Raw genomic sequence first — 57,671 nt, 5'->3', positions numbered from 1 at the left:
CCAATGCAACAGCATCAGCAGCAGAATAGTGTGTTCCTTTTTCTACTTTTTCAGAAGCAGCAAGGAATAGTTTACCTTTTTTAGCCATGATTTATCCTCCTTGATTGTGGTCTTAACGGTTTTACCTCCCACTGGTAACCTCTGCTTTCATGAGAGCATAAGGTTCCATGAGAAGCTGCTTAATTGAATTAGTCTTGAACAGTAATACCCATTGAGCGAGCAGTACCTTCGACCATACGCATAGCAGCTTCTACGTCTGCTGCATTCAAATCTGTCATTTTAGTTTCAGCGATTTCTTGTACTTGTGCACGAGTTACAGAACCAACTTTGTTTTTGTTTGGTTCACCTGATGCTTTATCCAAGCCAGCAGCTTTCTTCAATAGAACTGGAGCTGGTGGAGTTTTTGTAATGAATGTAAATGAACGGTCTTCAAATACAGTAATCACTACAGGAATAATCATACCTGCTTGATCTTGCGTACGAGCATTGAATTCTTTACAGAATCCCATGATGTTTACACCCGCTTGACCTAGAGCTGGACCTACTGGCGGAGCTGGAGATGCCTTACCTGCAGGAATTTGCAACTTAACTAACTTCATAACTTTTTTAGCCACGATACATACCTCCTTGATTGTTCGTGATGTGGTTTAATGGGGATTAAGATTTCCCCTCCCACACATTCCCTGTGCATACTAAACGCACCTGTGAATTCTAACAAGTATCTGCACACCTGTCAACACTTTTAAAAAATTAATTTATTTTATCGACTTGTTCATACTCTAATTCAGCAATTGTCTCGCGACCGAACATCTCGATCAACACTTTCAACTTACCTTTTTCAGAGTCGACTTCTTCAACAACACCAGAAAGACCATTGAATGCTCCTTCGACGATTGTAACGTTCTCGCCTTTTTCGAACTCAACGTCACGTGTACGTGTACTCAAGCCCATACGTTTTAGGATCCAACTGATTTCTTCGTCCAACAACGGTGCTGGCTTACTTCCTGCTCCGTGAGAACCAACGAATCCGGTAACGCCCGGCGTGTTACGAACAACGTACCAAGACTCATCAGACATAATCATCTCAACCAGTACATAACCCGGGAAAGTTTTCTTAGTCTTTTTCTTTTCTTCGCCGTCCTTCATTTCAATCTCTTCTTCTTCGGGAACAACGACACGGAAAATATGATTCTCCATGTTCATGCTTTGTGCACGTGACTCAATATTCATTTTGACTTTATTCTCATAGCCGGAATAAGTATGTAGGACGTACCAATTTTTTTCTTGCTCAACTGTTTCCACTCTGTCCACTTCTTTCTATAGTAATATATGTTTTTTCGTATCAAAAAAAACCTTTCATTGCGGGAAAGGTTCTCTGTGCGCTCTTATTATAGCAAAGCAAGAGTCATTTTGCTACTGAAAATAGATTACAGACTCATGATTAAATCAAATAATTCACCAACACCAAAATCGACAACCGCAAAGAAAGCTGCAAACAGCAAAACTGTAACGATAACGGTATTCGTATACTTTGATATATCCTTGCTTGTTGGCCAAGTTACCAGTTTCATTTCATCTCTAACGCTCTTCAAGAAATTCACGGGATTCTTCACTTCTTTCTCTGGGCTATTTTGTCTCTTTGTGCAATGTGTGTGTGCCACAGTAACGGCAGAATTTTTTAACTTCTAATCGTGTCGTGCGACCTTTTTCAGTAGGTGTAATGGTGTAGTTTCTTGAACCACAAATCGTGCAAGCTAATGCTGCGTTTTTCCCTGCCATCGTCGCTCACCTCTTCCTGATTAAAATGTTGCATACCCCTCTAATAGTAGAGGTCAGAATCTTTATTGTCAACTAAAAAATAATGCCTAGAATGAGCATTATGATTTGCGTCACGTGGATAACCACCATGTTTATAAGTGCCAACGCAAAGGTTTCGCTCTTCACTTGCTTCGCCGTGAAACGACGGACATTCTTACGTACAATCGGGAATGTCACAAGAACACCGAGCATCCAAGGTGTCATGAAGCCTAATACTACCGCAAGTACAATCGCTACGTACACACCCATGTATAACCAGCCGTAAATCTTCACTGCCATTTCCTTACCTATATAGTAGACAAGTGTATAGCGGTGGTTACTAATATCGGTCTCGAAGTCACACGTATTGTTAGCCAACATAATATTCGCAATCGTGAATACCAGTGGCAACGAACTTAAAAAGACGGCCAAAACCGAAATCAGATTCCCTGTCACTACAAACTGCGGCCAAGCAATCGCAACCGTCGCCAGTTGCACATCCGCTACATTGATCAGGACTGCGATGAAGAAAATACCAAAGCCCATTGTTAGCCCAGATAACACTTCACCCAACGGCATCCGCGAAATTGGAAAGGGACCAAATGTATATAAAATTCCCACAGTGAAGCAAACAGCACCGATAACCAAGAGCAATAAGCTGGTGCGAGCAGTTAAAACGAGGCCTAACACCGCTGCAAAAGTAATCATGCCAATAATCAGGAGGGTCACTTTCTTCACATTCAATCCCGCGATTCCGATGATGTTTTCTTCATCACGATACGCCAGGTTTTTAGCCTTTACGTAATCCATCGTATTGTTAATAGCGGTTGTTGCCATATCGAACACTAGCATTGCCACAAAAAACAACACGGTATTAATCGGGTTGAATGCTTCAAAATAATAGCCGGCGTATAAAACACCGAGTAAAAAGGGAAATAAACTTGCCAATTTCGTTTTTATCTCAACTAATTCCAAAAAAATCGCTAGTGTCACAGTGCACCTCTTCTATTTTTCTACTATCGTATAGTCTTCGTCTCGTAATTCAAAATTATCTTTTAATCCTTCAGAGAGGTAGACTTCCTTATCCTTCGTAACAAATACAGCTTCTACGTCGCTGCGTCCATTCACATAAGCCAACCCTTCTTCCACACCCAATCCAAATACGAGCGTTGATAAAGCATCGCCTTCTACCGACGTTTCGGAAATAATGGATACACCGGCAATCTCATTATCAAAGGGATAACCTGTCTTTGGATTCATTAAATGGTGATAAATCTCACTGTCCACTTCTAAGTAGCGCTCGTAAATACCAGATGTGACAATAGAGCGTTCACTCTGTTGCGTCGAACCGATACTCGCACCGCGTTCTGCGAATGGATCTTGAATCCCCACATTCCAGACATCGCCTTCACGTGCCGGCGAAGCTCCCATTACAAAAACATTTCCACCCAAGTCGATAATCGCTGTTGTAACATCAGACTCTACGAATAATTCACGAACTTGATCTGTAATGTAACCTTTAGCAATCGCACCTAAGTCAATTTCCATACCCGCTTCTTGCAAAAAGACAGAATGTTCTTCTGCATTTAACGTTACCTTATTAAAATCAATTTTCTTCAAAGCTTCTGTTATTTCTTCTTGGCTCGGTTTACGTGCATCGTCAAAGCCAATGCGCCACAAGTTGGTAATCGGACCAATGGTGTAATTGAATTGTCCGTCCATCTCCACACTGTATTTCGCAGCCGCTTCAATCAGTTCGTATACTTCTTCAGAAACAACGACTGGTTTCTCACCCGTCGCCGCATTTATTTTAGAGATTTCCGACTCTGTTGTTTCGCCGGTAATCTTGTCCGCCAAATCCCTTACAAGTGCAAAACCTTCTTCTATAACTGCTTCTTTATCCGCATCATATACGCTGAGGCTGACATAAGTCCCCATCAGGAATTCTGTCTCCTTGTATGCTTTCGTATTGATTTTATTTTCATTGTCGCACGCTGTCAGGAAGATAATCATCCCTACCAACGTCAGCAGATTTAGTATCCGTTTCATAGTTTACTCCTTCATGCATTTTCAATAATTTTAACACAATAGAAAAGCGTTTATGAGATAATTTCTCCTAAATGAATAGATAGAGGGGCCGGGAGTTGAACCCCCAGCCCCTCTATATGTAGTGTCAGTATCGATTAGTTATCGATTTCGATTGTTTCTGTATTTCCTTCTTTAGCAGCAGCGATCAATTGTTCTGCATACTCTACGAATAATTCTGATGAGTGTGTAGCTCCTGATACAACTTCTACTTCTGAAGCATCTTGTTTTTCAACTAATTGTTCGTTTAATTCTGGTAGGTAATCTTGTGGACCCACGCCAACTTTGTCAACCATAGCTGTTTGGTAACCTTCGTCTTCAGATTTCAATTCGCCAGCTTCGTTTTTGTAATCGTAGTTAGATTCAGTGATTTTTCCACCTTCAACTACCATTGTGAAGTCAACTTTCCAACCGTTGTCATCTAAGTTCTTTTGAACAAGTGTATATGTACCGTCTTTAAGTTCTGAACCAGTTGTTTCTTCAACTGCTACGTCTGATGAAACTGCTTCTTCTGTATCTGTATCGCTACCACATGCTGCAAGCAACAATGTTGAAGCTAGAGTAAGTGACCATGCTGTCATTTTTTTATTGAATTTCATAATGGAAGTACCACCTTTTAATTTTTGTTTTTTTCATGAATGCTCATCCTCCTGATAAAACATTCACAAATGATTACACAGTAATATTAACACGCTAAAAAGAAGGATGCAACTTAAAACAAATAAGTTTATGAAACTTTTCATTAATTACAATCTCTCCCTAATCTTTTTATCATTTTAATAAAAAAAAGCCCATTAAATGGGCTTTTTTTATTAATATTCACGTTTAATCATTTGCTCAGTAATTAGCGAGAGCGTTTTTTGAGTTACGCTTTCAGGTAGTTTTTCAATCTGTTTCAACGCTTTTCGCGTATATTTCCCGGCGAGTGCTTGTGCTTCAGCGAGGCCACCGCTCGCCACGACGATTTCATAAACCGCGTTGAGTTCATCGTTGGTGATAGCTTCACCCTTCTCTAGTAGCGGAAGCAAGTCAGATCCACGTTTCTTCTTCGCGTAGAGGACAGGTGCCGTGTAGATACCATTCTTCACATCTTGCAGGATGGGCTTACCCGTTTTCGAATCATCCGACGCAAAATCGAGGATATCATCGGTAATTTGGAAGGCCATCCCAATATTACTGCCAATTTGGTACGCTTGGCGGGCATAAGGGGAATTATAGGCGCCGGAGTAACAGCTCAAAGCAAATAGTTGCGCAGTCTTTCCTTGAATTTGGTTCAGATAATCACGCATGCGCATGTTACTGTCATACTTGCGGTCCATCTGGTTCAACTCTCCCAGAAGGATTTTCTCCATCCCTTTGGTATCCAAGTCTAATTCACGTGCAGAATCGGCATGGTCTTGCAAAAGACGAAAGCACAGCGTAAAGAGATAGTCGCCTGTATACACAGCGATTCGATTTCCATACGCGCTGTTTAGCGTTTCCTGACCACGGCGTTTGGCTGATTCATCAATGACATCATCATGAACCAGCGTCGCCATGTGTAGGACTTCCAAAGCGGCAGCAACGGCACGTGCTCTTTCCGGGTTTCTCTCTTTAGAGAGCTCCGAGAACAGTAAACTGTACGCAGGACGTAATAACTTACCACCTGAGAAGAGCATTTCTTTTATTTTATGTTGTACTTCTTCATTTTTAATTGTTACGTGTTTGTCTATCAGCGAAATGGTTGCTTCTAACTCATATCGCAGGGCAGGATAGGCATCCCACATTGGATGGACCTTCATCTTACTTTCACACTCCCTGTTCTACCTTAAAGATAAGACGTCGATTTCATTGGTATTATCATCTGGGTTATCGGATCGTACTTCTACCAACAACTTATGCGGTAGGCACAAGATTGTATCGCCAACCAAAGCGACATCCGACATACGCACACAGACCTGATCCGAGCAGTTTGCTTCTGTCATATCGACAGTCATCCCTGTTCTGACAATCGTATTACTATGACCATGATCGTCTTCAAAGTGGAACGTCTCTGTTTTACCGTCATCTACTAAATCGAAGACATGGACAATTTCACCGTTCGCTTGAACGACCACTTGCATGTTTGAATGATCTGCCGTCGCTTGGACATATGAAAAAATGCCTAACGGTAAAAATGAACCCAACATCAATAGTAAGACAACGATAACATCGCCACGCTTAATCATTTTTATATATTTCATCATATCGTTGGTTTCCCCTCGCTTCTTGGATGGCTTCACTATATACGAAAAATGGAGACAAAGGCAAGTTTCCCCACCTTCACCTCCATTGGTTTAATTATTTATTTACGCCTACTTCGTAGATCGATTTAATATCTCCGTACCACCACTTACTTAATTTCTTGGAAATCCAAGGAATAACGTAGTAATCTAACCCAAATGCACGGCCTGAACCGTTCATCAAGCTGATTGCGACAGGAACGAACCACATGTTAACCCAGTAGAACATACCTGTTAAGCTGAACATTGCAACTAAACCAACTGTCAATGCACTTACTAACCATGTGAAGAGACCGAAGATTAATGCCAAACCGATTGCGATTTCAAGTAGTGTCATCATTTTTTGCATGAACAATGCCATTTCAACGTTTGGAACCATGAATTCCATGATTTTTTCGAACCAACCTGGCATTTTATCAAGAACCATCATTGGCTCTTCACCGTAAACATAGTTCAAACCGAATACACTGTGAACCACTTCTTCAGCTGCTTCAGATGCACCAGATGCAGGGTCTTGTAACCAAGAGAACGGCATTGTTACATCATTACCAAACCAAGATGTCGTTCCAGCAAGTCCGAACATTTTCTTCAGACCTTCCCATAGCCACATTGAACCATAGAACACACGCAGCGGTAAGTTCCAAAGAACGTTGCCGTAACGAGACAAGTGTTTGCGGAAAATACTACGACCATCACGGATATGGAAAAATTCGTGGTGGATGTATTTTACAAAGTAGAAAACAGAACCAATTGTTAAGAAGTAGAACAAGTTGATTAAATGTTTTACTGCCATCGCAATAAAACCGCTTAAGTGGATTTTTTCCATCAAGTAAGCAACGCCGTAACGAGAACCGATTGAAATCATGAAACCATCGTATTTCCCTTTGTGGGCAACTTTCTCTGTTCCTTCAATAGAAGCAATAATGTTTTTCGCTGCTGTATGACCTGTTTGCTCAGCACTTTGAACGATTTGCGGTACAGGTGTATTATCGTTGTCTGGCTCTTCGTAGTAAACGATGTCTCCAGCTAGGTATACATTTTCAGCTCCTTGCGCTTCCATGTATTTATTCGCAACTAAACGACCTGCGCGTGCTTTTTCAATCCCGTATTCTTCAACGTCAGAGTTTGCTTTAACCCCTGCCGTCCAGATCAACGTATGTGTTGGAATTTTTGTTCCATCAGAAAGTTCAACGGTATCTTCTGTAACGTTGGCTACACCGTTGCCTTTGATGATTTTAACGCCGTTTTTATTTAGATAACGTTCTGCTTTACTAGATTCTTTCTCCGTTACAACTCCCAAGATGATTGGTGCTGCTTCTACTAAGTAGAATGAGAATTCTTCTGGATCCAGTTTGTTATCTTTTGCTAGACGGTCTTTCCATTCCATCAAGTCACCGATCATTTCAACTCCGGTAAATCCGGCACCTGAAACAACAAATGATAACATTGCTTTGCGTTTTTCTATGTCATGCTCAATCGCAGCTGTCTCAACAGTGTCTTTGATGTGACGACGCAATGTATTCGCATCTTCCCAAGACCATAATGTGAATCCGTGCTCTGCTACACCCGGGATATTGAAAGTATTTGGTTCGCCACCCATCGCTAAGATGATGTAGTCATATTTAAAGGTTGATTTTACCGTTGTCACAACCTTGTTTTCTTTATCAAGGTGTGTCACTTCGTCGGTAACGATATCAACGTTTTTGTTACGGTTGAACAAGCGTTGTAAATCGAATTGGATTGCATCTGGCTCTACACGACCAGCCGCAACTTCATGAAGCTCTGTCATATATGTTTGGTAAGAATGACGGTCAATCAATGTGATAAGAACGTCTTCGTTCTTTTTGAAATGCTTCGCCAACTTTTTAGTTGCCGCAACGCCAGCGAAACCAGCACCAAGGACAACAATATTAGTCTTTGCCATATTTTCTTCTCCTCTTTGTCTCTTTATCTATATGAATAATTGCCAAAAATTTCACTTACTTAAAATCACTTACCGCAATATTATAATGCAGTTGTGAAAAAAAGTCTAATCTATTTCGAATGAGAATAATTTTTTTAGTCAATTCTAATTTGGTTGCGGTTACATGGTAAATTTGTAATTATCTGACAATTTAAGAAAAAGTCCGCAAATATAGGACACGCTTGTTACCTAGTGTTTGGATACAAAAAAGAACCGGAGCTATTCCAGTTCTTTAAATTCTTCTGTATATTGTGCATCGTACCACATTTGGGTTAAGCGATCGGTCTTTGCTTCTTCACGCTGGAAGTTTTTAATCGTCACGACATGCTCCATTAAGTAGTTCGCCGCAATCCCAACTGCAATACCAGAGAAAATTCCGGTAATGGCTAGAACAGGTAAGTAAAGCATCACGCTGAACGATTGGGCAATGGTACTTGCCACAACCAATTGCCCCACGTTATGTAAAATACCGCCCGTTGCACTTACCCCAATCAAACTCACATGCTTGGGTCCCAAACGACGAACCGACAGCATCCCAAAGTAGCTCAAAAAAGCACCGGCGAAACTATAAAGGAACGTCGACAATGTCCCGCCCAATAATGTTGATACCAACAACCGCATCCAGACCACTTTCAAACTGTCCTTAGCTGGCAACGTAAAAATTGCCAAAATAGTAATAATATTTGCCAATCCCAACTTTGCTCCCGGCGCAAATGCGAACGGAAACGGAATCGACCGCTCCAACAAGGTAATCACCACCCCTTGCGCAGCTAATAATGAAATATATATTAATCGTGTATTTTTTTTCATAAGTGTATTCAATACCTTTGCTCGTCAATGTTGTGCTTCTTTAGTTTAGCATAACTGGGAAACGATTAATATTGAAGTGTGAAAAATAAAAAGCCAGCGCTTTTTGCACCAGCTAATTGTATGTCTGAGGTTGGTAGTTTTAACTGTCAGGTATGTTACGATATCGCATTAAATTTTTGCCTGCAACGTTCCAATGCGTTTTTTACCCTGACGTATTCTACGTTCAAATTACTGGCAATGCTTTTAATTGAAAGTCCTCTGATAAACAACAGATAAACTTCCTTCTCGAAGCTGGAAAGCAACGCTACGTAGTCTTCGTATGATTCCCTCAAAGTCAAAAGATACTCGGGTGTCTGAAAATCAACGAATTTCATTTGGACTGAATGGCTCGTTTCCAACAGTTGGTCAAATGACACCGCTCTTCGATCACTCTTCCGCCGATATGCATTTTCTTTACGGATGATTCCGTAAATATGATGTTGCAATACCAAACGATAGTACCCCGAAAATCGCATTCCTTTTTCGCTGTCATATCTCTCAACTGCATCCAACATAACTAGTCGCGCTTCTTGCATCAAATCCTCAAACTCAACATACTCAAGAAAATAATCTTTCATATATTTTTTAATCAAAGGAGAGAAGCGATAGAATAATGGTTCGAAATATTCCATCTGCCCTTCCTTCATTGCTGCTACCATCTCCTCGTTTGAGATGCCGCTCTCATTGTGAGTCACACAAATATCCCCCGGATACAACCTAGACATGACTTTAGTATGGACTAGAAAGATAAGGGTAACAATAGGATTAATAGCGTAAACCCAAAATATACAAAAAGCGGCCCAAAATGGTTACGCATAAAAATTATTAATGTTTTTAGAGCCAAATCTCAAGTAGAGCCTCCTATTTCAGATTCTATTTGAGCTTTTGACCATTATCCCAATAAAAAAATGGAAAGATCTCTTTTAAAGTATTTATACCTGGAATCTGGATGGCAGCCGGCTATTTCCTGACGGATTGGTTCTTGTATGGATTACCAGCAGCATTCGCGGCCTCACCTATGAACCTCTTCCAAGGTATCGTCGGCGCATCCTTTCTCATTGTTTTCTATAAAGTCTTAAGGTCCATCTTAAAATAACTAAATAGCTCACTCAAAACGATTTAACGATCTGAGTGAGCCTTTTGCGAAATAATAGCTCACTCAAATCAATTTTTCGATCTGAGTGAGCCTTTTACGGTAAAAACCTATTATTTTTACCCGCTTTGGAACAAAAAAACCAGCCCACCCCCTGTAGGATGAACTGGTTCATTTTTCTATTTAATACTTTTACCCGATAAACTCTCCCGCAATCTTCCCAACTCATCCAACTGCTCTTCCGTTAAACTGCCGCGTTTTTTTCTGCCATATCCTTGAACTTTTTGGTATTCGGCTTCTTTGTCGCGGGCGCGTTTGGAGCGTTGAAGTTCGAGCATCAAATCAAGTGCGGACATCCGGTTGGCGCCTTTATTGAAGACAAGTTGTTGCTCAGCTAGATCGCTGGTCGCAACGGTCACGTCGGTTAGGACATTCTTTAGCTTGTCGACAATTCCCTCAATATACGTATCCGCCGTCTCCCCTTGTCCGGTAAAGACGACTTTTACTTTATATTTGGTATATTCTTTCGTAATGCCAGGAACGAACTGGGCATCGAACACAACCCAAATCTCAATGTTTTCAAACGCCTGGTAATTTGACAGGATTTGAAGAAGACGATCACGTGCTTCCTCAATAAGGTCACGGTTCTTCAAGTTTACCAGTTCTGGCCAAGCGCCAATCATATTGTACCCATCCACAACTAATATTTCTTTCTTCACCGTAACCTCACCTCCCTTAGTGTCTATTCAAAGTTACGTTTACGATAAACTTCGTACATCATGAGTCCCGCAGCCACACTCGCATTTAAGCTTTGAACATGCCCTTTCATCGGGATCGTTAACAAACCGTCCGCAGAGTCCTTCAATAAGCGTGAAACGCCCTTGCCTTCGTTACCGATGATAACCGCAACCGGTAAATTGGCATCCCATTTCTCGTAGGATTGTCCTTTCATGTCGGTCGCATAGATCCATACACCGCGCTCTTTCAACTCTTCAATTGTCCGCGCTAAGTTTGTCACGCGTACAACTGGCACGTGCTCAATCGCACCGGTAGACGTTTTCGCAACGGTTCCGGTTAGGCCCACTGCACGACGCTTCGGAATAATAACCCCGTGAACGCCACTCGCATCTGCAGTCCGTAAAACAGAACCCAAGTTATGTGGATCTTCAATCCCATCTAAAATGACGAAGAATGGGTCCTCACCTTTTTCCTTCGCAACTGCGAATAAATCATCCAACGTTGCATATTGGAACGCTGCTGTTGCCAGCATCACCCCTTGATGCACACCATTATCGGATAATAAATCCAATTTTGTCTTTGGCACAATGGTAATTTGAATCTGGCGTTCTTTCGCCAACTCCAGAATCTCACCAATCTTTTCGCCACCGATTCCTTCTTGCAAGAACAATTTGTTGATGTCGCGTTCGGATTGTAGCGTTTCATAAACGGCATGTTTTCCGATTACAAAGTCATCTTGTTGTTCCGGACGGTTGTTTGTTTCTGGTTCAGGCTTACGCTTCGGTGCGCGCCCTTTATAGTCATCTTTTCTAAAATCGCGTTTGTTATCTCTTTTTGTATCGCGATTCGGCTTTCTATTTCTTTGGTTCATCTTCCAGGCCCTCCACTTGTTGGATACACCAACGGACAAGCTCTTCAAAACGTGCCACTTGCTTCGTTAAATGCAAATAACCGAACAGCGCTTCAAAGCCCGTTGAGATACGGTACGTTGTGACATCTGCATTCTTGGCAGTCGTATGACTTTTCGCATTCCGACCCCGTTTGTACATGGTCACTTCTTCTTCTGATAAAAATTCTGGTTGTTCCAGCATGACATGCATCAAAGCAGCTTGTGCTTTTGCTGATACATAATGTGTCGCGCGGCGGTGTAGATCGTTTGGTTTCGTCCAACCTTTTTGCAAGAGGTGATCACGCACATACACTTCGTAAGCAGCATCCCCCACGTAAGCCAGTGCCAAACCATTTAATAATGACCAATCTTTTTCACTCATGCGCGTCTCCACCTTGTTCCTTGCGGCGTATCATCCAAGATGATGCCTTGTTCTTTCAAATAGTCACGGATTTCGTCACTGCGGGCAAAGTCTTTATCTTTACGCGCTTGAATCCGTTCGTCGATTAACGTTTGGATATCGTCATCCAGCATACCTTCAGCTTGCAACGTGATACCAAAGACTAGCATCATTTGTTCCAGTACTTCTAGCGCTTGGTCTAAAACTCCCTGCGATACTGTTTCTCGTTCAGAATACATGTTTAATTCTTTTACGAAGTGATAAATAACACTCAAAGCATTGTCTGCTTGGAAGTCGTCGTCCATTTCCTTAACGAAATTGGCTTCTAGTTCCATAAACACTGCAATATCTGCTTGGTCAGTTGAAAGGATTGCTTCCGCATTTTCCAAACGGTAACGTGCATTTTTATATGCCACACGAATCTTATCTAAGTTGATCCGTGCTTCTTCTAATGCGCGTTCACTGAATTTGATTGGACGGCGATAGTGAGAAGAAGCCAATAGGAAACGCAATACTTGCGCATCTACTTCTTTCAAAATATCATGGACCATTACAAAGTTACCCAGTGATTTACTCATCTTTTCTTCTGATTCGCCCATTGTGACAAAGCCGTTATGCATCCAATAATTCGCAAATGGATGGCCGGTCTTTGCTTCACTTTGTGCGATTTCATTTTCATGGTGAGGGAAAGTCAGGTCATGCCCGCCACCGTGAATATCGATTGTGTCTCCCAAGTATTTCGTCGCCATAACCGAGCACTCAATGTGCCAGCCCGGACGTCCCGGTCCCCACGGAGAATCCCAAGAAATCTCATCCGTCTTCGCTGCTTTCCATAAAGCGAAATCAATCGGGCTTTCTTTCTTCCGATTTTCTTCTTCGTCGATTCGCTCACTTGCACCCACACGTAAGTCTTTGATGGACTGATCACTCAATTGTCCGTATTTTTCAAACTTTTCAGTACGGTAATACACATCTCCGTGTGATTCATAGGCAAAGCCCTTTTCAACCAGAACTTCAATAAACGCAACAATCTCAGGGATATTATCCATCACGCGTGGATGAACCGTTGCTTCCTTTACTTCTAATGCCTGTGTATCTTCAGCGAAAGCCGCAATAAATTTCTCTGCGACTTCGACTGGCGTAATCTTCATTTCTTTAGCAGTCCGGATGATTTTATCATCAACATCGGTAAAGTTAGAAACATAGTTCACATCATACCCACGATACTCCAAATAACGGCGGATTGTGTCGAACGCCACTGTACTGCGTGAATTACCGACATGGATATAATTGTAGACAGTAGGCCCACAGACATACATCTTCACCTTTCCTGGTTCCAGTGGCTTAAATGTTTCTTTTGTCCGAGTCAATGTATTATAAATTTTCATCATCCGTCGCTCCTTCCTATTTCCCTTATAATAGCAAGATGGACTCTTTCGAGAAAGAGTCCTCTTGTTTTTCTTTTTTTATAGACTTGCCATCACTGTATCTAAATGACTAATGCTCTTTTCGCGGCCCAATAACTCGATTGTTTTACCAAGTTCTGGTCCATGCATCTCGCCACTGATAGCGACGCGGATAGGCATAAATAGATTTTTGCCTTTCACGCCTGTTTCTTTTTGAACAGCTTTAATTGCTGCTTTGATTGTTGCTTCTTCAAATGGTTCAATCACTTTAAGTTGTTCTTTGAATGCCGCTAGTACTGTTGGGACTGTTTCGCCAGAAAGAATTTCTTTCTCCGCTTCGTCCAGTTCCAATGTTTCAGTAAAGAATAATTCGGATAATTCCACAATTTCTGCCGCATAACTCATTTGGTCATGGTACAGAGAAATCAATGTTTTAACCCATTCTTGTGTTGCTTCGTCTGGATTTTCATCAATCTTACCAGCAGCTGCCAAGTGTTTTGTAGCAAGTGGAACGATTGCATCCAATTCTGATTCTTTCATGTATGTGTTGTTTACCCACTCTAGTTTTTTCGCATCGAATGCAGCGGGAGATTTGCTCAAGCGAGCCGGATCAAACATCTTGATCAGTTCCTCTTGGTTAAAGATTTCTTCTTCACCAACTGGGGACCAACCTAACAATGTAATGAAGTTAAACATAGCTTCTGGTAAGTAACCGAGCTCTTTGTATTGTTCGATAAATTGTAGAATCGACTCATCACGTTTACTTAGTTTCTTACCTGTTTCACTGTTGATGATTAAAGTCATATGACCGAATTCTGGGTATTCCCAATCGAATGCTTCATAGATCATCATTTGTTTTGGTGTATTTGCAATATGATCATCACCACGTAAAACGTGCGTAATGCCCATCAAGTGGTCATCCACTACAACTGCAAAGTTATACGTTGGGAAGCCATCACGTTTACGAATGATGAAGTCACCACCGACGCTGCTTGCTTCAAAGTTGATTTCGCCTTTAACGATATCGTTGAAGGTATATGTGTTATCTTTTTCAACGCGGAAACGGATTGTTGGAACAATGCCGGATGCTTCTTTTTCAGCTTTCTCAGCTGCTGAAAGGTGCGCACAACGTCCGCCATAATGCGGCATTTCGCCACGTGCACGTTGTTGTTCACGTTCTTCTTCCAATTCATCTTCTGTACAGTAACAGTGGTACGCGCGATTCGCGATTAACAATTGTTCAATATAGCTGTCGTAAATATCTTTACGTTCTGATTGACGATAAGGACCATATTTGCCTGGCTTGTCCGGACCTTCGTCCCAGTCCATGCCCAACCATTCTAAGTTCTCCAGTTGGCTTTCTTCACCACGTTCGATATTTCGTTTTTGGTCTGTATCCTCAATACGAATAATAAAATCTCCGTCATTGTGACGTGCGAATAAATAGTTGAAGAGGGCTGTACGTGCATTTCCTATATGCAAATGTCCCGTTGGACTTGGTGCGTAACGTACCCGAATTTTTTTAGCCATTATTCATTTCTCCTTTTTTGTATCTGTCTCATTTATCATTTTATGCCTTTTTGTGAGTGCGCTGGTTTCGCAAAAATCATACGGCCGGCTGCCGTTTGTAGTGCACTGGTTACGACAACGTCCAGCGTTTGGTTCATATGATATTGGCCGTCTTCGACCACAATCATCGTACCGTCATCTAAATATGCAACACCTTGGTTCCGCTCTGTCCCAGCTTTGATAACTGTGACACGCATATTTTCACCCGGAATCACGACAGGTTTTACTGCATTAGCTAGTTCGTTAATATTTAAGACCGGCACATTTTGGAACTCGCTGACTTTGTTCAAGTTGTAGTCGTTTGTCACGATTACCCCATCGATTAGCTTCGCCAAACGAATAAGCTTGCTGTCTACTTCAGGAATTTCTTCGAATTCACCGTCGTAACTTTCAACTTGCATGTCTTCTTCTTTTTGTAGACTGTTCAAAATATCCAAACCACGGCGTCCGCGTACCCGTTTCAAGCTATCGGATGAATCTGCAATATATTGCAGTTCACGAAGTACAAAGTTCGGAATAACTAAAACACCTTCTAAAAAGCCCGTTTTGGCAATTTCATATATACGTCCATCAATAATAACACTCGTATCCAAAATTTTGTACTTACGGAAGCTAGAATCCGCTTTTCGATCCAGTAATTGGCCTTCTTCAGGACGTTTCTTCGGCGTTAATAGCTTACGAAACTCGTCAATGCGGGTTGTTCCCACATAGAACCCAAAATAAGCAAGACCAACTGATAACAGTGTCGGAACAACGTCGCTGATAATGTTAATATTCCAAGCCACTAACGGAATACCAATCAACCACGCCAACACTAATCCGATAATAGCCCCCAAAGCCCCAAACAACAAGAACGTTGCCGATTGTTTACTAAAGTAATTCTCTATTTTCTTAAAAGCACGGATAACCCAATTCGCCAACACCAAAGATAATAAAAAGAATATAAGTGCACCAATACCAAGGTTGACGAACACATTGTTAAAAGGAGATTTCGTTAAATTCAGTATCTCCCAAAGATACGGCATTGTCGTGAGCCCCACGCTACCGCCAACGAATACAAATATAGCTGAAATAGTCCGTTTCATTTTCATGATTTTCCTCCTCTCTTTTCTATCTACGATTTGGGAATACTTTATGTAAAGTTTCCGCAACTGTTGAAACGCCAATTAATTCAATTCCTTTTGGATGATCCCAGCCGGATAAACTGTTCTTTGGAACATACACACGTTTAAATCCTAGTTTTTCAGCTTCATAAACACGTTGCTCCACACGATTGACACGACGAATTTCACCGGTCAAGCCGATTTCGCCGATAAAGCACTCGTTTGCGGCTGTTTCGGTATCGTAATAGCTGGAAGCCACACTGACAGCGATAGCCAAATCAATAGCCGGTTCATCCAAACGGACCCCGCCTGTCGACTTGAAGTAAGCATCTTGATTCTGCAACAATAAACCTGCGCGTTTTTCCAGAACCGCCAGAATTAGCGAGACCCGGTTATAGTCCAAGCCACTCGATGTGCGGCGGGCATTACCAAATGCTGTTGGTGTAATCAAACATTGAATCTCTGCCAGAATCGGACGCGTTCCTTCCATAGAAGCGACAACTGCTGATCCGGATGCCCCGGACAATCGTTCTTCCAAGAACATTTCCGATGGGTTGGAGACTTCACGTAAGCCACCTTGCGCCATTTCAAAAACGCCGATTTCATTCGTTGAGCCGAAACGGTTCTTAACGGCACGTAAAATACGAAACGTGTGATGACGGTCGCCTTCGAAGTACAATACCGTATCCACCATATGTTCCAACATACGCGGCCCGGCAATATTTCCTTCTTTAGTCACGTGACCGACGATAAATATGGAAATATTGTTCGTTTTAGCAATACGCATCAATGCCTGTGTTGATTCTCTTACTTGCGACACACTGCCGGCTGTGCTGTCATTATCAGCTTTCACCATCGTTTGGATAGAGTCGATAATCACGAGTTCTGGCTTCAAACGTTCAATCGTTTGGGCAATCGCATCGATATCCGTTTCCGGATAAATATAAAAATCGGCACCCTTCACACCCAGACGTTCAGCACGCAATTTAATCTGGCTGGCACTTTCTTCACCGGAAACATATAAAACCGGAATGTTTTTATTGTTTATTTGAGCGGAAACTTGCAGTAATAATGTCGACTTCCCAATTCCGGGATCGCCACCAATTAATATCATGGATCCAGGTACAATACCGCCACCTAAAACATGATTCACTTCTTCCATGTCAGTCGCAATACGCGGAATATCTTCTACTTTTATATTTTGAATGGAGACAGCTTCTGCTGTCTGACCGGAAAAGTTAACGCGAGGTTGATGCTTCTCAGAAACAGCTAGTTCTTTTTCTTCTTCCATCTGATTCCACGCACCGCAATTTGGACATTTTCCGAGCCATTTTGCTGATTCATAGCCGCACGCTTGGCAGACATATTTAATTTTCTTTTTTGCCATTAGTTAAACTCCTTCAATTAATGCGATGGATATAAGGCTATTTTAGCATATAACTGACTAACCGAAGTAGTAGACGGCGTTTAAATTTAAATTAATCTTTGTCAGACGATCCAAAGCCACCTGTTCGACTCTTTTCGTTCGTTTCTTCATTGTCGACTTTCAAGAATTTCATAAAAATTCCCTGTCCGATACGGTCGCCTTTTTTAATCACTTTGTCGCGTAGGCCATAATTTAACAACTGGAAGAACAGTTCACCTTCATTGTTCTCATTGTTATAGTAATCAGCATCTACAACACCGACGCCATTTGGCAAAATTAAAAAGTGTTTCAATGGATTACTGGAACGATTCGTTAATTGTAAGTATTCGTCATCTTGCATATATGCCTTAATGCCGGTTGGAACTAAAACGGGTGTGATGCCTTTCACCGATGCATTTTTGTCATGCTTGAAGAATGTGCTCCAGATTGACGGTAAAACGGTGTCTTCCGATGCCTCAAAATCGTAGCCTGCTGAATGCTTCGTGGCACGTTTCGGTAAGTTTATTTCTTCTTCTGTGTATGTTGATACAATTTCAAATCCTCTAGTTCTCATTTAATCTTCCTTCCATAAACTATATGCTTACAATTTTACCATATCTCGCGCGTTTTCTCCTTGAAATTCCATTATTATCCGCCCCGTGAAAAGGCTTTCGTCACTCTGCACAAAAAAACGTTTCCACTTTCATTCATAATGACTTAGATTAATAATGCGCTTTCATTTAACATAGGTCTTGTAAACAAAACATTCAACAAAAGGCGGGATTAAATAATGGTAAATATCGAACTAAACCAAATCCATAAAAAATATGATAATGCTGAAAATTATTCAGTAACTGACTTTAACTTACATATCGAAGATCGCGAATTTATCGTATTCGTTGGTCCATCTGGTTGTGGTAAATCAACAACTCTACGTATGATCGCAGGTTTGGAAGATATCACAGAAGGTGAATTGAAGATTGGCGAAACAGTGATGAACGACGTGGCTCCTAAAGACCGTGACATCGCGATGGTTTTCCAAAACTACGCTTTGTACCCACATATGACTGTGTTCGACAACATGGCTTTTGGTTTGAAACTGCGTAAATACAAAAAAGAAGATATCAAACAACGTGTAGACAACGCAGCTGATATTTTAGGTTTAACAGAGTACTTAGACCGTAAACCGGCTGCACTTTCTGGTGGTCAACGTCAACGGGTTGCTTTGGGGCGTGCGATTGTACGTGATGCTAAAGTCTTCTTGATGGATGAGCCTTTGTCAAACTTGGATGCGAAATTGCGGGTAGCGATGCGTGCTGAGATTGCGAAGTTACACCGTCGTTTGAATACAACAACTATTTACGTAACGCATGACCAAACAGAAGCGATGACAATGGCTGACCGTATCGTTATTATGAAAGACGGTTTCGTACAACAAATCGGTTCTCCGAAAGAGGTTTATGACACACCTGTAAACTTATTCGTAGCAGGCTTCATCGGATCACCTGCAATGAACTTCTTCAATGTAACATTGAATGACGGTGTTATCTCTGATGGAAAAGGTCTGGAATTAAGAATTCCAGAAGGTAAACGTAAAGTTTTGGAAGCAAAAGGATACAACAATAAAGACGTTATCTTCGGTATTCGTCCAGAAGATATTCAATCTGAACAAGTTGTTATCGACGCAAACCCAGAATCTACTGTAAAAGCAACAGTTAATGTATCTGAACTACTTGGTGCAGAAACAATGCTTTACTCAGAAGTAGGAAATACAGAGTTTATCTCTCGTGTTGACGCGCGTGACTACCACGAACCAGGTTCTGTCATTGACTTAGCCTTCAACATGAACAAGATTCATTTCTTCGATAAACAAACCGAAGAAATTATTACCATCCCTTAATTTTATACTCCTATTTTCTTATTGATATACCATCCTCCACCTGAAAGAGGCCTAGACAAATGTCCGGGCCTCTTTCTTATGTCCACTAAGCGGGAACGAAAAAAGGCTAAGAAATTACTCCCAGCCTTTTTTCAATCTCGTTTTTATTCACCATTTTCGTGGAATGCTTCTTCCGGCGTGACGCCATCTTGTACCCAGGCAGAAACCGATCCACCATTTACCAAGAAAGTCGCATTTCCTTCTTCATCAATCGTAATTTTCTCTTCACAATTACCCAAATAATCCGCAAATGTAATGCCGACGTACTGTTTCCCGACATGCATTACTTTTTCACAGTCATCGCCATTGGACATTAAAACAGCCATGCCATATGGGTGTTGCTCGTCCCCTTCACGCGTCCAGCCCACACACATTTCATGATCAAAGTAATCATGCTGTGCACCATAAGCATGGTTACAACGCAAATACAAAAGTGCATCTAAGTAGTCTTCGGCTTTTCCTGGAATTGGATTTTCACCTTGAATACCATAGTAATCACCATAGAACAAGCAAGGGAAACCTTCTGCACGCAGTAAAATAAAACTGTACGCAAGTGGCTTGAACCAATCAGCCACAAATGACTCCAGTGATTGTCCCGGTTGTGAATCGTGATTATCCACGAATGTTACAGCGTGTGTTGGATTTTTAGAAACAAGCGTATCCGTGAATAAGTCACGCATATCGTAGTCTCTGCCTTGGTTGGACGCCGCATGGAAATTATAGTGCAAGGACACATCAAACAAGTCCAACGAAAAATCCGTTTCTTCTAAATAGTCCGCAATCGTTTCATAATCCGATTTCCAATATTCCCCGACTACAAAAAAGTCAGGACGGTCTTTTTCACGGACAGATTTAACCAGATTTTTTACGAAATGATAGTTAATATGTTTGATCGCATCTAAACGGAAACCATCCACACCCGTTTCTTCGATGTACCAGTCCGCCCAATTTAAGACTTCTTGGACAACTTCCTCATTCTCATAATCGATATCCGCAAACATCAAGTAGTCGTAGTTACCGTACTCGTTATCGACCGTCTCATCGTCACTCCAGCCTTTTTCAAGACCTTGAATCATGTAAATCGCTTCTTTATCGTTTTCCGCATTGAAGTCTGTTCCGGAGAAGTGGCGCCAATTCCATTTAAATTTAGAATACGTATCGCCCCGTCCCTCAAAGTTGAATCGCGTCCAACCTTCTATTTCATACGGTTCGGTTAGTTTTTCTTGCCGGTTATCCGGGTTTACTTCAAAAGCCATAAAGCGTTCTTTTCCATCCGCACCTGCTTTGTGGTTCAAAACCACGTCGGCGTAAACAAATAAACCTTGTCCATGCAGCGCGTCTATCGCTTGTTTGTATTCTTCTTTCGTTCCATACTTGGTACGGACTGTTCCTTTTTGATCAAATTCACCTAAGTCATATAAATCATAAATACCATAACCCACATCATCTTGACTCGTTCCTTTGTAAGCTGGCGGCAACCAAACAGCTGTCACACCTAATTCTTTTAAGTGTTTTGCATCATCTTTCAGGTTATTCCACAGCTGGCCATCATTCGGCAAATCCCATTCAAAGTATTGCATCATTAATCCATTTTCAACCATGTTCAAGCACCTTCTTCAGATTTTATAATTGCAACTGATTTTGACACCAGTTACTTTATTATACTCAGACATATATAAAATTGCGATTTTGACGGTTATATTTCGATTTCGAACAAAAACACTTGCAAATACTTCGAATTCGAGATATACTTATTATATCGATAGTAACTGCGCACAGAGAGGGGATTATTTACTCATGACTAAACTATTACCATTAACAGGTATTCACCATATAACTGCTATTACAAGCTCTGCTGAAAAAAACTATGACTTCTTTACAAACGTACTGGGCATGCGCCTCGTCAAAAAAACTGTGAACCAAGACGACGTTCAAACGTATCACTTATTCTTTGCCGATGATAAAGGAACGGCCGGAACAGATATGACATTCTTTGACTTCCCAGGCATTCCACAGTCCCGTCACGGAAATAATGAAATTTACCGTTCAGGCTTACGCGTTCCAAATGATCGTGCACTGGAATATTGGTTGAAACGCTTTGACCACTTTGGTGTGAAACACACAGGTATTTTCGAACAATTTGGTGTGAACGTTATTAACTTCGAAGACTACGACGGCCAGCAAATGCAATTAATTTCTGACGAGCATGATACGGGTGTTGCACCTGGAACAGCGTGGACTAACGGTCCGGTTCCAACTGAATTCGGGATTCATGGACTCGGAACGACTTTAATTCGCGTCGCTGACTTCCACTCATTGAAGCAAGTACTGGAAATTTTATTATTCTTCCGAGAAACAAAAACAGAAGGCAATCTGCATTATTTTGAAATGGGCGAAGGCGGAAACGGCGCTTCTATCATTGTGGAACACAACCAACTAATGGCACGGGCCCAACAAGGTTTCGGTTCTGTTCACCATATCGCCTTCCGTGTGAAAGACCGCGAACAGTTAGATTTGTGGATTGAACGTATGCAAGCATACCAAGTTCCTTCATCCGGTTACGTGGATCGTTTCTATTTTGAGTCACTCTACGCACCCGTTGCTGACGGCATTCTATTCGAGTTTGCTACAGATGAACCAGGTTTTATTGATGATGAAGAGTCCTACGAAATCTTAGGTGAAACATTGGCGTTACCACCAAAATTCCGTAATCACCGCGAACAGATTGAAAAAATCGTTCGTCAATTTGATACGGTACGCAGTACAAAAACATTCGAAAAAGAATACTTTGGTTTTGATAAATAAACGAGCGACCTTTCGGGGTCGTTTTTTTGTTCGTTTATATGATTTCGGACTTTCTTCGATTAAAAACAGACCAGAATGTCCGAATCTTCATTTATTCGGACTTTTGACTCGAAAAAGTCCGTTAGAAAGTCCGAATGATGGTTTATTGGGACTTTCTTACGAAATTTCTGGATTACAAAGTCCCAATCCACAAAGACTCTCTGCTCATTTTGGTGAGTGGGGATTCTTTTGTCTAAACACACCTTCTTTATATAACATTCTTGAAAAAAGGCTTTCATTAGTGTCCAATATTATGTAGAATAAGGACAACTATGTTGTAAAGCGAGGCAAGAGATTTGAATATAAAACGTTTATTATTTGTTATTCTACCGTCTGCAGTCATTCTATCAGCTTGTCAACGTGCTTTTGCGACGGATATACAATCTGAAGTGACTCTGACTGCGGCAGAGAACATTGAAAATTACCATCAAGTTATTACCATCGAAACTGAAACGCTAACCGAAGAAAACACAATTGAAAGCACCTATGCAATTACGGAAGCAACGATTTTTCCGGATGAAGCACTTGCTTACGGCCAAAGAATCACTAAAGGTGGAAGCCGTGACGCATACAAAACGTCTATCTATGCTTCAAATGATGGAGCCTTCCAAAAGGAAAATAGTGAAGAATGGATTGCTTCGGCAACACCTGATCCCCTGTTCTCAAGTATTTCCGTTTATCCGTACGAAACATTCACGGCACTTGTCGCGTTATTCGAGAGTAAAGGAACGGTCGTCTCATCGGACGATACCTATACCGTTACGTACTCGGGATACGATGAAACGTTGAACAGAGAACTTTCTGCGCTCGTCCAGCAATTTCCGATAAGCGGAACGAAGTATGATGTGACGATTACCTTAGATAAGGAAACAGGTTTTATTACAGTCATTCAACTTCAATCACACACCGGTTCAACAGCTGGCAAACGCGCTATTACACAGAATCTGACGGCGCAATTTTCAAAGTATAATATCAATACACCTACTAATAAACCAAACTAAAAAAGAAGAGGCTGGGAATTTGATAAGCTCCCTTCAAAGTAGACACTGAAAAAAACAAACTACTTTGAAGGGGGTTTTTTTCTATGACTAGAAAACATACCGATCCAGAACTGTTACATTTAATTGATTTACACCTAAGGGGTGTTTCTTATCGAACGCTTGTTGATCAGCACCATCTCAAACTATCTGATACCACTTTTATGAATTATGTCCATCGGTACCAGGACCATGGCATGGAAGGGATCCGCTCCCAGAAGAATTACCGCAGTTACTCGAAAGAATTCAAGCAGAAAATTGTAGCTGAATACCTACAGACGGGTTACGGCTTTTCATACTTAGCCGCTAAATATAACATTCCATCTAAAACAACGGTAAACAAATGGGTAATTCGATATACTGAAGGAAAAGAGAATGAGACATATTCTCCGAAATCTGAGGTGTACAACATGACGGGTGTTAAAAAATCATATGAAGAAAAATTAAAAATCGTAGAAGATTACATAGCCAATCGCCTGACTTATCTGGAAGCAGCGGAGAAAAACCATGTAAGTTACAGTAACATTTATTCCTGGGTGAATAAATACAAAAAGCATGGACCGATAGGTCTGGAAGACAACCGGGGCCGCGGGAAGCCCACGGAAATTCAAACAACGGAAGAACGTTTAAACGCAGAAGTAGAGACACTCAAAGCCCGGAACAAATGGCTAGAAATGGAGAACGATGCGTTAAAAAAGCGCCGAAAAATCGCTGGGAATCACAAATCACAGGGGTTAGACAAGAAGTGGAATATTTAACTATTGAAGAATTAAAGCATAAATATCCCGTTATCCATCTTTGTGACATACTGGGTATCGCCAAATCCAGCTACTATAAGTGGTTAAAACGGGAACCCTCAGAAACAGAATTAAAATGCCTGAAACTGATGCGGGCGATCAAAGGAATCCACGAGGCATTCGGTGGGATTTACGGCTACCGAAGAATGACCATCTTTCTCAACTTTTTTAGAAGAGCGAAAGTGAATCATAAGTGTGTACACCGCCTCATGAGAATCATGGGGATCACAGCCGTCATCCGTCGCAAAAGAAGGAACTACGTGCCACACAAAGCCGCACATGTGGCTGAAAACATCTTAAACCGTGATTTCCACGCTGAAAGACCCATGGAAAAGTTATTGACGGATGTCACGGAATTCCGGTTGACCAATGGGACAAAACGTTACCTGAGCGCTATTTATGACCTCGGGTCAAAGAAAATCGTGGCTTATAAAACCAGTCACCGCAATGACAACCCGTTAGTACTGGATACACTAAAGCAGATTTTGGGTGATGTAAAGCCTGAAACCACACTGATTCATAGCGACCGCGGTTCCCAGTACACCTCCCATGCCTTTAACAAGATGATTAAAGATCACCAGATAATCCATAGTATGTCACGCGTCTCGAAATGTATTGACAACGGCCCTATGGAAGGCTTTTGGGGTACCCTCAAGGTGGAGATGTTTAACCTGGATACGTTTGACAGACCAGCGTACTTAGACCGGAAAATCAAGGCATACATCGCGTTCTTCAACAATGAACGCGTTACTTTGGATATGGGATTAGCAATTCCTACGGAAGAGAAGATTCTACAAATGATTGCATAAACGCTACAAAAAAAGACCACACATTTTTACATGCATGGTCTAAAATACTTTGTTTTTTACCTGTCTACTTGACAGGGGCAGTTCATTACTCCCGCCCCTTCTTTTTTACTTTTCACACGTTAAACGGTATAACGCTTCTGCGTAAATATCCATCGATTGATAGAAATCAGCAAGCGCAACACGTTCGTTCGGTCCATGCAAAGTTGCTTCTGATTGTGGTAGTTGTGCGCCAAATGCAACACAGTTATCCATCGTACGGGCAAATGTTGCGCCACCGGAAACCAATGCTTCACTCATATCTCCCGTTTTTTCTTGATAAACGGCCATTAAGTTCTCTACCAACGGATGATCTAGCGGCACGTATAACGGTGCAATAAAGTCATATTCCTCATAAATTAAACCGGCTTTTTCAGCAGCCGTTTCTAATTTTTCAACAATAAAGTCTTTTTCGATTGTCACCGGGTAACGAATGTCCAATCCCAGTACTGTTTCATTTTCTTCAATTGAAAGGGTTGCAGCATTCAAAGTCAACATACCGGATGCTTCGTCTTGGACTTCACCGAAAATAGCCAAACCGCGCGCATCTTCTTGAACCACGTCACGTAAGAAAGCCAATACTTTGTTGTCATCGTGAGCACCTATTGCTTTAGCCAGACGCACAATCGCATTGATTCCGTCGGGTGCATTTTTACTGTGAACAGATTTACCTTTTACATTCACGGCGTTGCCGTTACGTTCATACTTAAAGCCCAATTGATCTAATTCCGCTGCAATTGCCTCTACCCATTCACCTTCGTAAGCAGCATCTTCTGGTACCACATTCATCGCACCGCCAGCTTTCAGCGTATAAGCAGACGTTTCCTGACTGCGCATCTTCACTTGCAACAAGCCTTTTTCAGCAAATGTTACCGGGAAAGTAGAGTCCGGTGCGAAGCCCATTGTCGCTTTTTCTTCTTTTTCGTTGTAACGTCCTAAACAGCGCCATAGATTCTCTTCATCCACTCCGAAAATAAAACGAACACGCTTATTGAGTGTTTCGCCTGCATCCAGTAATGCTTTGACTGCGTATAACGCGGCCATCGTCGGCCCTTTATCGTCTTCGGTTCCACGGGCAATAATATAACCGTCTTTAATAATTGGCTCGAACGGTTTTGAATCCCATAATGTTAAGTTGCCAGGTGGGACCACGTCTAAATGACAGAGAACTGCAAATAACTCTTCGCCTTCGCCTATTTCAGCGTAACCATAGTACCCATCTGGATCGATATAGGTCCGGAAGCCCAGTCCTTCAGTAATTTCCAATGTTTTTTCTAAAACCGCCTGGATGTCTTTTCCGAAAGGTGTTTCGTCATCCTCTTGTAAATAAGAAGGATAAGAAAGAATTGTTTTGAGTGATGCGATTGCTTCATTTTGATGTTTTTCTGAAATAAATGTTTTCATAATAACACTCCTTTATATAGAAATATTTTACTCTACTTCTGGATTTCGGACAATAACAGCTGTCCCCATACCGCCCCCGATACAGAGAGATGCGAGGCCATATTTTAAGTTTCGTTGTTTTAGAATATGAATCAAGGTTACTAAAACGCGATTGCCACTTGCGCCGACGGGATGACCGAGTGCGATTGCGCCACCGTTTAAGTTCGTCCGTTCCAACATGTATTCTTTTGAAACAGAGAAAGCATCCGTCAACTCTTGAATAACACCCAGACTTTGGGCTGCGAAAGCTTCGTTCAATTCAAAAACGTCGATATCTTCAAAAGTTAATCCTGATTTTTTTAGCGCCTGTTTGATGGCCGGAGTTGGGCCTAGCCCCATTACTGAAGGATCAACGCCGCCTTGTCCGATAGCTACGATTTCCGCCAACGGTGTGAGGCCCTGTTCTGTCATAAATGCTTCACTTACTAATAAAGTCGCACTGGCCCCATCGTTGATACCAGATGCGTTTCCGGCAGTCACCGAACCTTCTTTGTTAAAGGCCGGGCGCAAACCGCCGAGTTTTTCCAAATTTGTAGTGCGATTTGGGTATTCGTCTTGATCGACTATAACGGATTGCCGTCTTACTTTTGTTTCAACGGGAACAATTTCTGCTTTGAAAGCTCCTTCGTCAACCGCAGCAATTGCACGTTGCTGTGATTCCCAAGCAAATGCGTCCTGGTCTTCCCGGTTTAAGTGGTAGCGTTCCGCAACATTTTCCGCCGTCACGCCCATATGATAGCCTTCGAAAGCATCGGTCAGCGCATCATCAAGCAGATGATCCTTTACGTGAAAACCACCCATTTTCTGACCATTCCGCAAGCGATCCGGAAGTAGATAAGGCGCTTGACTCATCACTTCAACACCCCCTGCAATAATCGCTTGATACTCACCTGCTTTGATTCCGAGATATGCATTCATGACTGTTTTTAACCCACTGCCACAAACCATGTTTAAGGAATACGCCGGAACGGAAGTATCCACGCCTGCAAAAATAGCCGCCTGACGCGCCACCCCTTGCCCTTGTCCAGCTGGCAAGACATTCCCCAACACAATTTCATCCAAATCACTCGAATTGACGCCACTTTGTTCCAAAACGCCTTTAATTGGATAGCTTCCCAACTCGCCCGCGGAAACATCTTTAAGCGCACCCAGAAAACTTCCAATTGGCGTCCGTTTTGCCCCAACAATATAGACTTTACTCATATGGCTTTCCCTCTCATCTTTTGTATTTATTTTATCTTATCACGAAAATCCCCAATAGGAATAAGGATTCGTTTAGGAAATGTTTAAGGATATGGGCAAACAAAAAAAGCCTGGAAAATTTCCAAGCTTCTTGTTTTTATTTTCTTATAGAGTACTTCAAAATACCCGATTCTTATTGCTCATTTCTTATCCAACGTACTTAATTTTCTTCTTCAAGAACTTCAGAAAGGTTATCCAGCCTTTCTAAACACTGGAACATATCTGCTATTCCACTATAAACTTCAGACAAAACTAAAATACACTCTGAAGAATAGTCATCCGGATAGGAATCTGTTTTCCATGAAAACCGTAATGACGTATTTAAACTGTTCGCTGTCCGAGCAATTTGGTCAAACGCTTCTATATAACAGAAAATCGTTCGACTCCCTACCGCAGACAAAATGTCTAATTCTTCATGCGTTGCCTCAAAAAACAAAATCGCTTCATAAATGAGGCAGCGGAAAGTAATGCTGACACGATTATAGTAACCTGTCTTAATTAAGTCGCGCAACTTGTCGTTTGTCGTCATAACTGTATTTTCTAAACGCTCTTGAATTTCCTTCGTTAATACGGGAAGTAATTCTGCCGATTCTTTCAATCCTTGTTTATCTTCAATGTACTCAGCACTCACTCTACATCCCTCCTTTGCGTCTTTTGTTTTCTATTTATTTCAGTTACAATACCCATTAAGAACTTCAATCTAAACTTATGCCATTTTTCGTTTAGCTGAATGAAGGAAGCACAGAGTAATTACTATTCACCACCGATAAGCCACACGTCTCCCAATGATTGAGTCGTAGAAACAGGACTTTTGCCGATTAGTAACGGAGAAGTGAACAAAGTAAATACTGCGAGAAAAACGACAAGACGTTTGCCTTTTTTAGCTAGTTTTTTCAATTTTTCTTCCTCCCTTTAGGATATGGTCTTACTGGCATCATTATATAACAGAAGTTTCTTTTTCTAACCAAATAGTCAAATACGACTATTTTCGAAAAAAGGAGCACGGGAAATATGGATAATTCATCGGAAAATGTAAAAAAAACGGGAGAAATCTTAAGAAAAATCCGCGTTAATAAAAAATATACCCAAAAATTTGTGACAGAGGGGATTATTTCGCAGTCCACTTACTCGAAAGTGGAACGGGGCGTTATTGATATTACCTATAACAAATTCATCAAACTGTTAAGCAGATTGGATGTCAGTGAATTCGAGTTTCAAATGCTGTTGGATGAAGAACCGGATGCACGTGATGATTTAATTCAGCAGTTTTTTCTAATTAATTATAATGATTTAGAGGCGCTCACAGTCATCCAAGAGCGTGTGCAACATTATTTGACAATGAAAAAAGACTATATTATTCAAGATATTGCCTACATTTGCGAAGCGCTGATGCTTATTTCCAAAGAACGCGACTATGAACAGGCTGCTATTTTTGCAAATAGGGTTTGGAAGCGACTGGAACGTTTTGATCGCTGGTATATGATGGAAATTCGTTTGATTAATGCTATTTTATTTATTTTCCCTACTGAAACCGCCCTTCACATTTCCGAAAGAATCGTGAGACAGCTGAGTATTTATCAAACACGGGAAAGCCGAGTCATTAAAAATAATATCCAGACAAACTTAACTCTGTTATTAATTCGGAATAAAAATTATGCGACGGCCTTAGAAAATTTGGATGAGCTGATTATACGTTTTAAACAAATAAGTAATTATCGCTTACTCGCCATTGCCTATATTCGCAAAGGCATTGCACTGCGTTTACTGAAGGATCCTACATGGCAAGAGTACACGGAAAAAGGCCTTAAAATGTTAGATATCTTTGAAGACAACAATCTCAAAGAGGCACTGACAACCGAAATTGAACACTACAAACCTCATGTAAAAGAATAAAAAGACAGTTCCGAGAATCACTCGTAACTGTCTTTACTATTATCGAATACCCGACATCTATTTCTTTTTCTATCGGCATAGTCACATACGACTATTTTCTCTTTTTTAATATCTTAAAATGGCGGCGACGTCTTTCAAACCTGGCATTTGCGCACGATCCAACACATATACTTTTCCATTTGTGCGGGTCACGTTCAATGCTAATTGGTTGAAGAAGTTCTCATCACCTTCAAAACCAAGTTGGCCGTCTTCATCAATCGTACCGGTTACTTGCGAATCTTTCTCTAAGAACAATACCTCGATTCGTCCTTCCAAACTCGCTGTAGCCAAGTCTTGGTATTGGTCACCCAATTTGTATTGCGGTGTTGTTTCTTCATAACGTGACAAAACTTCACTGTGACGTGTTCGCAATACCTTATTGATTAATTGCGAAACTTCTTTCGTAATATCATTATCCGTCAGCGATGTAGGTGAACTTTCAATCCGCTCGTCACGTAGGCACGTATTTTTAGATAAGTTACGGAAAACGGCTTGGTTTTCTGTTAAAGCAAATAGTACAAGCGGTGTTTTATCCGGATTACTGTAGTGCTCCATCACATACTTATCAACGATACGGAAGTAGTTCTCTTGGTCAATATCCAGTTCATCACTCTTTTCGTTGACGCCGTGTACCGTTCCGGCTGGTCCCCCAACATTCAACTGTTTCCCACGTGTCAATTCATCGCCTAACGCAATGGTTAGCGTCGTCGGTGCATCTTCCGGTAGCGCGATACGTTCAATCGTATCCAATTTACCTGCGTATAATTTCATGTCTCGGTTCGTTAAGCATAATAAATGGTAATTTTCGATATATTGGAAATCTTCGATTAAGGGTAGAATATTTGGTCTTTCTGCAACCGAAACAAAATCATTCAACTTTGAGCTTACTTCATAGTAGAAAACATCTTGTGGTGTGACAAAAAAGGCTACGCCTTTATGTCCTTCTGCCCAAAATTGCTTATCGTTTGGAATAGATTCTAATTGATGACGAAGTTTGTCATCATCCACCTGTTCGACCGCTTTTTTGATTAAATTTTTGAACTTAATTTGTTCAGCGTCCATAGATAACTGTGATGGATCCACAGACTGATAAATCGTTACGAACGGTCCTTTTGCACTTAAGAGTTCTTGGCTTGGAAATTTACTAAGTTGTTTCATATGATTTCCTCCTTCTCTAGACAAAAACAGAAACTTTTAAGGAACCACCTTTAGAAAGCGCTCCCTTAATCTATATTGTAGCAAAAAGAAACTCATTGTAAAACAATTGGCTTTAAATCTTACCTCTAAAAGGGCTGTTTATTACATTCATATTAAATTTGGGCAAAAAGAACGAAAAGCCTGTACTTTCCTTTCCGATGCCATTATACTAACTCCATACCAAATGAAAGCGTTTCATAAGCTGAATTTATAGGTGTTATAACTTAAAATAAGGTGGTGAAAAACATGGAGAAGTCTCATTTATTATTTCCTGAATTAGCGAGAGCGGTGAAGTATAAAATCTTGGTAGATAAACAATTATTCTTGCGTCAATGCGCGTCAGGTATAAATCTTTTCCATCTACCAGCCTCGTACCGGTATCCTACCGGAAACATTGCGGGTTACTTCATCAGCCTGAACTGGAACAATGATTTTATTATTTTGGAAAAAGAACGAAAAGAAAATAATGAGTATTTTATTATCGATCGTCAGAATGAAACTGTAAAAGGTCCTTATAACTGGAATGAATACACAGCTACATGTAAAAAAATCGATTTAAATCTACAATTAATTCCCGTTTCAGAGCTGGATTGGATTATTAACTTTTAATCTATTGGAAAGAGAGTGGGAAAAAAGGCGTTTAGATCCGAATCACTGGAGCGAATAAGCACAGGATGGACGCAGGCCATCCGCGCATTATTTTAGGAGCACTGTGGGCCGAAGTCCAAGTGTATCATGTTTGTAAGCTGCTAAAGCAGCAACAACCATGACAAAGTGGATGTCGGATCTGCCTTTTTGAGCACGTTGACGCTACAATTATTCGTTAATAGGAAAGGGGTCGGGAGTTTTTTCCCGGCCCTTTTTTTGTTATAATAATGAAAAAAAGAATGTGAGTGTTGTCTATGTGGAAAATTAAAGCGTTTGATCAACTGACGGTCCGTGAACTCCATGCTATCTACTTCTTGCGGACAAAGATATTTGTTGTTGAACAGGCATGTGCTTATCAAGAAGTCGATGAGCTGGATTTAGACGCCATGCATTTGTTTGATACCGACTTCCATGCCTACGCGCGTATTATCCCTGATGAAGCAGTCACACACATTGGCCGCGTTCTTGTACATCCTGATTTCCGTAAACAAGGGCTTAGCCGTCAATTAATGAATGAAGCCATCGCTTACTGTCAAACGGCATACCCGGGCAAAGCGATTCATGTACAAGCGCAAGCTCATTTACAACCTTTTTATGGTTCACTTGGATTTGAACCTATTTCCGATGTATACTTGGAAGATGACATTCCCCATCTTGATATGGTTAAAGAGGAGGTAAATAATTGACAAAATATATGTTAGCAATCCTGATTTCTCTGATGAGTTTAGGAATTAATCTTTGGATTATTAAACAACAACGTGCTGGGATTACAATTAATCCACAAAAAAAACAAAACTTGGAACGCTTATCTTATGCGTTTATACTAGCTGCTGTTTTGGTCTTAACCCTCGCATAGTAAAAGCCCCATGTTGACGAAGAAAACGTCCACATGGGGCTTTTTTAGAGCTTTATTAGTCTTTTGTGATGAGTTCCAATGGTGATGGAATGTATTCGTCAATCGTGATACCAGCGAAATGATCGAAAGCTGCTTGTAGTGCCAGTCTTCCCATTTCTTCTGGTTGTTGTGCGACCGTTGCACTCAAAACGCCTGCTTTAACGGAATTAATACCATCTTCCGTTCCGTCAAAACCAACCACTTGAATAGATCCAGATAATCCGGCTGCTTTAATCGCTTCGATAGCACCAAGCGCCATTTCATCATTTTGAGCAAAGACAGCTTTAATACTTGGGTTCGCTTGTAACATGTTTTCCATAACCGTCAGACCTTCTGCACGGTCAAAGTTTGCTGTTTGGCTATCGATGACGTTTAGTGATTCTTCTGCAATGTTCATAAAGCCTTTTCCACGTTCACGTGAAGCTGATGCACCTGGTACACCTTCTAGTTGTACTGTTTCAACATTTTCACCTGAAATTTGTTTAATATATTCTGCGGCCATCTCGCCACCTTCAACGTTGTCAGAAGCAACCAACGCTAGAATTTTACCACTTTCACTTGAGCGGTCAATCGTAATAACCGGAATACCCTTCGCGTTTGCTGATTCTACAGCTGGTGTGATTGCGGATGAATCTACCGGATTGATTAACAGAATGTCTACGCCTTGTTGAATCAAGTCGTCCACGTCATTCGTTTGTTTTGCCGTGTCATTTTGAGCATCCAAAGATTTAACTTTCGTACCATTTTCTTCAGCCAAGTTGTTAATTCCTTCTTCTAAAGAAACGAAGAACGGGTTATTTAATGTTGAAATCGAAACCCCTACGACCAATTCGGATGGTGCTTTTTCCGTTACTTCTTGAACGTTTGCATCCTCACCTTCTAAAGTAAATGCCTGTTCGCACCCTACTAAGAACAAAGCTGCAGTTGCCAAACTCAATAGTTTTTTCATATGCGTTACTCCTTATTATTTTTTATTTTTACGGTCCAATAATACAGCGATAATAATAACGATTCCTTTAACGACTTGTTGGTAGAAACTTGAAATTCCCAATAAGTTCATTCCGTTGTTCAATGTCCCGATAATCAAAGCACCAATTAACGTTCCAGAAAGTTTTCCGCGTCCACCAGCCAAACTTGTGCCACCTAATACAACCGATGCAATAGCATCCATTTCATAAGCATTCCCGGCAGTTGGTTGTGCTGAGTTCAAACGAGAAGTGATGATAATTCCGGAAATAGAAGCCATCAAACCTGAAATTGCGTAAATACCGATTTTAATACGGTCGTTTTTAATTCCGGCAATGAATGAAGCTTTTTCATTCCCACCGATTGTAAAAGTTTTTCTACCGAATGTCATTTTGTGCAAGAGAACATATAAAAATGCAAAGCTCACAACCATCATAACAACCGGGAATGGAATACCGAAGAAGTAGCCGCGTCCTACGAACTTGAACAAGAAGCTGTCACCGATTCCTGTAATCGGGTTTCCTTCTGTATAAACCAAAGTCAAACCACGGTATACAGTCATTGTTGCCAATGTTGCGATAAACGGTGCCATCTTCCCTTTAGTGATTAACAAGCCGTTGATGCTTCCCAAGATTAGACCCACAATCGCAGCCAATAGCATTGCTAGGAACGGATCTACACCCGCTCTAATCGCGCCTGCCATCAACACACTGCTCAATGCTAGTGTTGAACCAACGGACAAATCAATTCCGCCTGTGATAATAACGAATGTCATACCGAATGCAATAAGCGCATTTGTCGAAACTTGTCTCAGCAAGTTAAGTAAGTTTGTCGGTGAAATAAAGTTACTGTTTAGAATTGTTACTAAAATGACCATGACGACTAACGCCAACAAGGGTCCTAATTTACCAAGTGCATCCTTGGGAATTCGTGATTCTTTTTTGTCATTCATCGTTTCTTTATTGAGCATGTTAATAGCCTCCCGTTGCTAATTGCATAATTTTTTCTTCAGTCGCAGCTGCTTTGGATAGTTCACCGGCAATCTTACCTTCGTGAACAACCACTACGCGATCACTGACACCTAGTATTTCCGGTAAATCACTGGAAACCATGATAATAGCTACGCCACGATCAGCCAACTCGTTCATCAATTGATAAATCTCACGTTTCGCCCCGACGTCCACACCGCGCGTTGGTTCATCCAAGATCAACACTTTCGAACCAATGCCAATCCATTTGGCCAGGACTACTTTTTGCTGGTTCCCGCCTGATAGACTGGACGCCGCATCCATTTCACTGACTGCTTTTACTTTCAAACGTTCCATTAACATTAATGCAAAGGAACTTTCTGCTTTTGTATCAATAATGCCGTACTTCTTAAAACCATCAATTGAAGGGAGACTGATATTATCTCTCAATGAATAATCAAGGACCAATCCTTCTTCTTTCCGGTTTTCTGTCAAGAAACCGATACCATTTACGATTGCGTCGCTTGGTGCTTTGATAGTAAGCGGCTTGCCTTCAAGAACAATTTCACCTGAGTCAAAGGAATCAATACCGAAAATAGCGCGCATGATTTCTGTTCTTCCTGCTCCCATCAAACCAGAGAATCCAACGATTTCACCTGACTTTACAGAGAAAGATATATTTTCAAAACGTCCTTTTTGCGTCAAACCTTTTACTTCGAAGACATCTTCTTTTATAGTTGCTGTCTTTTGTGGGTAATAGTCTTCTAATTCACGACCAACCATCTTGCGAACAACTTCATCATTTGTCGTTTCTTTTGTCAAAGATGTATCGATTGAAATCCCATCACGCATAACGGTAATACGGTCGCTAATCTTGAATATTTCTTCCATCCGGTGAGAAATGTAGACGATGGACACACCTTTTTCTGTCAATGTTTGAATCAATTTGAATAGGGTATCGATTTCTCTTTCCGTCAAAGCAGCAGTCGGCTCATCCATAATAATCACTTTTGCATGCGTCATCAGAGATTTGGCAATTTCGATCATTTGCTGTTGTCCAACCGAAAGTTCTCTTACTTCCGTATTTAAATCAATCGCAATACCCAAATCTTGGAAAATTTGGTTCGCTTGTTCTTTCATTTTTTTCGTTTGAATCAATCCGAATTTGTTGGTTGGTTCTTTTCCGATAAATAAATTCTCAAGAACAGTCATATCCGGCCACGTATTCATCTCTTGATGAATGAAACTGATGCCGTATTCTTCTGCTTCTTTTGGGTTAGCAAAGTGTTGTTTTTTACCATCAACCATAATTTCGCCTGCATCTAATTTATGCAATCCCGTCAAGATATTCATCAACGTTGACTTCCCTGCACCATTTTCTCCCATCAATGCATGGACTTCTCCGGGTTGAATATCAAAGTCAACGCCGCGAAGAACTGAGTTCGTTCCGAAACTTTTCTTAATTCCTGTCATTCTTATTTCCAAAAGATTCACCTCCTAAAATAAAACGCCTGATTGCAATATGATATTTGAATACGGTGTACATTCTCCCGTTCGAATCACAACTTTTACCTGTTTCAATTGCTCTTTAAATGCTTCATGACTGACATAATGAATGCCTTCATCCTCAGTTAATGCAGCTTCAACTGCTGCTAATTGCTCTGGATTTTTTGTTTTAATTTCCTCAGCTAAAATAACTTCTTCCACTTTCATATCATCCAAAACCACTTTCAAGACTTTGATGAAAGAAGGATCTGCTTGGGCAATCGCTAAATCAATTTTAGGAACACCGGCTGGAATCGGCAGGCCTGCATCTCCGATAGCAATTTGATCCGTATGACCTAAATCTGCTAAAACTTTTGAAATATCACTGTTAAATATCCCATGCTTTTTCATAATCTTCACTCGCTTTCATCGCTTCTAGTGTCGGCATGCCACCCTGTGCACCCATTTTTTGAATAGATAAGGAAGCTGCCAAGTTACCAAACTGAATACTAGACTGCACACTCATTCCTTTTGATAATGCCACTGCAAATGCTCCGTTAAAAGTATCGCCCGCTCCCGTTGTATCGACTGGTACCACTTTATAAGAAGGAATTTGCACTTCTTTTTCCCCATCATTAAAGTAAACACCTTTCGAGCCCATTGTGAGAATCAATTGATTCGGGTACTTTTCCAACCCTTCCGTAATCGTTAAATCCGGAAACAGTTGATGAAACTCGCTCTCATTCGGCGTGAAGTAGGTTGCCTTTTCTAAAATTTCTGCCGCTACCACTCTTGCTGGTGCTGGGTTATAGATTGTTTTGATGTCATTTTCAAAACAGAAAGTAATAATTTCATCAATCACAGCTTGAGGTAATTCATTTTGAACAATCACAATCGCTGCAGTTAGAAGTGTTTCTTTCAATTGCTCAATCCGTGCTACCGTCATTTCATTGTTTGCTCCCGGGATATAGACGATGCTGTTGTCGCCGTCTGCAATTGTGATGTGTGCCGATCCGGATGGTTTTTCTGTAACCCGTTCCACATTGTCTGTAACAATTCCGTTATCTGCCAAGTTTTGGATGAGTTGGCTACCAAAAACGTCAGTTCCGACCGTTCCCACCATGCTGACGTCTCCGCCTAAACGCGCACTTGCAACTGCTTGGTTCGCACCTTTCCCTCCAAATGTTGTCTGGAAATCATTTCCTGTTACTGTTTCGCCGACTTGAGGTCGTCTATCTGTCAAAACTACAAAGTCTGTAGAAATACTGCCGATTACCATAATTTTACTCATGTTCATCCTTCTCTCTTAACGTTTCTCTTTTTATTAGTGTTACGGGTAGTTGGATGCGTTTCTCTGTTACAGAGTCGCGTTCCATCACATTACACAAAAGCTTTGCACCTTTATAACCGATCTCGTAAGCAGGTTGCGATATCGTCGTTAATGGCGGTGTCATCATTTTACTGAACGGCATGTCATCATAACCGATTACTTGGAGTTCTTCGGGGACTTTTATGCCTCTTTTATGTGCTTCGGTAATTAATGCCAAGCCATAGATATCATTCGAAGCAATAACACTGTCGAATTCAGACAGTTGATTAAATACTGCTTTTGCTGTTTCCTCTGCTAAATCTAAATGAAAACTTTCTGTTTGAAAGATTTCGTACGGAACGGCATATCTATCCAGTATATCCTTGTTCCCTTTCAAACGCACCTTAGAAGCTGAAACATTTTCCGGTCCGGCCATAATCACGACTTTCTTAGCCCTGCCATCAATAATCGCCTGTGCTGCCAGTTGTCCACCTAAGAAATCATCTGAATGCACCACATATTTTTGTTCTTCGTTAATTCTATCTAAGGAAACAAATGGCATATTTTTCAAATTAATCGGGTTACCTTGTACGGCAGAAATAACTCCCGCAATATTATTCTGTTCAAATATACGTAAATATTTTTCTTGTTTCTCTGAATCGCCTTCAACATTACCTAATAAAAGGCTATAGCCGCGCTCGTTCACGCAATCTTCTACACCTTTAGCAATCGCTGGGAAGAAAGGGTTCGTGATGTCAGGCAATAATAAACCAATCAATTTAGATTTCTTTTGGAAAAGAGAGCGTGCGACCTCATTCGGATAAAAGTTCAGCTCTTTTACAGCCTTCTCGACTTTTTCTCGGGCAGATATGCTGACATAGCCGCTATTATTTAATGCTCGTGATACTGTAGCCACAGATACACCGGCTAATTTTGCTACATCTCTAATTGTTGTCATTTTTATCCCCACGCTCTCCTTGTATTAAGTAACCGGTTACATATCGTAAATACATCATAACACCTTTTTATTAATCGTCAACTACTTTTTTAATTTTTTATTCCACGACCATAACATTCGTGCTTTTATTTCGGGCTTGGTAAAATAGAAGCATAAATAGGATTTACTTGGAGGCGAACAGAAATGAAATGGAAAGGCAGAAAATCAAGCTCAAACGTCGAAGACCGGCGTGGTATGAGTGGCGGAATGATTGGTGGCGGAATTGGTGGTGTTGGTCTCATTATTTATTTAATTTTCACCTTGTTGGGTGGCGACCCTTCTATTCTGACTGGTAACACGCCCAACCAACAAAACAATACGTACACCGGAACAACGGAAGAACAGGAAGTCGCTGATTTTGTCAGCGTGGTGCTAGCAGATACCGAAGTGGTGTGGAATGAGGTATTCAACGAGTACGGCATGGACTACGAAGAGCCGACTCTGGTCCTTTTTACCAATAGTGTCCAATCCGCGTGCGGCGTTGCAGGTTCATCGACAGGACCGTTTTATTGTCCGGGCGATCAAAGTCTGTACATCGATTTGAGTTTCTATGATGAATTATCCGAAAAGTTCCAAGCTCCCGGTGATTTTGCGATGGCCTATGTTGTTGCCCATGAAGTCGGGCATCATGTTCAATATTTACTAGGTACTTCAAAACAAGTGCAGGATTTACGCGGAAAAGTAGCTGAAACAGAATATAATCGTTACTTAAAACGGCTGGAACTGCAAGCAGATTATTATGCCGGTGTCTGGGCTCATTACGTCCAAGATATGGATTATTTGGAAGAAGGCGATATTGAAGAGGCCTTAAATGCCGCTTCTGCAGTCGGCGATGATCGGATTCAAGAAGCTGCTCAAGGTTACGTTGTGCCTGACAGTTTTACGCATGGTACTTCTGACCAACGTATTCGTTGGTTCTATAAAGGTTTTGAAGCCGGTGATTTAGAAAATGGCGATACCTTTAAATTGAGCGAAAATGAACTATAAATAAAAAAAGTCTCAAGTAGAACTGCCTTTTGGTACCGACCCCCAAAAGTTAGAGTAAAATCTAAACTTTTGGGGGTTCTTTTTATGGCAAAATATAGTGAAGCATTCAAGTTACAAGTTGTGCAAGAATATCTGGATGGCCCGTTGGGATATAGCGCCTTGGCGAAGAAACATGCCATTCCTGATGCCGCAACCGTCCGAAAATGGGTGACATTTTTCCAAGAATTCGGGTTGGAAGGTCTGAAGAGGAAGCGGAAGAAGACGGTCTACCCTGTTCAATTCAAGGTGGATGTATTACACTTTATGAAAGAAACAGGCGCTTCTTATTCCGAAACGGCCATTGCCTTCGGCATGAACAATCCTTCCCTCATCGCCAACTGGAACCGGGCCTTCCAAGAGAACGGGATAAAAGGCCTGAAACCAAAACAAAAGGGGCGACCTCCCATGTCCAGAAAACCGAGAAAACAGCCGGGAAAACAAGCAAAGTCCACTTCTCTTTCCCAAGAAGAGCTGGAACGTGAAAATGAATTACTAAGATTAGAGATTGCTTACTTAAAAAAGTTGAAAGCTTTCCGGGAGAATCCAGACACCTTTCTCGAAAAGCACAAACAGCAGTGGCATACGCACTCAAAGAAGAAGGATTCAAACTGAAGGATATCCTTTCAGTAGTTGGAATCCCATCCGCAACGTACCATTACCACGCGAAACAACTGGGAATAGCGGACCCGGATGGGGCTCTAAAAGAGCTGATCCGACAGCTTTTCTTTCAGTTCAAAGAGCGGTATGGGTATAAACGACTCACGAAGGAAATGCAAAAACTGGGACATTGCGTCAACCACAAAAAGGTGTACCGCCTCATGCAAGAAATAGGTTTAAAATGTGTCAAGTTCATGCGGAAGTCTCGCAAGTACAATTCCTATAGAGGGAAAGTGGGAACCGTTGCGAAGAACCGACTGAATCGGCGCTTCCACACCACTATCCCCTTACAGAAACTCGTCACGGACGTCACTGAATTCAAGTGTATGGGGGAGGAGAAGTTATACTTTAGCCCTATTCTGGACTTGTATAACGGAGAGGTCATCGCCTACAGCATGAATAAGCGACCAACTCTGGACTTCGTGATGAAGCCCCTGCAGGAGGCCGTCGGCATCATTCGTAAACACGGCACCGTCCGCACGACCCTTCATTCGGACCAAGGGTGGCAGTACCAGCACAACAAGTGGGTTAAAATCTTGAAGAAAAACAAACTCTTTCAAAGCATGTCTCGGAAAGCAACGTGTGCTGATAATGCAGCGATGGAAAATTTCTTCGGCATTCTGAAACAGGAAATGTATCACGGAGAAAAAATGGTAAGTTATGGTGAGCTTGAATCAAGGATTTCCGAGTATATCGATTGGTACAACCAAGTTCGATCGAAAGAAAAATTGGCTGGCCTAAGTCCAGTAGAATACCGAACTCAAACCAGCCAATTGGCTGCATAATTAAAACTCTAACTTTTGGGGGTCGCTACCTTTAGCGGTTTTACTTGAGACTTTTTCGTAATATGCTCAAGTAAAAAGCTAAATTTTACTTTATACTTGAGACTTTCCAAAGTGGCAGTTACTATTAAACGATTGTATTTTTCTTATGCCAGTATCTGACTGCCAAAGAGAGTGCGAAACAGACCACAAAATACGTCAGTCCGATGAAGCCGTATAATAAAAAAACTTCGGTTGTTTGTGTCGCGCGACCCAAAATAACTTGGCCGCTTCGTGTCAATTCCATAATCCCTAACCCGGCCAGAAATGATGTGTCTTTTACTGTCGTAATAACTTGGGACAAGAGCGAGGGAATAATACGTTTAAAACATTGCGGCAAGACAATGTAGCGCAGTGTTTGAATAAACGAGAAACCTTGCGAATAAGCCGCTTCGAATTGGCCTTTGTCGATGGCATTCAAACCACCCCTCACAATTTCCGCTATAACAGCGGCCGTATAGAGAAACAAAGCAAAAGCACCCTTAATGGTGACCGTGCTGCCGGGTATTAAAAACGCACAGCCCAGCATCCACAACAAGAGCGGAGTATTGCGGAAAATCTCAATGTACAGGCTGGCTAATTGCGTCAGAACAGCTATCCGGTATTGGCGTAACAACCCAAGGATGGTTCCAAAAATGATGGATCCGACGATAACACTGAGTGAAATAAGTAGCGTCACTTTTAGACCATTCATTAAAAATGCCAGATTATCGGGTGAAAATACACGTTGAATTGTTTCAATCATTCAATCACCTCCGGCAAATCCAACGGCGTAACCGTCGCTATATCTCTTCGCTTTAATTTCTCTTCGTATCTCTTGGCAAAAATAGCCAACGGATAACACAAAATAAAATACACAAGGCCGGCTACTAAATAAGCAGGACCATAATTTAAGCTGGATGAAGCATAAGAATCAGCCGTATACATTAAATCGCCACCTGCAATAATCGCGAGAACGGAAGTATTTTTTATTAAGTTAACTGCTTGATTTGCCAAAGGCGGCAAAATAATCTTAATGGTCTGCGGTAAAACAATATAGCGCATCGTTTGAATGTAATCAAAACCTTGTGAGTACGCCGCTTCTGTCTGACCTTTCGGGATAGCCAGAATACCGGCTCGCACGACCTCCCCAATATAGGCTCCGTGATAAAGCCCAACCCCGATGACCCCAATCGTGAATTCAGATAGAACAAGGCCAGCCATAGCCAGCCCGTTATACATAAAGAAGATTTGAATCACCAATGGAATGTTTTGGAAAAATTCGACATAAATTCGAGCCATCCCTTTCAAAATACGATTTTGGGAAGTCGAAAACAAACCAATCACAATCCCGATTGCCAAAGCCAATAAAAGAGCCAATGTTGCAACAAGAATCGTTCTGAGCAGTCCTCCTAAAAGTGGTTCACTGTTTTGAAGGAGTGACTCAAAGCGCCAAAGCGCGAATGGACTTGAGCTTCTCATTCACTCAGTCCCCATTCCGTAATCATTGCATCAATTGTGCCATCATCTAACCAACCGTTAACCAAGTCATTCAAGTACTCAGCCAATTCTGTGTTTGTTTTCTTCGTAACGGCACCATAGTCTTGTGTCCCAAAACGATCGGGCAAAATAACAGTCGAATCATCACTGTAACCATTTAAGATGGAACGGTCCACACTGAATGCATCCACACGGTTTGAATCAAGCGCTGCTTTAATTTCTGGATATGTCGCAAATTCAGAATATTTCAATGTAATGCCATATTGTTCTGCTTCTTCATCAATCAGACCGGATGTTGTTGAGCTTTGAGACACACCTATTGTTGCGCCGTCCATATCTTTCAGGCCTTCATAGCCTTTATCCTTTTTAACGAGGATTCCGACTGCATCTTGGTAATAGGGATTTGTGAAGTTATACGTTTCTTTACGCTCATCCGTAATCGTAAACGTAGAAATTAATACATCAACTTCGCCGTTATCGACAAGCGGTCCGCGTGTTTTCGCTGTTACAGGAGTAAATTCAATTGCATCTGGATCACCTAAGATTTCTTCCGCAACTTTCTTGGCAAGGTCAATTTCAAAACCTTCAATTTCATTTGTTCCCGTGTTACGCAAGCCAAAATTCGGTACATCGTCTTTTACACCCACTCGTAAAACACCAGCTTCTTTAATCGTATCAACCGTTGTTTGATTCGACGTCCCGGCAGTCGATTCCCCTGAACAGGCTCCTAACGTGACCGTTGCAAGTAGTAATAATCCTTTTAATAAGTGCTTTTTCATTGTATTTCCTCCTCGAATAGCTGCATGGTTGTCAGCGTAATATCTTACTTAAAAATGCTTTTGTTCTTTCATGCGTCGGTTGATCAAAGAAATGCTCGGGCGGTCCTTCTTCTAATATTTGCCCCTGGTCCATGAAGACAACCCGGTCGGCTACTTCACGAGCAAAGCCCATCTCATGCGTCACCACAATCATTGTGATATTCAATTCGGATAATTTAATCATGACATCCAAAACTTCCTGAACCGTTTCCGGATCAAGAGCCGAGGTTGGTTCATCAAAGAGAAATATTTTCTTTTCCGAGCACAAGGAGCGTGCTATTGCGACCCGTTGCTGCTGTCCGCCCGAAAGATTTGCTGGATAAGCATTGGCTTTTTCAGTTAAGCCTACGACATCTAAATATTTATATGCGAGTGCTTCCGCATCTCCACGCGATTTTTTCTGGAGTTTCATCGGACCGAGCGTCAGATTCTCTAACACGGTCATATGCGGGTATAAATTAAATTGCTGGAAAACCATTGCAGACGTTTCTCTTACGATTTCTAATTTATTTTTCGACGTTAATTGTTTACCATCAATAAAAACAGACCCGCTTGTCGGTTCTTCTAAAAAGTTAACGCAGCGGACTGTTGTGCTCTTACCCGAGCCGGAAGGGCCGATAATAACCAGCTTTTCACCTTCCTGGACCGTTAGATTTACATCCTTTAATACATGATGACTGCCAAAATATTTATTGACGTTCTCTAATTTAATCACCCTTGCACCACCTCTCCCTAAAAATTATAATTAGATTAGATGTACCGCGCAAACATTTCATTACATTTTAATGTTATGTTTTGTAACATCTCTTTTTATAAAGCTTGAAAAAATGGTAATGAGACCGTAATCACAAGAATCAAAAAAAGAGCCTTGGGAAAAATCCCAACGGGTTCCGTTTATAGGTGCAAAAGTTGCTAAAATAGTTAAAATCTCAAGAGAAATCACACTATGATTCACACATGAAATCGCATAGTTGGTTTCTCTCATTTTTCGGCTTAAATACTAGGATTAAGATTGCCTTGAATACTAATATATATTAAAAAACACATATGTATTCACATATAAAATCACAGTTATTTTAAAAAATAATAAATCTATTATCTTTGTGAATACATATGTGAATTGATATGTGATTTTATAAACAACATCTTTAGTAAAAAAATGTTTTATGGAATATTTTTGGAGAGTGTAAAATATTTTGTGTAAATAGAAAAAAGGAAGTCCCTTCTGTAGAATAGAGTTACCACAACACATTCACAGAAAAGAGGACTTCCCTATGAACGATTTTACTACAGAAATTCTAAAGACTCTAGCGAACAAAGGCGATTTGAATGAATTATTCCGTGTCCATTTGGAGAAAGCTGTCAATACGCTTCTCAAAACGGAGTTAACGGCTTTCCTCGATTACGAAAAGTACGATCGCATTGGTTTTAACACGGGTAATTCTCGTAACGGCTCCTATGACCGTACGGTCAATACCGAGTATGGGGAACTTCATCTCCAGATTCCGCGCGACCGCAACGGCGAGTTCAAGCAACAGACTGTTCCTGCTTATAGACGGACGAATGATACCTTAGAGGAGACCGTCATTCACCTCTTCCGAAAAGGTATTACCATGTCGGAAATCGCAGACTTGATTGAGAAAATGTATGGGCATCACTACACGCCCCAAACCATGTCCAATATAACAAAATCTTTTACAGAAGAGGTCACGTCGTTTAAAGAGCGGGAGCTTCATGACCGTTATGCCGCTATTTATATGGACGCAACGTATATCCCTTTAAAGCGGAAAACCGTCGCCAAGGAAGCCATTCATATCGCAGTTGGCATTCGCCCGGACGGTTCAAAGGAAGTGTTGAGCTACGCGATTGCACCAACTGAATCCATCACGATTTGGGAAGAGATTTTAATGGACCTCCAGGAACGTGGTGTGAAAAACGTCCTCCTTTTCATCACGGATGGTTTAAAGGGGATGGCAGGGGCCGTTCAGCGGTTCTATCCCAAAGCCCGTTTTCAACATTGTTGTGTGCACGTTTCCCGTAATATCAGTCACAAGGTACGCGTTGATGATCGCAAGGATGTTTGTGACGATTTTAAAATGGTGTATCAAGCTGCGTCTAAAGAGGCGGCATTGGAAGCACGTGGTGCTTTTGCGGAAAAATGGAAAGTAAGCTACCCAAAAGTGGTGGCATCCATCCTCTCGAATGATAACTTGCTTACTTTCTATGATTTCCCCGTAGCCATACGCAAGAGTATTTATTCGACGAACCTGATTGAATCCTTCAATAAGCAAATCAAGAGTACAGCCATCGGAAGGAACAGTTCCAGAATGAAGATTCTATGGAACGCTTCCTGGTCGCGTCTTTTGATACGTACAACCAGAAATTCTTGGGCCGTAGTCATAAAGGCTTCCAACAGGCCGAAGGCGAGCTGGAACAAATGCTATGCGAACTGTTGGAAGTGTAGAAGCAATCTGCAGCAGGGAAAAGCCATTTACACAAAATTATTGACGCTCCCTATTTTTGTAAATTATGCTAGTGTGATATTAATTAAATAATGAATAATTGTAATAAATTAAGCATGTATAATATGTACTAAAAATAATATAGGTGGAGTTGAATTATCGGTGAAAAAAAGTACTTTAGATAAATATTTAATCATAGGAATTAGCCTTGGATTGATAATTATAATATGTGAAAAAAAATTCCCCAATATTATTCTTCCATTTATTTTCCTTGGGATTATTAGAAAAGAGCTAAAATATAAGAAACAATTAATACTCCCAACAAGAAAAACTTATCTAGAAATTATTACTGTATTGCTTTCTGTAATTATTTTAATATTTATTACATATTTTTATGCGAAAACTTGGCTTCATTATGTGATTGGAGGATTAGGTGTTTTTATGTTTATAAGCACGAGGATTAAAGAAGGAATTAGCTCAAAAGGTTTTATATCAACATATAAATATAAAGAGCTTATATTATGGAATGAAATTGAGAAAGTTATAGTAATTAGTTCAAATGATATAAAAATTAAAGTATCAGGTGGTTTTATGCAACAAACATTTAATTTTAAAAAGAGTGATTATGATAAAGTTATTACTATTCTAAAAGAAAATTTGCCTATAAAAGCACAGTTGCAAACAATCTTTAAATAAGTAAAGCTATACGTAATTTTAAACTATTACGAATTAAATAAAAGTGGAGATAATACTAATTTAAACATAGTATTATCTCCACTTTTTATTATTTTAATTTTGTGATTATAATTGTGATTTGTGGCGTGATTTTACATGTGATTTCATTACTTTGCACCTCAAATCGGAACCCGTTGGAAAAATCCCAGACTCTCTACTTTTCTTAATACGCACGCAAGTATTGATTGATTTCCCAATCCGTTACTTGACTGATGTAGGTTGCAATTTCAATTTCTTTCGCTTCAATAAAGCTACGGCTGATATGATCACCTAGTGCATCGAGGATAAGCGGGTTATTCTTCAATTCTTCTACCGCTTCTGCCAAGTTTTTTGGTAAGTCATAAATACCATTCGCTTCGCGGTCCTCTGCATCCATAATATAAATATTACGGTCGATTGGCGCCGGCACTTCGATATCACTTGCAATACCATCCAAACCTGCAGCTAACAATGTTGCCAATGCTAGATAAGGATTTGTTGACGGATCCACACTTCTTAACTCAACGCGCGTTGATAAGCCGCGTGAAGCTGGAATGCGGATAAGCGGTGAACGGTTTTGCGTACTCCAGGCAATGTATACCGGTGCTTCATAGCCCGGAACCAGACGTTTGTAAGAATTTATAATCGGATTACAGATGGCCGTATAAGCTTTGGCATGATGCAATAAACCAGCGATAAATTTATACGCTGTTTCACTCAATCCGCTTTCGCTGCCAGCATCATAGAAAGCATTCCCCTCTTCGTTGAATAAAGACATATTACAGTGCATACCAGAACCGTTTACACCAAAAACTGGTTTCGGCATAAAGGTTGCATGCAAACCATGCTTACGTGCAACTGTTTTTACAATTAGTTTAAAGGTTTGAATATTATCACATGCTTCAAGCGCGCGTGAATATTTCCAATCAATCTCATGTTGCCCAGGTGCGACTTCGTGGTGGCTCGCTTCAATTTCAAAGCCCAGTTCTTCCAATTCCAACACGATTTCACGACGGCAATCTTCACCTAAGTCTGTCGGGGCAAGGTCAAAGTAGCCACCTTCGTCATTTAAGTCAAAAGTTGGTTTGCCATTTTCATCTGTCTTAAACAAGAAGAATTCCGGTTCCGGCCCCAGATTAAAGTCTGTGAAGCCCATGTCTTCCATTTTGCGTAGAACGCGTTTTAAATTGTTACGAGGATCACCGGCGAAAGGTGTACCGTCTGGTTTGTATACATCACAAATCAAGCGGGCAATCTTTCCTTGCTCTGAGCCCCATGGGAAAACTAACCACGTATCCAAGTCCGGATACAGATACATATCACTTTCTTCAATCCGTACGAATCCTTCAATCGATGACCCATCAAACATCATTTTATTGTCTAATACCTTTTCTAACTGACTGATTGGAACTTCCATATTTTTAATCGTTCCTAAAATATCTGTAAACATTAAGCGCAAATAGCGAACATCTTCTTCTTTTGCAATTTTATTAATATCATCACGCGTATACTTTGGCATCCTAATCCCTCTTTTAATTACAGATTTTTGTTCCAACTAGTCGTATCATTCGGGTTGAAACTACTGGTGTTCAGTAATTCCTTATACAAAATGCGGCGCACATCATCGTCTGTCAAATGGTGTTCTTTCACTTCTTGCGGACGCTTTGATTTATGCTGTTTCTCATCATAAATGCGGCGGATGGCTGTCATATTCAAGCCCTCAGCCAAATAATCCTTAATCTCCAAAAGACGATCAACATTATCCAACGAATACATTCTCCGATTCGTTTCCGTTCTCTGCGGTTCGATTAAACCCTGCTCTTCATAGTAGCGGATTTGACGAGCCGTGAGATCCGTCAACTTCATAACTGTCCCAATAGTAAACACTGCCATGGAACGACGTAACTCTTTCTCTTTCATTTCACCACGCCTTTACTTGAAAATAATCACAGTTAGTTGCCCGAATGTCGATTAATTGATTGAACCTGTTACAGAATAAATCAATCTCTTTCCGGCGTCAAAATTTTTATTACATTAAATGTTATGTTTCCTAACATACTCCTGATTCACTAAAAAAACAAGCTTTTTATCAATAATTTTTAAAAACGCCATTATCGCCCTATTTGTAGTATAATCATAAGGCAAATTATTATCTTTAAAAGGAGCCTATCATTGAATTCAAATACTAAACATTACGGACTTGGGACTGCCATCTCGATGATTGTCGGGATACTGATTGGGTCAGGAATATTTTTTAAAGCGGATGACATCCTCGGTTTTACCGGAGGAAATGTCGGTTTAAGCGTTTTGGTCTTTTGTATTGGTGCTTTTTGTGTCATTTTTGGAAACATCACTCTTTCACAACTTGCTGCACGTTCGGATCGACGTGGCGGGGTTCTTGCTTACTTCGAGGAATTTATCTCTGAACCTGCTGCTGCAGGATTCGGCTGGTTCCAGATTTTTGCCTATTATCCTTCTATATCAGTTGTTGTCAGCTGGGTTGCTGGGATTTATACAACTATGCTTTTCGGATTGAATCCGACTCTTGAGTTACAAACGCTTATCGCGTTAGGATACCTTATTTTCTTCTTTACCCTCAATTATTTTTCTTTGAAATTGGGCGGTCGTTTCCAAAACATTTCAACAATTATGAAATTAATTCCCTTGATTGGGATTGGACTAATCGGAATCTTCTGGAAAGCACCAGTTCCTGTCACAAGCGAAACCCTCGTGGTGCCACTCAGTCAAGTAGGCTGGGGATTTCTAGCAGCGTTGCCAGCAACTGCCTTCTCTTTTGACGGCTGGGTTGTGGCAACAAGTATTACACATGAAGTTAAAGACGCAAAACGTAATATGCCAATTGCGTTAACAATCGGTCCGTTATTGGTATTAGTTGTATACTTGGCTTATTTCTTGGGAATGGTTGCGATAGTCGGACCGAAGTATATCCTTGAGCACCGTGATAATACTATTTACCAAATCGGACAGATTTTATTTGGTGAACAAGGTGGAACCTTAATCTTATCATTCATTTTAATCGCGGTTCTTGGTGTGGTGAATGGCTTGGTATTAGGTGTTCTCCGGATGCCACAAGCAATGGCACTTAAAGGAATGCTTCCAAAAAGCGAGCGTATTAAAGTCATTAATGAAAAAACACAACTCTCTCCTTCAGCTGCCAAACTGTCCATTTTAGTCTCCCTCAGCTGGCTGCTTATTCATTACCTAACTCAGAAATTTGGCTTCCTTTCTGGCGGGGATATCAGTGAAATTGCGATTGTCTTCAGTTACATCACGTATATTTCGCTATATTTGAAAGTATTCAAACTGAGCAAAAATAAAGTCGTTCCTCTATTAGGAATATTAGGTTCATTAATTATCGTTGGTGGTGGAATTATCTCTAATCCAACGTTCGTACCACTCTTCCTATTAGCTTGTTCGATTATTTTCTACTGTGGCTATGCCTATATGAAAAAAGCACAAACAATTAAATAAACTAAGGGGTGGGGATATTTCTCCCCCCTCTTTTTTATATGTTTGTTATTGCGTTTTTGGATGCTATACTTTAGAAAATTGGAGATGAGGGATACATTATGTGTTTAATTACTTTCCACTACGGCCAGCACGAACGATATAAACTCATCCTGGCTGCGAATCGCGACGAAGCGTATAATCGTTCGAGCGCGGCAGCAGACTTCTGGTCTTCCCATCCCGATTTATTGGCGGGAAAAGACTTAGAGGCCAGCGGCACTTGGTTTGGTATTACCAAAGATGGTAAAATTGCCGCCATCACCAATTGCCACGGTGAAGAATTTGCGGAACCCGCAACAGACAAGCAATCGCGGGGACATATTTTAACGGACTACCTGACTCAAAATGACTCCGCAGAAAATTTTATCCAAGCGCTTATAAAAAAGAAAGATGCTTACCAACCCTTCAATGTTCTGTTGGGTTCGGTCGATACACTCTATCATTTTAATTCCCTTGATACGGATTTTACGGCTCTGACGAAAGGAACACATAGTCTCAGTAATGCCACATTAAATACGCCTTGGCCCAAAGTCGAAAAGACGCGTGAGACGCTGGATATCATTATCCAATCCGAAAAAGATTATCTGAACGATTTATTTGCAATGATGATGGATAAAACACCTGCTCCCGATCACAAAATCCCTGATGCACCTTTACCACTTGCTATTCGAAGGAAAGCATCCGCGAATTTTATTGAAACTGAAACCTTTGGCACGAAATCCACGACTGTCCTACTCGTGGACTGGGACAATCACGTTACCTATGTCGAAAGAACCTACCTGATTGATGAACAATTCGAAGATCGTACATACCGCTTTCAAATCGAAGATAAGCAGCTTTAAAATACAAATAGATAGAGTAAGGGCCTAGAGTTATTTCCCGGCCCATACTCTATCTATTTTTAGCTCATTTTTCTAATTTTTAAACGAATGCAAAGGTGCCGGAATTTGACCGCCACGACCAATTAAATCTTCCGAAGAAAATTCGCTGACAGCCAACAAAGGCGCACGTCCCAATAAACCACCAAACTCTACTTCATCCCCGACGTCCATTCCTGGTACTGGTATGATTCGAACCGCTGTCGTTTTGTGATTCATAATGCCAATTGCAGCCTCATCAGCGATTAAAGCGGAAACTGTTGCTGCACTTGTTTTACCCGGTACAGCGACCATATCCAAACCGACTGAGCAAATTGCCGTCATAGCTTCCAGTTTATCAATTGTGATGGATCCCAACTCAACTGCTTCAATCATTCCAATATCTTCAGAAACGGGGATAAATGAACCGGACAAGCCACCTACATGTCCGCATGCCATTAGTCCACCTTTTTTTACAGCATCATTCAAAACAGCAAGTGCTGCCGTTGTACCATGCGTTCCGACACGTTCCAAGCCCATTTCTTCCAAAATTCGGGCCACAGAGTCACCGATTGCCGGTGTCGGTGCTAATGACAAATCTACAATACCAAATGGAACTCCCAATCTGTCCGCTGCCATCGTTCCGACTAATTGCCCCATTCGAGTAATTTTAAAAGCAGCAATTTTAATTGTTTCTGCTACAACATCGAAGGGTTGCCCTTTCACCTTTTCAAGTGAGCGTTTCACAACACCCGGCCCGCTTACGCCGACATGGACCACTACATCCGCCTCACCAACGCCGTGGAATGCACCTGCCATAAAGGGATTGTCATCAACCGCATTAGCAAATACAACCAATTTGGCTGCTCCTAATCCACCAGCGTCTGCGGTTAACTCAGCAGTCTCTTTCACAATACGTCCCATTTGAGCTACAGCGTCCATATTAATGCCTGCTTTTGTGGAGCCAATATTTACCGAAGAACAAACGATATCCGTCTCTGATAAAGCTCGGGGAATCGATTCAATCAGGATACGATCCCCTTTCGTGTACCCTTTCTCTACCAATGCACTGAAGCCACCGATGAAGTCTACACCGACCTTTTTAGCAGCCGCATCTAATGTTTTCGCAAATTCTACATAGTCAGTGTCAGAAGAAGCGCCAGCCACCAATGAAATAGGTGTTACGGAAATACGTTTGTTCACAATGGGAACACCCAACTCCTGTTCAATTTCACTTGCAACAGCAACTAATCTTTCGGCGTATGTCGTGATTTTATTATAGATTTTCTCACGTGCTTTTTCACCGTCAGAATCCGCACAATCTAAGAGCGATATCCCCATCGTTACTGTGCGGATATCTAACTTATCTTCCGCAATCATTTGAATTGTTTCCAGTATATTTTCTTGTCGGTTCATATCATTTACCTGCCTTATAAGGTATGCATCGCATCAAAAATTGCTTCCGATTGTATGCGAACGACCAATTTTTGTTTCTCTTCAATTTCTTCCATTTCCTTCTGAACTTCAACGATACTATAAGGTGAAGAAGTAAAATCGACTAACAAAATCATTGTGAAATATTCCTCCATCAATGTTTGGGAGATATCCAATATATTTACATCTAAATCTGACAGCTTTGTGCTCACAGAAGCAACAATGCCTTTGTGGTCTTTTCCAGTAACTGTAATAATTGCTTTCACACTATTCATCCTCTTTTCAAAAATCATTTTGAATAGTGTACCACAATATGAAACAGTTCGTTACTAAATATTTTGTATTGTCTCTTGTGGCCAATAAATCCATTCTAATCGACTTAACGTTATTCTATAGGTGAAACTCTTTTCTATCTCTTAAAAAGCATGTTAGGCACTAATATAGCGTTCTAGTAATATACTCAAATACAAAAAAAGCTCAAAACGAATTTACGTTTTGAGCTTTTTTATAAGATACCGGCGGCCGGGGTCGAACCGGCACGCCCTCGCGGGCACTGGATTTTGAGTCCAGCGCGTCTGCCTATTCCGCCACGCCGGCATTACATTATTTTTGCAAATTTTCATCCCTAATGGGAAAGGCGGTAACCGGATTTGAACCGGTGATGAAGGTTTTGCAGACCTGTGCCTTACCACTTGGCTATACCGCCATATAACTTGTATTAACTGGGCTAGCTGGATTCGAACCAACGATGACGGAGTCAAAGTCCGTTGCCTTACCGCTTGGCTATAGCCCAAAAATGGGGCGACTGATGGGAATTGAACCCACGAATGCCGGATCCACAAACCGGTGCGTTAACCACTTCGCCACAATCGCCATAATAATCCAAACAGGGGTAGTAGGAATTGAACCCACACTGACGGTTTTGGAGACCGTAGTTCTACCTTTAAACTATACCCCTATGGATAAAAAATTAATGGAGGGGGGCAGATTCGAACTGCCGAACCCGAAGGAGCGGATTTACAGTCCGCCGCGTTTAGCCACTTCGCTACCCCTCCATGGTGGCCTGGGACGGAATCGAACCGCCGACACCTTGAGCTTCAATCAAGTGCTCTACCAACTGAGCTACCAGGCCAATCTGTGAAACAATACTGTGGACATACGTCCAAGTGAATTATACTTCCTTATGCAGCTATACATTAAGAAGATAATAACGGTCCCGACGGGATTTGAACCCGCGATCTCCTGCGTGACAGGCAGGCATGTTGACCCCTACACCACGGAACCAATGGAGGTTGACGGGATCGAACCGCCGACCCTCTGCTTGTAAGGCAGATGCTCTCCCAGCTGAGCTAAACCTCCATGTACTGTAAAACAAAAATATGACCCGTACGGGACTCGAACCCGTGTTACCGCCGTGAAAGGGCGGTGTCTTAACCGCTTGACCAACGGGCCATGTAAATAAAAAAATGGGCCTAAATGGACTCGAACCATCGACCTCACGCTTATCAGGCGTGCGCTCTAACCAGCTGAGCTATAGGCCCATAAAAAAAGCGGGTGAGGAGAATCGAACTCCCGACAACAGCTTGGAAGGCTGTGGTTTTACCACTAAACTACACCCGCATGGCGGTCCCGACGGGATTTGAACCCGCGATCTCCTGCGTGACAGGCAGGCATGTTGACCCCTACACCACGGAACCGGCATTTAAAAAGTAAATGTGAGCAAATGCTCACGTGTATCATGATGCTATGAACATGATAATTGCGGGGACAGGACTCGAACCTGTGACCTCCGGGTTATGAGCCCGACGAGCTGCCAACTGCTCTACCCCGCGATAATAAAATAATATGTCATATCTCATAAAAAGATAATGAAGGAGGATAAGGGATTCGAACCCTTGCACGCTTTTACACGCCTGACGGTTTTCAAGACCGTTCCCTTCAGCCGGACTTGGGTAATCCTCCGAAATAAGCTGATATTAAAATATGTCATAAACAATGACAATGACCCGTACGGGACTCGAACCCGTGTTACCGCCGTGAAAGGGCGGTGTCTTAACCGCTTGACCAACGGGCCATGGTAAATAAATAATAAAACTGCAACGGAGAAGGAGGGATTTGAACCCTCGCGCCGGTATGATCCGACCTACACCCTTAGCAGGGGCGCCTCTTCAGCCTCTTGAGTACTTCCCCATAACCATAATATGGACCTTGCAGGACTCGAACCTGCGACCGGACGGTTATGAGCCGTCTGCTCTAACCAACTGAGCTAAAGGTCCAGGCTGTCAATAATAACATTATTATAAGCTGATCCATTTGCAAGTAATAGCGGCGGAGGGAATCGAACCCACGACCTCCCGGGTATGAACCGGACGCTCTAGCCAGCTGAGCTACACCGCCAAGACAATAAACCAAAATGGTTATTGTTAATCGGGAAGACAGGATTCGAACCTGCGACCCCTTGGTCCCAAACCAAGTGCTCTACCAAGCTGAGCTACTTCCCGATAATAAAAATGCAACCAGTAGGAGTCGAACCTACAACCGCCTGATTCGTAGTCAGGTACTCTATCCAGTTGAGCTATGGCTGCGTATAAAACAATGCCGAGAATCGGGGTCGAACCGATACGGTGAAACTCACCGCAGGATTTTAAGTCCTGTGCGTCTGCCAATTCCGCCACCCCGGCATATTAGAAAAAATTCTTCATAATCGAGAAGACTTATGAAGCGGAAGACGGGGTTCGAACCCGCGACCCCCACCTTGGCAAGGTGGTGCTCTACCACTGAGCTACTTCCGCAAAAAAATGCCGGCTAAAGGACTTGAACCCTCGACCCTCTGATTACAAATCAGATGCTCTACCAACTGAGCTAAGCCGGCTAATATGCGGGTGAAGGGACTTGAACCCCCACGCCTTGCGGCGCTAGATCCTAAATCTAGTGCGTCTGCCAATTCCGCCACACCCGCGTTTTCTATTATTAATAATAGAATGAGGCATGCAGGGTTCGAACCTGCGACCCTCTGATTAAAAGTCAGATGCTCTACCAACTGAGCTAATGCCTCAAATAAATTAAATCTCTTTATCTGATCCGTTTGAAAGTCAGATAATGGAGGTTGACGGGATCGAACCGCCGACCCTCTGCTTGTAAGGCAGATGCTCTCCCAGCTGAGCTAAACCTCCCTCATAAACGAGAGTTCTTGAATATAATACAATATCCTCCTATATTCTGCAAGCAAAATTAGAAAGATTATTAATAAAAACAAATGCGCGGCAACGTCCTACTCTCACAAAGGGAAACCCTTCACTACAATCGGCGCTAAGAAGCTTAACTTCTGTGTTCGGGATGGGAACAGGTGTGACCTTCTCGCCATCGTCACCGCACAATTATTTAATTAAAGGAACAACGTTCCCTCAAAACTGAATCCATAACACGACTGAACAGCTGACCAAAGCTCATTCATCGCTTGCTTTTTTTATTCTAAATCTTGGTTAAGTCCTCGACCGATTAGTACTAGTCCGCTCCATACATCGCTGCACTTCCACTCCTAGCCTATCTACCTGATCGTCTCTCAGGGGTCTTACTCATTCTAGATGATGGGAAATCTCATCTCGAGGGGGGCTTCACGCTTAGATGCTTTCAGCGTTTATCCCTTCCACACATAGCTACCCAGCAATGCCCTTGGCAGAACAACTGGTACACCAGCGGTGTGTCCATCCCGGTCCTCTCGTACTAAGGACAGCTCCTCTCAAATTTCCAACGCCCGCGACGGATAGGGACCGAACTGTCTCACGACGTTCTGAACCCAGCTCGCGTGCCGCTTTAATGGGCGAACAGCCCAACCCTTGGGACCGACTACAGCCCCAGGATGCGACGAGCCGACATCGAGGTGCCAAACCTCCCCGTCGATGTGAACTCTTGGGGGAGATAAGCCTGTTATCCCCAGGGTAGCTTTTATCCGTTGAGCGATGGCCCTTCCATGCGGTACCACCGGATCACTAAGCCCGACTTTCGTCCCTGCTCGACTTGTCTGTCTCGCAGTCAAGCTCCCTTCTGCCTTTGCACTCTACGAATGATTTCCAACCATTCTGAGGGAACCTTTGGGCGCCTCCGTTACTTTTTAGGAGGCGACCGCCCCAGTCAAACTGCCCGACTGACACTGTCTCCCCGCCCGATAAGGGCGGCGGGTTAGACTGGTCCTGCTACAAGGGTAGTATCCCAATGATGCCTCCATCGAAACTGGCGTCCCGACTTCTATGGCTCCTACCTATCCTGTACATGTAGCAGAAACAATCAATATCAACCTGCAGTAAAGCTCCATGGGGTCTTTCCGTCCTGTCGCGGGTAACCAGCATCTTCACTGGTACTATAATTTCACCGAGTCTCTCGTTGAGACAGTGCCCAAATCGTTACGCCTTTCGTGCGGGTCGGAACTTACCCGACAAGGAATTTCGCTACCTTAGGACCGTTATAGTTACGGCCGCCGTTTACTGGGGCTTCAATTCAAAGCTTCGCCGAAGCTAACCTCTCCTCTTAACCTTCCAGCACCGGGCAGGCGTCAGCCCCTATACGTCATCTTTCGATTTTGCAGAGACCTGTGTTTTTGATAAACAGTCGCTTGGGCCTATTCACTGCGGCTGACCTTGCGGTCAGCACCCCTTCTCCCGAAGTTACGGGGTCATTTTGCCGAGTTCCTTAACGAGAGTTCGCTCGCTCACCTTAGGATTCTCTCCTCGACTACCTGTGTCGGTTTGCGGTACGGGCAGTTGTTTTCTAACTAGAAGCTTTTCTTGGCAGTGTGACATCGGGAACTTCGGTACTTAATTTCCCTCCCCATCACAACTTGTCCTTAAAGCAGTAAGCATTTGACTCACCACAAGACTTGTTGCTTGGACGTGCTCTTCCATCCGCACGCTTTCCTTAGCCTCCTGCGTCCCTCCATTGTTCAAACAAAAACAACTGGTACAGAAATATCAATCTGTTGTCCATCGCCTACGCCTATCGGCCTCGGCTTAGGTCCCGACTAACCCTGGGAGGACGAGCCTTCCCCAGGAAACCTTAGTCATTCGGTGGACGGGATTCTCACCCGTCTTTCGCTACTCATACCGGCATTCTCACTTCTAAGCGCTCCACCAGTCCTCACGGTCCAGCTTCAACGCCCTTAGAACGCTCTCCTACCACAGAACCATAAGGTTCTATCCACAGCTTCGGTGATCTGTTTAGCCCCGGTAAATTTTCGGCGCAGGGTCACTCGACTAGTGAGCTATTACGCACTCTTTAAATGATGGCTGCTTCTGAGCCAACATCCTAGTTGTCTGTGCAACCCCACATCCTTTTCCACTTAACAGATACTTTGGGACCTTAGCTGGTGGTCTGGGCTGTTTCCCTCTTGACTACGGATCTTATCACTCGCAGTCTGACTCCCGGACTTGAATCGATGGCATTCGGAGTTTATCTGAATTCGGTAACCCGAGAAGGGCCCCTAGTCCAAACAGTGCTCTACCTCCACGATTCCTTGATCCGAGGCTAGCCCTAAAGCTATTTCGGAGAGAACCAGCTATCTCCAGGTTCGATTGGAATTTCTCCGCTACCCACACCTCATCCCCGCACTTTTCAACGTACGTGGGTTCGGTCCTCCAGTGCGTATTACCGCACCTTCAACCTGGACATGGGTAGGTCACCTGGTTTCGGGTCTACGACCACATACTCAATCGCCCTATTCAGACTCGCTTTCGCTGCGGCTCCGTGTTTTCCACTTAACCTCGCATGGGATCGTAACTCG

Annotated in this window: 56 protein-coding genes, 27 tRNA genes, 2 rRNA genes and 1 pseudogene (2 of these 86 running past the window's edge); 16 read left to right on the top strand and 70 right to left on the bottom strand. The window is 41.9% G+C overall.

Annotated features, from left to right (window positions below):
- The 21 genes from rplA to G7058_RS06465 form a co-directional block, all read right to left on the bottom strand.
- Positions 1-88, bottom strand: the start of a protein-coding gene (gene rplA, locus G7058_RS06565) for a 50S ribosomal protein L1 (protein WP_166062781.1). Its footprint begins 608 nt before the window's first position; the window shows 88 of its 696 coding nt (coding positions 1-88); its start codon is at positions 86-88; the stop codon falls past the left edge of the window.
- 100 nt (positions 89-188) lie between these two features.
- The gene (gene rplK / locus G7058_RS06560) at positions 189-614 is read right to left on the bottom strand and encodes a 50S ribosomal protein L11 (RefSeq protein ID WP_166062780.1); all 426 of its coding nucleotides are present in this window, start codon (positions 612-614) and stop codon (positions 189-191) included.
- Between the two features lie 136 nt (positions 615-750).
- The gene (gene nusG, locus G7058_RS06555) at positions 751-1,302 is read right to left on the bottom strand and encodes a transcription termination/antitermination protein NusG (protein ID WP_166062779.1); all 552 of its coding nucleotides are present in this window, start codon (positions 1,300-1,302) and stop codon (positions 751-753) included.
- 125 nt (positions 1,303-1,427) lie between these two features.
- Positions 1,428-1,571 (bottom strand): preprotein translocase subunit SecE, encoded by a 144-nt coding sequence (gene secE / locus G7058_RS06550; RefSeq protein WP_264372309.1) that lies wholly within the window; start codon positions 1,569-1,571, stop codon positions 1,428-1,430.
- A gap of 55 nt (positions 1,572-1,626) precedes the next feature.
- Positions 1,627-1,779: a 50S ribosomal protein L33 gene (rpmG, locus tag G7058_RS06545; protein WP_166062777.1), complete on the bottom strand. Its 153-nt coding sequence runs from the start codon at positions 1,777-1,779 to the stop codon at positions 1,627-1,629.
- 72 nt (positions 1,780-1,851) lie between these two features.
- Positions 1,852-2,790: a 1,4-dihydroxy-2-naphthoate polyprenyltransferase gene (menA, locus tag G7058_RS06540; RefSeq protein ID WP_166062776.1), complete on the bottom strand. Its 939-nt coding sequence runs from the start codon at positions 2,788-2,790 to the stop codon at positions 1,852-1,854.
- A 12-nt stretch (positions 2,791-2,802) separates the two neighbouring features.
- The gene (locus tag G7058_RS06535) at positions 2,803-3,846 is read right to left on the bottom strand and encodes an FAD:protein FMN transferase (protein WP_166062775.1); all 1,044 of its coding nucleotides are present in this window, start codon (positions 3,844-3,846) and stop codon (positions 2,803-2,805) included.
- Positions 3,847-3,980: 134 nt separating this feature from the next.
- Positions 3,981-4,481, bottom strand: coding sequence for an FMN-binding protein (locus G7058_RS06530; RefSeq protein ID WP_166062774.1), 501 nt, complete (start codon positions 4,479-4,481; stop codon positions 3,981-3,983).
- A gap of 213 nt (positions 4,482-4,694) precedes the next feature.
- Positions 4,695-5,663: a polyprenyl synthetase family protein gene (locus G7058_RS06525; protein WP_166062773.1), complete on the bottom strand. Its 969-nt coding sequence runs from the start codon at positions 5,661-5,663 to the stop codon at positions 4,695-4,697.
- A 21-nt stretch (positions 5,664-5,684) separates the two neighbouring features.
- Entirely contained in the window at positions 5,685-6,107 is a 423-nt protein-coding gene (locus G7058_RS06520; RefSeq protein ID WP_166062772.1) for a NusG domain II-containing protein, read from the bottom strand.
- 94 nt (positions 6,108-6,201) lie between these two features.
- Positions 6,202-8,067, bottom strand: a complete 1,866-nt coding sequence (locus tag G7058_RS06515) for an FAD-dependent oxidoreductase (protein WP_166062771.1) — start codon at positions 8,065-8,067, stop codon at positions 6,202-6,204.
- Between the two features lie 258 nt (positions 8,068-8,325).
- Entirely contained in the window at positions 8,326-8,916 is a 591-nt protein-coding gene (locus G7058_RS06510; RefSeq protein WP_166062770.1) for a Gx transporter family protein, read from the bottom strand.
- Between the two features lie 155 nt (positions 8,917-9,071).
- On the bottom strand, positions 9,072-9,650 hold the full coding sequence (locus G7058_RS06505; RefSeq protein WP_166062769.1) for a sigma-70 family RNA polymerase sigma factor: 579 nt from the start codon (positions 9,648-9,650) through the stop codon (positions 9,072-9,074).
- A gap of 577 nt (positions 9,651-10,227) precedes the next feature.
- Positions 10,228-10,767: an NYN domain-containing protein gene (locus tag G7058_RS06500; RefSeq protein ID WP_166062767.1), complete on the bottom strand. Its 540-nt coding sequence runs from the start codon at positions 10,765-10,767 to the stop codon at positions 10,228-10,230.
- Positions 10,768-10,790: 23 nt separating this feature from the next.
- Positions 10,791-11,657, bottom strand: a complete 867-nt coding sequence (gene rlmB, locus G7058_RS06495; RefSeq protein ID WP_166062766.1) for a 23S rRNA (guanosine(2251)-2'-O)-methyltransferase RlmB — start codon at positions 11,655-11,657, stop codon at positions 10,791-10,793.
- On the bottom strand, positions 11,641-12,057 hold the full coding sequence (locus G7058_RS06490) for a Mini-ribonuclease 3 (protein WP_166062765.1): 417 nt from the start codon (positions 12,055-12,057) through the stop codon (positions 11,641-11,643). Before G7058_RS06490 ends, rlmB begins: the two co-directional genes overlap by 17 nt.
- Complete coding sequence (cysS, locus tag G7058_RS06485; protein WP_166062764.1) at positions 12,054-13,466, bottom strand: cysteine--tRNA ligase; 1,413 nt, start codon at positions 13,464-13,466, stop codon at positions 12,054-12,056. Before cysS ends, G7058_RS06490 begins: the two co-directional genes overlap by 4 nt.
- A gap of 75 nt (positions 13,467-13,541) precedes the next feature.
- Complete coding sequence (gltX, locus tag G7058_RS06480; protein WP_166062763.1) at positions 13,542-15,011, bottom strand: glutamate--tRNA ligase; 1,470 nt, start codon at positions 15,009-15,011, stop codon at positions 13,542-13,544.
- Between the two features lie 35 nt (positions 15,012-15,046).
- The gene (locus G7058_RS06475) at positions 15,047-16,141 is read right to left on the bottom strand and encodes a PIN/TRAM domain-containing protein (protein ID WP_227004394.1); all 1,095 of its coding nucleotides are present in this window, start codon (positions 16,139-16,141) and stop codon (positions 15,047-15,049) included.
- 19 nt (positions 16,142-16,160) lie between these two features.
- The gene (radA, locus tag G7058_RS06470) at positions 16,161-17,540 is read right to left on the bottom strand and encodes a DNA repair protein RadA (RefSeq protein WP_166062762.1); all 1,380 of its coding nucleotides are present in this window, start codon (positions 17,538-17,540) and stop codon (positions 16,161-16,163) included.
- 91 nt (positions 17,541-17,631) lie between these two features.
- Positions 17,632-18,132, bottom strand: coding sequence for a dCTP deaminase/dUTPase family protein (locus G7058_RS06465; RefSeq protein ID WP_166062761.1), 501 nt, complete (start codon positions 18,130-18,132; stop codon positions 17,632-17,634).
- 216 nt (positions 18,133-18,348) lie between these two features.
- Here G7058_RS06465 and G7058_RS06460 point away from each other — a divergent pair, with 216 nt between their 5' ends.
- Positions 18,349-19,458 carry an ABC transporter ATP-binding protein gene (locus G7058_RS06460; RefSeq protein ID WP_166062760.1) on the top strand — a complete coding sequence of 370 codons (1,110 nt, stop codon included), beginning with the start codon at positions 18,349-18,351 and terminating at the stop codon, positions 19,456-19,458.
- Between the two features lie 143 nt (positions 19,459-19,601).
- Here the strand turns inward: G7058_RS06460 and G7058_RS06455 are convergent, their stop codons facing one another.
- Positions 19,602-21,098, bottom strand: coding sequence for an alpha-amylase (locus tag G7058_RS06455; RefSeq protein WP_166062759.1), 1,497 nt, complete (start codon positions 21,096-21,098; stop codon positions 19,602-19,604).
- A 196-nt stretch (positions 21,099-21,294) separates the two neighbouring features.
- Here G7058_RS06455 and G7058_RS06450 point away from each other — a divergent pair, with 196 nt between their 5' ends.
- The 4 genes from G7058_RS06450 (at position 21,295) to G7058_RS06435 (ending at position 24,984) form a co-directional block, all read left to right on the top strand.
- A complete protein-coding gene (locus G7058_RS06450) occupies positions 21,295-22,302 on the top strand; it encodes a VOC family protein (RefSeq protein ID WP_166062758.1) in 1,008 nt (335 codons plus the stop codon).
- A gap of 335 nt (positions 22,303-22,637) precedes the next feature.
- The gene (locus G7058_RS06445; RefSeq protein WP_166062757.1) at positions 22,638-23,342 is read left to right on the top strand and encodes a DUF6612 family protein; all 705 of its coding nucleotides are present in this window, start codon (positions 22,638-22,640) and stop codon (positions 23,340-23,342) included.
- Positions 23,343-23,425: 83 nt separating this feature from the next.
- The gene (locus G7058_RS06440; RefSeq protein WP_166062311.1) at positions 23,426-24,136 is read left to right on the top strand and encodes a helix-turn-helix domain-containing protein; all 711 of its coding nucleotides are present in this window, start codon (positions 23,426-23,428) and stop codon (positions 24,134-24,136) included.
- A complete protein-coding gene (locus G7058_RS06435) occupies positions 24,043-24,984 on the top strand; it encodes an IS3 family transposase (protein ID WP_227004393.1) in 942 nt (313 codons plus the stop codon). Before G7058_RS06440 ends, G7058_RS06435 begins: the two co-directional genes overlap by 94 nt.
- A gap of 105 nt (positions 24,985-25,089) precedes the next feature.
- On the opposite strand, the gene G7058_RS06430 is transcribed toward G7058_RS06435, so the two are convergent.
- The 4 genes from G7058_RS06430 to G7058_RS06415 form a co-directional block, all read right to left on the bottom strand.
- The gene (locus tag G7058_RS06430) at positions 25,090-26,424 is read right to left on the bottom strand and encodes a M20 family metallopeptidase (RefSeq protein ID WP_166062755.1); all 1,335 of its coding nucleotides are present in this window, start codon (positions 26,422-26,424) and stop codon (positions 25,090-25,092) included.
- 27 nt (positions 26,425-26,451) lie between these two features.
- Positions 26,452-27,666, bottom strand: a complete 1,215-nt coding sequence (locus G7058_RS06425) for an acetyl-CoA C-acetyltransferase (protein ID WP_166062754.1) — start codon at positions 27,664-27,666, stop codon at positions 26,452-26,454.
- Positions 27,667-27,865: 199 nt separating this feature from the next.
- Complete coding sequence (locus G7058_RS06420; protein ID WP_166062753.1) at positions 27,866-28,336, bottom strand: hypothetical protein; 471 nt, start codon at positions 28,334-28,336, stop codon at positions 27,866-27,868.
- A gap of 122 nt (positions 28,337-28,458) precedes the next feature.
- Positions 28,459-28,602, bottom strand: a complete 144-nt coding sequence (locus G7058_RS06415) for a hypothetical protein (RefSeq protein WP_166062752.1) — start codon at positions 28,600-28,602, stop codon at positions 28,459-28,461.
- 114 nt (positions 28,603-28,716) lie between these two features.
- Between G7058_RS06415 and G7058_RS06410 the strand changes: the two genes are divergently transcribed.
- Positions 28,717-29,598, top strand: coding sequence for a helix-turn-helix domain-containing protein (locus tag G7058_RS06410; RefSeq protein ID WP_166062751.1), 882 nt, complete (start codon positions 28,717-28,719; stop codon positions 29,596-29,598).
- 105 nt (positions 29,599-29,703) lie between these two features.
- On the opposite strand, the gene G7058_RS06405 is transcribed toward G7058_RS06410, so the two are convergent.
- Positions 29,704-30,795 (bottom strand): baeRF6 domain-containing protein, encoded by a 1,092-nt coding sequence (locus G7058_RS06405; protein ID WP_166062750.1) that lies wholly within the window; start codon positions 30,793-30,795, stop codon positions 29,704-29,706.
- 285 nt (positions 30,796-31,080) lie between these two features.
- Here G7058_RS06405 and G7058_RS06400 point away from each other — a divergent pair, with 285 nt between their 5' ends.
- The 3 genes from G7058_RS06400 (at position 31,081) to G7058_RS06390 (ending at position 32,338) form a co-directional block, all read left to right on the top strand.
- Positions 31,081-31,443: a hypothetical protein gene (locus tag G7058_RS06400; protein ID WP_166062749.1), complete on the top strand. Its 363-nt coding sequence runs from the start codon at positions 31,081-31,083 to the stop codon at positions 31,441-31,443.
- Positions 31,444-31,736: 293 nt separating this feature from the next.
- Positions 31,737-32,168 (top strand): GNAT family N-acetyltransferase, encoded by a 432-nt coding sequence (locus G7058_RS06395; protein WP_166062747.1) that lies wholly within the window; start codon positions 31,737-31,739, stop codon positions 32,166-32,168.
- Positions 32,165-32,338, top strand: coding sequence for a hypothetical protein (locus tag G7058_RS06390; RefSeq protein ID WP_166062746.1), 174 nt, complete (start codon positions 32,165-32,167; stop codon positions 32,336-32,338). Before G7058_RS06395 ends, G7058_RS06390 begins: the two co-directional genes overlap by 4 nt.
- A 55-nt stretch (positions 32,339-32,393) precedes the next feature.
- Here G7058_RS06390 and G7058_RS06385 read toward each other — a convergent pair whose 3' ends face one another.
- From G7058_RS06385 to G7058_RS06360, 6 genes are read right to left on the bottom strand one after another with little or no spacing between them, the layout of a single operon-like run.
- Positions 32,394-33,326, bottom strand: a complete 933-nt coding sequence (locus tag G7058_RS06385; RefSeq protein WP_166062745.1) for a D-ribose ABC transporter substrate-binding protein — start codon at positions 33,324-33,326, stop codon at positions 32,394-32,396.
- Between the two features lie 15 nt (positions 33,327-33,341).
- Positions 33,342-34,313 carry an ABC transporter permease gene (locus G7058_RS06380; protein WP_166062744.1) on the bottom strand — a complete coding sequence of 324 codons (972 nt, stop codon included), beginning with the start codon at positions 34,311-34,313 and terminating at the stop codon, positions 33,342-33,344.
- Between the two features lies 1 nt (position 34,314).
- The gene (locus G7058_RS06375; RefSeq protein ID WP_166062743.1) at positions 34,315-35,796 is read right to left on the bottom strand and encodes a sugar ABC transporter ATP-binding protein; all 1,482 of its coding nucleotides are present in this window, start codon (positions 35,794-35,796) and stop codon (positions 34,315-34,317) included.
- 12 nt (positions 35,797-35,808) lie between these two features.
- Positions 35,809-36,207 carry a D-ribose pyranase gene (rbsD, locus tag G7058_RS06370; protein WP_166062742.1) on the bottom strand — a complete coding sequence of 133 codons (399 nt, stop codon included), beginning with the start codon at positions 36,205-36,207 and terminating at the stop codon, positions 35,809-35,811.
- A complete protein-coding gene (gene rbsK / locus G7058_RS06365) occupies positions 36,185-37,087 on the bottom strand; it encodes a ribokinase (RefSeq protein ID WP_166062741.1) in 903 nt (300 codons plus the stop codon). Before rbsK ends, rbsD begins: the two co-directional genes overlap by 23 nt.
- Positions 37,080-38,063: a LacI family DNA-binding transcriptional regulator gene (locus tag G7058_RS06360; RefSeq protein ID WP_166062740.1), complete on the bottom strand. Its 984-nt coding sequence runs from the start codon at positions 38,061-38,063 to the stop codon at positions 37,080-37,082. Before G7058_RS06360 ends, rbsK begins: the two co-directional genes overlap by 8 nt.
- Positions 38,064-38,246: 183 nt before the next feature.
- Between G7058_RS06360 and ypfJ the strand changes: the two genes are divergently transcribed.
- From ypfJ to G7058_RS06345, 3 genes are all read left to right on the top strand, one after another.
- Positions 38,247-39,089 carry a KPN_02809 family neutral zinc metallopeptidase gene (ypfJ, locus tag G7058_RS06355; RefSeq protein WP_166062739.1) on the top strand — a complete coding sequence of 281 codons (843 nt, stop codon included), beginning with the start codon at positions 38,247-38,249 and terminating at the stop codon, positions 39,087-39,089.
- An 84-nt stretch (positions 39,090-39,173) separates the two neighbouring features.
- Positions 39,174-39,740, top strand: a complete 567-nt coding sequence (locus G7058_RS06350) for a helix-turn-helix domain-containing protein (RefSeq protein WP_166062738.1) — start codon at positions 39,174-39,176, stop codon at positions 39,738-39,740.
- Positions 39,626-40,570, top strand: a complete 945-nt coding sequence (locus G7058_RS06345; protein ID WP_227004523.1) for an IS3 family transposase — start codon at positions 39,626-39,628, stop codon at positions 40,568-40,570. Before G7058_RS06350 ends, G7058_RS06345 begins: the two co-directional genes overlap by 115 nt.
- A 124-nt stretch (positions 40,571-40,694) precedes the next feature.
- Here G7058_RS06345 and G7058_RS06340 read toward each other — a convergent pair whose 3' ends face one another.
- Genes G7058_RS06340 through G7058_RS06325 form a run of 4 tightly spaced genes read right to left on the bottom strand, consistent with a single transcriptional unit; the run spans position 40,695 to position 43,618 of the window.
- Entirely contained in the window at positions 40,695-41,351 is a 657-nt protein-coding gene (locus G7058_RS06340; protein ID WP_166062736.1) for an amino acid ABC transporter permease, read from the bottom strand.
- Positions 41,348-42,067, bottom strand: coding sequence for an amino acid ABC transporter permease (locus tag G7058_RS06335; RefSeq protein WP_166062735.1), 720 nt, complete (start codon positions 42,065-42,067; stop codon positions 41,348-41,350). The genes G7058_RS06340 and G7058_RS06335 overlap by 4 nt, the downstream gene beginning before the upstream one ends.
- Positions 42,064-42,864, bottom strand: a complete 801-nt coding sequence (locus tag G7058_RS06330) for a transporter substrate-binding domain-containing protein (protein WP_166062734.1) — start codon at positions 42,862-42,864, stop codon at positions 42,064-42,066. Before G7058_RS06330 ends, G7058_RS06335 begins: the two co-directional genes overlap by 4 nt.
- A gap of 31 nt (positions 42,865-42,895) precedes the next feature.
- Positions 42,896-43,618, bottom strand: coding sequence for an amino acid ABC transporter ATP-binding protein (locus tag G7058_RS06325; RefSeq protein WP_166062733.1), 723 nt, complete (start codon positions 43,616-43,618; stop codon positions 42,896-42,898).
- A 559-nt stretch (positions 43,619-44,177) separates the two neighbouring features.
- Here G7058_RS06325 and G7058_RS06320 point away from each other — a divergent pair.
- Positions 44,178-45,367 (top strand): annotated as a pseudogene (locus tag G7058_RS06320) (IS256 family transposase).
- A gap of 160 nt (positions 45,368-45,527) precedes the next feature.
- Positions 45,528-46,061, top strand: coding sequence for a hypothetical protein (locus G7058_RS06315; protein ID WP_166062732.1), 534 nt, complete (start codon positions 45,528-45,530; stop codon positions 46,059-46,061).
- Between the two features lie 202 nt (positions 46,062-46,263).
- Here G7058_RS06315 and glnA read toward each other — a convergent pair whose 3' ends face one another.
- Complete coding sequence (glnA, locus tag G7058_RS06310; RefSeq protein ID WP_166062731.1) at positions 46,264-47,598, bottom strand: type I glutamate--ammonia ligase; 1,335 nt, start codon at positions 47,596-47,598, stop codon at positions 46,264-46,266.
- Positions 47,599-47,615: 17 nt separating this feature from the next.
- Positions 47,616-47,999 (bottom strand): MerR family transcriptional regulator, encoded by a 384-nt coding sequence (locus G7058_RS06305; RefSeq protein WP_166062730.1) that lies wholly within the window; start codon positions 47,997-47,999, stop codon positions 47,616-47,618.
- A 252-nt stretch (positions 48,000-48,251) separates the two neighbouring features.
- On the opposite strand from G7058_RS06305, the gene G7058_RS06300 reads away from it, so the two are divergent.
- Both G7058_RS06300 and G7058_RS06295 read left to right on the top strand, forming a co-directional pair.
- Complete coding sequence (locus G7058_RS06300; protein WP_166062729.1) at positions 48,252-49,571, top strand: APC family permease; 1,320 nt, start codon at positions 48,252-48,254, stop codon at positions 49,569-49,571.
- 98 nt (positions 49,572-49,669) lie between these two features.
- The gene (locus G7058_RS06295; protein WP_166062728.1) at positions 49,670-50,449 is read left to right on the top strand and encodes an NRDE family protein; all 780 of its coding nucleotides are present in this window, start codon (positions 49,670-49,672) and stop codon (positions 50,447-50,449) included.
- A gap of 72 nt (positions 50,450-50,521) precedes the next feature.
- Here the strand turns inward: G7058_RS06295 and G7058_RS06290 are convergent, their stop codons facing one another.
- From G7058_RS06290 to G7058_RS06140, 31 genes are all read right to left on the bottom strand, one after another.
- On the bottom strand, positions 50,522-51,880 hold the full coding sequence (locus tag G7058_RS06290; protein WP_166062727.1) for a PFL family protein: 1,359 nt from the start codon (positions 51,878-51,880) through the stop codon (positions 50,522-50,524).
- Between the two features lie 14 nt (positions 51,881-51,894).
- Complete coding sequence (locus G7058_RS06285; protein ID WP_166062726.1) at positions 51,895-52,164, bottom strand: ACT domain-containing protein; 270 nt, start codon at positions 52,162-52,164, stop codon at positions 51,895-51,897.
- 247 nt (positions 52,165-52,411) lie between these two features.
- Positions 52,412-52,495: transfer RNA gene (locus G7058_RS06280), tRNA-Leu, on the bottom strand.
- 38 nt (positions 52,496-52,533) lie between these two features.
- A tRNA-Cys gene (locus G7058_RS06275) sits at positions 52,534-52,604 on the bottom strand.
- A 16-nt stretch (positions 52,605-52,620) separates the two neighbouring features.
- Positions 52,621-52,691, bottom strand: a tRNA-Gln gene (locus G7058_RS06270).
- A gap of 4 nt (positions 52,692-52,695) precedes the next feature.
- Positions 52,696-52,771: transfer RNA gene (locus G7058_RS06265), tRNA-His, on the bottom strand.
- 14 nt (positions 52,772-52,785) lie between these two features.
- Positions 52,786-52,856: transfer RNA gene (locus G7058_RS06260), tRNA-Trp, on the bottom strand.
- A 16-nt stretch (positions 52,857-52,872) separates the two neighbouring features.
- Positions 52,873-52,953 (bottom strand) — tRNA-Tyr (locus G7058_RS06255).
- A gap of 1 nt (position 52,954) precedes the next feature.
- Positions 52,955-53,030: transfer RNA gene (locus tag G7058_RS06250), tRNA-Phe, on the bottom strand.
- Positions 53,031-53,109: 79 nt separating this feature from the next.
- Positions 53,110-53,182, bottom strand: a tRNA-Asp gene (locus G7058_RS06245).
- A 2-nt stretch (positions 53,183-53,184) separates the two neighbouring features.
- Positions 53,185-53,257 (bottom strand) — tRNA-Val (locus G7058_RS06240).
- A 21-nt stretch (positions 53,258-53,278) separates the two neighbouring features.
- Positions 53,279-53,350: transfer RNA gene (locus tag G7058_RS06235), tRNA-Glu, on the bottom strand.
- A gap of 15 nt (positions 53,351-53,365) precedes the next feature.
- A tRNA-Ile gene (locus G7058_RS06230) sits at positions 53,366-53,439 on the bottom strand.
- 8 nt (positions 53,440-53,447) lie between these two features.
- Positions 53,448-53,518, bottom strand: a tRNA-Gly gene (locus tag G7058_RS06225).
- Between the two features lies 1 nt (position 53,519).
- Positions 53,520-53,595, bottom strand: a tRNA-Asp gene (locus G7058_RS06220).
- A 62-nt stretch (positions 53,596-53,657) separates the two neighbouring features.
- Positions 53,658-53,730 (bottom strand) — tRNA-Met (locus G7058_RS06215).
- A 40-nt stretch (positions 53,731-53,770) separates the two neighbouring features.
- Positions 53,771-53,860 (bottom strand) — tRNA-Ser (locus tag G7058_RS06210).
- Positions 53,861-53,900: 40 nt separating this feature from the next.
- Positions 53,901-53,972: transfer RNA gene (locus tag G7058_RS06205), tRNA-Glu, on the bottom strand.
- A 26-nt stretch (positions 53,973-53,998) separates the two neighbouring features.
- A tRNA-Ser gene (locus G7058_RS06200) sits at positions 53,999-54,088 on the bottom strand.
- A 12-nt stretch (positions 54,089-54,100) separates the two neighbouring features.
- A tRNA-Ile gene (locus G7058_RS06195) sits at positions 54,101-54,174 on the bottom strand.
- Between the two features lie 47 nt (positions 54,175-54,221).
- Positions 54,222-54,295, bottom strand: a tRNA-Met gene (locus tag G7058_RS06190).
- A 30-nt stretch (positions 54,296-54,325) separates the two neighbouring features.
- Positions 54,326-54,399: transfer RNA gene (locus G7058_RS06185), tRNA-Pro, on the bottom strand.
- Positions 54,400-54,409: 10 nt separating this feature from the next.
- Positions 54,410-54,483, bottom strand: a tRNA-Arg gene (locus G7058_RS06180).
- Positions 54,484-54,494: 11 nt separating this feature from the next.
- Positions 54,495-54,579 (bottom strand) — tRNA-Leu (locus G7058_RS06175).
- Between the two features lie 39 nt (positions 54,580-54,618).
- Positions 54,619-54,690, bottom strand: a tRNA-Gly gene (locus tag G7058_RS06170).
- A gap of 7 nt (positions 54,691-54,697) precedes the next feature.
- A tRNA-Thr gene (locus tag G7058_RS06165) sits at positions 54,698-54,770 on the bottom strand.
- Between the two features lie 5 nt (positions 54,771-54,775).
- Positions 54,776-54,857: transfer RNA gene (locus G7058_RS06160), tRNA-Leu, on the bottom strand.
- A gap of 23 nt (positions 54,858-54,880) precedes the next feature.
- A tRNA-Lys gene (locus tag G7058_RS06155) sits at positions 54,881-54,953 on the bottom strand.
- 45 nt (positions 54,954-54,998) lie between these two features.
- Positions 54,999-55,071 (bottom strand) — tRNA-Val (locus G7058_RS06150).
- An 85-nt stretch (positions 55,072-55,156) separates the two neighbouring features.
- Positions 55,157-55,272, bottom strand: a 5S ribosomal RNA gene (rrf, locus tag G7058_RS06145).
- A gap of 104 nt (positions 55,273-55,376) precedes the next feature.
- A 23S ribosomal RNA gene (locus tag G7058_RS06140) occupies positions 55,377-57,671 on the bottom strand (it continues 619 nt past the right edge of the window).

It is taken from the genome of Jeotgalibaca porci, from assembly GCF_011299095.1.
Taxonomy (GTDB): Bacteria; Bacillota; Bacilli; order Lactobacillales; family Aerococcaceae; genus Jeotgalibaca; species Jeotgalibaca porci.
Note: the sequence above shows the minus strand (reverse complement) of the source record. Positions and strands in the feature narration are given on the sequence as shown.

Excerpts from the sequence above, each read along its gene's own strand:
- secE (WP_264372309.1), bottom strand. The coding sequence starts at position 1,571 with ATGAAACTGGTAACTTGGCCAACAAGCAAGGATATATCAAAGTATACG.
- rpmG (WP_166062777.1), bottom strand. The coding sequence starts at position 1,779 with ATGGCAGGGAAAAACGCAGCATTAGCTTGCACGATTTGTGGTTCAAGA.
- G7058_RS06535 (WP_166062775.1), bottom strand. The coding sequence starts at position 3,846 with ATGAAACGGATACTAAATCTGCTGACGTTGGTAGGGATGATTATCTTC.
- G7058_RS06530 (WP_166062774.1), bottom strand. The coding sequence starts at position 4,481 with ATGAAATTCAATAAAAAAATGACAGCATGGTCACTTACTCTAGCTTCA.
- G7058_RS06525 (WP_166062773.1), bottom strand. The coding sequence starts at position 5,663 with ATGAAGGTCCATCCAATGTGGGATGCCTATCCTGCCCTGCGATATGAG.
- G7058_RS06520 (WP_166062772.1), bottom strand. The coding sequence starts at position 6,107 with ATGATGAAATATATAAAAATGATTAAGCGTGGCGATGTTATCGTTGTC.
- G7058_RS06515 (WP_166062771.1), bottom strand. The coding sequence starts at position 8,067 with ATGGCAAAGACTAATATTGTTGTCCTTGGTGCTGGTTTCGCTGGCGTT.
- G7058_RS06510 (WP_166062770.1), bottom strand. The coding sequence starts at position 8,916 with ATGAAAAAAAATACACGATTAATATATATTTCATTATTAGCTGCGCAA.
- rlmB (WP_166062766.1), bottom strand. The coding sequence starts at position 11,657 with ATGAACCAAAGAAATAGAAAGCCGAATCGCGATACAAAAAGAGATAAC.
- G7058_RS06490 (WP_166062765.1), bottom strand. The coding sequence starts at position 12,057 with ATGAGTGAAAAAGATTGGTCATTATTAAATGGTTTGGCACTGGCTTAC.
- cysS (WP_166062764.1), bottom strand. The coding sequence starts at position 13,466 with ATGATGAAAATTTATAATACATTGACTCGGACAAAAGAAACATTTAAG.
- gltX (WP_166062763.1), bottom strand. The coding sequence starts at position 15,011 with ATGGCTAAAAAAATTCGGGTACGTTACGCACCAAGTCCAACGGGACAT.
- G7058_RS06475 (WP_227004394.1), bottom strand. The coding sequence starts at position 16,141 with ATGAAAATGAAACGGACTATTTCAGCTATATTTGTATTCGTTGGCGGT.
- radA (WP_166062762.1), bottom strand. The coding sequence starts at position 17,540 with ATGGCAAAAAAGAAAATTAAATATGTCTGCCAAGCGTGCGGCTATGAA.
- G7058_RS06465 (WP_166062761.1), bottom strand. The coding sequence starts at position 18,132 with ATGAGAACTAGAGGATTTGAAATTGTATCAACATACACAGAAGAAGAA.
- G7058_RS06460 (WP_166062760.1), top strand. The coding sequence starts at position 18,349 with ATGGTAAATATCGAACTAAACCAAATCCATAAAAAATATGATAATGCT.
- G7058_RS06455 (WP_166062759.1), bottom strand. The coding sequence starts at position 21,098 with ATGGTTGAAAATGGATTAATGATGCAATACTTTGAATGGGATTTGCCG.
- G7058_RS06450 (WP_166062758.1), top strand. The coding sequence starts at position 21,295 with ATGACTAAACTATTACCATTAACAGGTATTCACCATATAACTGCTATT.
- G7058_RS06440 (WP_166062311.1), top strand. The coding sequence starts at position 23,426 with ATGACTAGAAAACATACCGATCCAGAACTGTTACATTTAATTGATTTA.
- G7058_RS06435 (WP_227004393.1), top strand. The coding sequence starts at position 24,043 with ATGGCTAGAAATGGAGAACGATGCGTTAAAAAAGCGCCGAAAAATCGC.
- G7058_RS06430 (WP_166062755.1), bottom strand. The coding sequence starts at position 26,424 with ATGAAAACATTTATTTCAGAAAAACATCAAAATGAAGCAATCGCATCA.
- G7058_RS06425 (WP_166062754.1), bottom strand. The coding sequence starts at position 27,666 with ATGAGTAAAGTCTATATTGTTGGGGCAAAACGGACGCCAATTGGAAGT.
- G7058_RS06410 (WP_166062751.1), top strand. The coding sequence starts at position 28,717 with ATGGATAATTCATCGGAAAATGTAAAAAAAACGGGAGAAATCTTAAGA.
- G7058_RS06405 (WP_166062750.1), bottom strand. The coding sequence starts at position 30,795 with ATGAAACAACTTAGTAAATTTCCAAGCCAAGAACTCTTAAGTGCAAAA.
- G7058_RS06400 (WP_166062749.1), top strand. The coding sequence starts at position 31,081 with ATGGAGAAGTCTCATTTATTATTTCCTGAATTAGCGAGAGCGGTGAAG.
- G7058_RS06395 (WP_166062747.1), top strand. The coding sequence starts at position 31,737 with ATGTGGAAAATTAAAGCGTTTGATCAACTGACGGTCCGTGAACTCCAT.
- G7058_RS06385 (WP_166062745.1), bottom strand. The coding sequence starts at position 33,326 with ATGAAAAAACTATTGAGTTTGGCAACTGCAGCTTTGTTCTTAGTAGGG.
- G7058_RS06380 (WP_166062744.1), bottom strand. The coding sequence starts at position 34,313 with ATGCTCAATAAAGAAACGATGAATGACAAAAAAGAATCACGAATTCCC.
- rbsD (WP_166062742.1), bottom strand. The coding sequence starts at position 36,207 with ATGAAAAAGCATGGGATATTTAACAGTGATATTTCAAAAGTTTTAGCA.
- rbsK (WP_166062741.1), bottom strand. The coding sequence starts at position 37,087 with ATGAGTAAAATTATGGTAATCGGCAGTATTTCTACAGACTTTGTAGTT.
- G7058_RS06360 (WP_166062740.1), bottom strand. The coding sequence starts at position 38,063 with ATGACAACAATTAGAGATGTAGCAAAATTAGCCGGTGTATCTGTGGCT.
- ypfJ (WP_166062739.1), top strand. The coding sequence starts at position 38,247 with ATGAAATGGAAAGGCAGAAAATCAAGCTCAAACGTCGAAGACCGGCGT.
- G7058_RS06350 (WP_166062738.1), top strand. The coding sequence starts at position 39,174 with ATGGCAAAATATAGTGAAGCATTCAAGTTACAAGTTGTGCAAGAATAT.
- G7058_RS06340 (WP_166062736.1), bottom strand. The coding sequence starts at position 41,351 with ATGATTGAAACAATTCAACGTGTATTTTCACCCGATAATCTGGCATTT.
- G7058_RS06335 (WP_166062735.1), bottom strand. The coding sequence starts at position 42,067 with ATGAGAAGCTCAAGTCCATTCGCGCTTTGGCGCTTTGAGTCACTCCTT.
- G7058_RS06330 (WP_166062734.1), bottom strand. The coding sequence starts at position 42,864 with ATGAAAAAGCACTTATTAAAAGGATTATTACTACTTGCAACGGTCACG.
- glnA (WP_166062731.1), bottom strand. The coding sequence starts at position 47,598 with ATGCCAAAGTATACGCGTGATGATATTAATAAAATTGCAAAAGAAGAA.
- G7058_RS06305 (WP_166062730.1), bottom strand. The coding sequence starts at position 47,999 with ATGAAAGAGAAAGAGTTACGTCGTTCCATGGCAGTGTTTACTATTGGG.
- G7058_RS06295 (WP_166062728.1), top strand. The coding sequence starts at position 49,670 with ATGTGTTTAATTACTTTCCACTACGGCCAGCACGAACGATATAAACTC.
- G7058_RS06290 (WP_166062727.1), bottom strand. The coding sequence starts at position 51,880 with ATGAACCGACAAGAAAATATACTGGAAACAATTCAAATGATTGCGGAA.